General features: G+C 42.3%; 54 protein-coding genes and 1 pseudogene (1 of these 55 running past the window's edge). 23 read left to right on the forward strand and 32 right to left on the reverse strand.

Features of this window, described 5'->3' with window-relative positions; translation table 11 throughout:
- Positions 1–23 precede the first annotated feature (23 nt).
- Together E0H87_RS16340 and E0H87_RS16045 are read right to left on the reverse strand one after the other, a co-directional pair.
- A pseudogene (locus E0H87_RS16340) lies at positions 24–447 on the reverse strand (GNAT family N-acetyltransferase).
- A gap of 7 nt (positions 448–454) precedes the next feature.
- Positions 455–616, reverse strand: coding sequence for a hypothetical protein (locus E0H87_RS16045; protein ID WP_165493940.1), 162 nt, complete (start codon positions 614–616; stop codon positions 455–457).
- Positions 617–693: 77 nt separating this feature from the next.
- Between E0H87_RS16045 and E0H87_RS05925 the strand changes: the two genes are divergently transcribed.
- The 3 genes from E0H87_RS05925 to E0H87_RS05935 all read left to right on the forward strand — a co-directional run bounded on the left by E0H87_RS05925 (position 694) and on the right by E0H87_RS05935 (position 3,592).
- A complete protein-coding gene (locus tag E0H87_RS05925; RefSeq protein WP_131322752.1) occupies positions 694–1,326 on the forward strand; it encodes a LysE family translocator in 633 nt (210 codons plus the stop codon).
- Positions 1,327–1,456: 130 nt separating this feature from the next.
- On the forward strand, positions 1,457–2,392 hold the full coding sequence (lpxL, locus tag E0H87_RS05930) for an LpxL/LpxP family Kdo(2)-lipid IV(A) lauroyl/palmitoleoyl acyltransferase (RefSeq protein ID WP_131322753.1): 936 nt from the start codon (positions 1,457–1,459) through the stop codon (positions 2,390–2,392).
- A 93-nt stretch (positions 2,393–2,485) separates the two neighbouring features.
- Positions 2,486–3,592: a glycosyltransferase family 4 protein gene (locus E0H87_RS05935; protein ID WP_131322754.1), complete on the forward strand. Its 1,107-nt coding sequence runs from the start codon at positions 2,486–2,488 to the stop codon at positions 3,590–3,592.
- Positions 3,593–3,890: 298 nt separating this feature from the next.
- Here E0H87_RS05935 and E0H87_RS05945 read toward each other — a convergent pair whose 3' ends face one another.
- Entirely contained in the window at positions 3,891–5,009 is a 1,119-nt protein-coding gene (locus E0H87_RS05945) for an endonuclease/exonuclease/phosphatase family protein (RefSeq protein WP_131322755.1), read from the reverse strand.
- A 190-nt stretch (positions 5,010–5,199) separates the two neighbouring features.
- On the opposite strand from E0H87_RS05945, the gene asd reads away from it, so the two are divergent.
- The 5 genes from asd to truA all read left to right on the forward strand — a co-directional run bounded on the left by asd (position 5,200) and on the right by truA (position 11,111).
- Positions 5,200–6,318, forward strand: coding sequence for an aspartate-semialdehyde dehydrogenase (gene asd, locus E0H87_RS05950; RefSeq protein ID WP_116758663.1), 1,119 nt, complete (start codon positions 5,200–5,202; stop codon positions 6,316–6,318).
- A 141-nt stretch (positions 6,319–6,459) separates the two neighbouring features.
- The gene (locus tag E0H87_RS05955) at positions 6,460–7,905 is read left to right on the forward strand and encodes a hypothetical protein (protein ID WP_131322756.1); all 1,446 of its coding nucleotides are present in this window, start codon (positions 6,460–6,462) and stop codon (positions 7,903–7,905) included.
- A gap of 67 nt (positions 7,906–7,972) precedes the next feature.
- Entirely contained in the window at positions 7,973–9,277 is a 1,305-nt protein-coding gene (locus E0H87_RS05960) for a hypothetical protein (RefSeq protein WP_131322757.1), read from the forward strand.
- 31 nt (positions 9,278–9,308) lie between these two features.
- On the forward strand, positions 9,309–10,295 hold the full coding sequence (locus E0H87_RS05965; protein ID WP_227547314.1) for an asparaginase: 987 nt from the start codon (positions 9,309–9,311) through the stop codon (positions 10,293–10,295).
- An 18-nt stretch (positions 10,296–10,313) separates the two neighbouring features.
- Positions 10,314–11,111, forward strand: coding sequence for a tRNA pseudouridine(38-40) synthase TruA (gene truA / locus E0H87_RS05970; RefSeq protein WP_131322758.1), 798 nt, complete (start codon positions 10,314–10,316; stop codon positions 11,109–11,111).
- A gap of 54 nt (positions 11,112–11,165) precedes the next feature.
- Here the strand turns inward: truA and E0H87_RS05975 are convergent, their stop codons facing one another.
- Positions 11,166–12,173: an AraC family transcriptional regulator gene (locus tag E0H87_RS05975; protein ID WP_131322759.1), complete on the reverse strand. Its 1,008-nt coding sequence runs from the start codon at positions 12,171–12,173 to the stop codon at positions 11,166–11,168.
- Between the two features lie 229 nt (positions 12,174–12,402).
- Between E0H87_RS05975 and infA the strand changes: the two genes are divergently transcribed.
- Entirely contained in the window at positions 12,403–12,624 is a 222-nt protein-coding gene (infA, locus tag E0H87_RS05980) for a translation initiation factor IF-1 (protein ID WP_001284370.1), read from the forward strand.
- 66 nt (positions 12,625–12,690) lie between these two features.
- Here infA and E0H87_RS05985 read toward each other — a convergent pair whose 3' ends face one another.
- The 5 genes from E0H87_RS05985 to leuC form a co-directional block, all read right to left on the reverse strand.
- Entirely contained in the window at positions 12,691–13,062 is a 372-nt protein-coding gene (locus E0H87_RS05985) for a lysozyme inhibitor LprI family protein (protein WP_131322760.1), read from the reverse strand.
- 322 nt (positions 13,063–13,384) lie between these two features.
- Complete coding sequence (gene leuB / locus E0H87_RS05990) at positions 13,385–14,464, reverse strand: 3-isopropylmalate dehydrogenase (protein WP_131322761.1); 1,080 nt, start codon at positions 14,462–14,464, stop codon at positions 13,385–13,387.
- 42 nt (positions 14,465–14,506) lie between these two features.
- Positions 14,507–15,070, reverse strand: coding sequence for a hypothetical protein (locus tag E0H87_RS05995; RefSeq protein ID WP_131322762.1), 564 nt, complete (start codon positions 15,068–15,070; stop codon positions 14,507–14,509).
- Positions 15,071–15,170: 100 nt separating this feature from the next.
- A complete protein-coding gene (gene leuD / locus E0H87_RS06000) occupies positions 15,171–15,821 on the reverse strand; it encodes a 3-isopropylmalate dehydratase small subunit (RefSeq protein WP_131322763.1) in 651 nt (216 codons plus the stop codon).
- Between the two features lie 21 nt (positions 15,822–15,842).
- Positions 15,843–17,261, reverse strand: coding sequence for a 3-isopropylmalate dehydratase large subunit (gene leuC / locus E0H87_RS06005; protein WP_131322764.1), 1,419 nt, complete (start codon positions 17,259–17,261; stop codon positions 15,843–15,845).
- A 227-nt stretch (positions 17,262–17,488) separates the two neighbouring features.
- Here leuC and E0H87_RS06010 point away from each other — a divergent pair, with 227 nt between their 5' ends.
- Positions 17,489–17,731 (forward strand): DUF2061 domain-containing protein, encoded by a 243-nt coding sequence (locus E0H87_RS06010; RefSeq protein WP_131322765.1) that lies wholly within the window; start codon positions 17,489–17,491, stop codon positions 17,729–17,731.
- 123 nt (positions 17,732–17,854) lie between these two features.
- On the forward strand, positions 17,855–18,712 hold the full coding sequence (locus E0H87_RS06015; RefSeq protein WP_131322766.1) for a LysR family transcriptional regulator: 858 nt from the start codon (positions 17,855–17,857) through the stop codon (positions 18,710–18,712).
- A 71-nt stretch (positions 18,713–18,783) separates the two neighbouring features.
- Here E0H87_RS06015 and E0H87_RS06020 read toward each other — a convergent pair whose 3' ends face one another.
- From E0H87_RS06020 to E0H87_RS06030, 3 genes are all read right to left on the reverse strand, one after another.
- Positions 18,784–19,290, reverse strand: coding sequence for a DUF2628 domain-containing protein (locus tag E0H87_RS06020; protein ID WP_131322767.1), 507 nt, complete (start codon positions 19,288–19,290; stop codon positions 18,784–18,786).
- 70 nt (positions 19,291–19,360) lie between these two features.
- Positions 19,361–19,609, reverse strand: a complete 249-nt coding sequence (locus tag E0H87_RS06025) for a DUF2789 family protein (protein WP_131322768.1) — start codon at positions 19,607–19,609, stop codon at positions 19,361–19,363.
- Between the two features lie 151 nt (positions 19,610–19,760).
- Positions 19,761–20,414 carry an HAD family hydrolase gene (locus E0H87_RS06030; protein ID WP_131322769.1) on the reverse strand — a complete coding sequence of 218 codons (654 nt, stop codon included), beginning with the start codon at positions 20,412–20,414 and terminating at the stop codon, positions 19,761–19,763.
- Positions 20,415–20,596: 182 nt separating this feature from the next.
- Here E0H87_RS06030 and E0H87_RS06035 point away from each other — a divergent pair, with 182 nt between their 5' ends.
- Both E0H87_RS06035 and ptsP read left to right on the forward strand, forming a co-directional pair.
- Complete coding sequence (locus E0H87_RS06035; RefSeq protein WP_131322770.1) at positions 20,597–21,079, forward strand: RNA pyrophosphohydrolase; 483 nt, start codon at positions 20,597–20,599, stop codon at positions 21,077–21,079.
- Between the two features lie 84 nt (positions 21,080–21,163).
- Positions 21,164–23,461, forward strand: coding sequence for a phosphoenolpyruvate--protein phosphotransferase (gene ptsP, locus E0H87_RS06040; RefSeq protein ID WP_131322771.1), 2,298 nt, complete (start codon positions 21,164–21,166; stop codon positions 23,459–23,461).
- An 8-nt stretch (positions 23,462–23,469) separates the two neighbouring features.
- On the opposite strand, the gene E0H87_RS06045 is transcribed toward ptsP, so the two are convergent.
- A complete protein-coding gene (locus E0H87_RS06045) occupies positions 23,470–23,658 on the reverse strand; it encodes a hypothetical protein (RefSeq protein ID WP_131322772.1) in 189 nt (62 codons plus the stop codon).
- 257 nt (positions 23,659–23,915) lie between these two features.
- Here E0H87_RS06045 and E0H87_RS06050 point away from each other — a divergent pair, with 257 nt between their 5' ends.
- Positions 23,916–24,356: a MarR family winged helix-turn-helix transcriptional regulator gene (locus tag E0H87_RS06050; RefSeq protein ID WP_131322773.1), complete on the forward strand. Its 441-nt coding sequence runs from the start codon at positions 23,916–23,918 to the stop codon at positions 24,354–24,356.
- A gap of 365 nt (positions 24,357–24,721) precedes the next feature.
- Complete coding sequence (locus tag E0H87_RS06055) at positions 24,722–25,708, forward strand: MDR family NADP-dependent oxidoreductase (protein WP_131322774.1); 987 nt, start codon at positions 24,722–24,724, stop codon at positions 25,706–25,708.
- 327 nt (positions 25,709–26,035) lie between these two features.
- Here the strand turns inward: E0H87_RS06055 and E0H87_RS06060 are convergent, their stop codons facing one another.
- Entirely contained in the window at positions 26,036–27,688 is a 1,653-nt protein-coding gene (locus E0H87_RS06060; protein ID WP_131322775.1) for an acyl-CoA dehydrogenase family protein, read from the reverse strand.
- A gap of 79 nt (positions 27,689–27,767) precedes the next feature.
- Between E0H87_RS06060 and E0H87_RS06065 the strand changes: the two genes are divergently transcribed.
- A complete protein-coding gene (locus E0H87_RS06065) occupies positions 27,768–28,388 on the forward strand; it encodes a TetR/AcrR family transcriptional regulator (protein ID WP_131322776.1) in 621 nt (206 codons plus the stop codon).
- A gap of 287 nt (positions 28,389–28,675) precedes the next feature.
- A complete protein-coding gene (locus tag E0H87_RS06070; protein WP_131322777.1) occupies positions 28,676–29,284 on the forward strand; it encodes a LysE family translocator in 609 nt (202 codons plus the stop codon).
- On the opposite strand, the gene E0H87_RS06075 is transcribed toward E0H87_RS06070, so the two are convergent.
- Together E0H87_RS06075 and katG are read right to left on the reverse strand one after the other, a co-directional pair.
- Complete coding sequence (locus E0H87_RS06075) at positions 29,234–30,157, reverse strand: LysR family transcriptional regulator (RefSeq protein ID WP_131322778.1); 924 nt, start codon at positions 30,155–30,157, stop codon at positions 29,234–29,236. The two genes, E0H87_RS06070 and E0H87_RS06075, sit on opposite strands and share 51 nt — an antisense overlap.
- A 202-nt stretch (positions 30,158–30,359) precedes the next feature.
- Positions 30,360–32,549 carry a catalase/peroxidase HPI gene (gene katG / locus E0H87_RS06080; RefSeq protein ID WP_131322779.1) on the reverse strand — a complete coding sequence of 730 codons (2,190 nt, stop codon included), beginning with the start codon at positions 32,547–32,549 and terminating at the stop codon, positions 30,360–30,362.
- Positions 32,550–32,862: 313 nt separating this feature from the next.
- On the opposite strand from katG, the gene E0H87_RS06085 reads away from it, so the two are divergent.
- The gene (locus E0H87_RS06085) at positions 32,863–33,318 is read left to right on the forward strand and encodes a thiol-disulfide oxidoreductase DCC family protein (protein WP_131322780.1); all 456 of its coding nucleotides are present in this window, start codon (positions 32,863–32,865) and stop codon (positions 33,316–33,318) included.
- Positions 33,296–33,688, forward strand: a complete 393-nt coding sequence (locus E0H87_RS06090) for a DoxX-like family protein (RefSeq protein WP_227547315.1) — start codon at positions 33,296–33,298, stop codon at positions 33,686–33,688. The genes E0H87_RS06085 and E0H87_RS06090 overlap by 23 nt, the downstream gene beginning before the upstream one ends.
- 24 nt (positions 33,689–33,712) lie before the next feature.
- On the opposite strand, the gene E0H87_RS06095 is transcribed toward E0H87_RS06090, so the two are convergent.
- The 7 genes from E0H87_RS06095 to hcaE all read right to left on the reverse strand — a co-directional run bounded on the left by E0H87_RS06095 (position 33,713) and on the right by hcaE (position 40,559).
- Positions 33,713–34,762: an MBL fold metallo-hydrolase gene (locus E0H87_RS06095; protein ID WP_131322781.1), complete on the reverse strand. Its 1,050-nt coding sequence runs from the start codon at positions 34,760–34,762 to the stop codon at positions 33,713–33,715.
- A 236-nt stretch (positions 34,763–34,998) separates the two neighbouring features.
- A complete protein-coding gene (gene hcaD / locus E0H87_RS06100; RefSeq protein WP_131322782.1) occupies positions 34,999–36,237 on the reverse strand; it encodes a 3-phenylpropionate/cinnamic acid dioxygenase ferredoxin--NAD(+) reductase subunit in 1,239 nt (412 codons plus the stop codon).
- A gap of 5 nt (positions 36,238–36,242) precedes the next feature.
- Positions 36,243–37,208, reverse strand: coding sequence for a 3-carboxyethylcatechol 2,3-dioxygenase (locus E0H87_RS06105; RefSeq protein ID WP_131322783.1), 966 nt, complete (start codon positions 37,206–37,208; stop codon positions 36,243–36,245).
- Between the two features lie 324 nt (positions 37,209–37,532).
- The gene (gene hcaB / locus E0H87_RS06110; RefSeq protein WP_016168312.1) at positions 37,533–38,348 is read right to left on the reverse strand and encodes a 3-phenylpropionate-dihydrodiol/cinnamic acid-dihydrodiol dehydrogenase; all 816 of its coding nucleotides are present in this window, start codon (positions 38,346–38,348) and stop codon (positions 37,533–37,535) included.
- Between the two features lie 2 nt (positions 38,349–38,350).
- Positions 38,351–38,677, reverse strand: a complete 327-nt coding sequence (gene hcaC, locus E0H87_RS06115; protein ID WP_016168313.1) for a 3-phenylpropionate/cinnamic acid dioxygenase ferredoxin subunit — start codon at positions 38,675–38,677, stop codon at positions 38,351–38,353.
- On the reverse strand, positions 38,677–39,195 hold the full coding sequence (gene hcaF, locus E0H87_RS06120; protein WP_131322784.1) for a 3-phenylpropionate/cinnamic acid dioxygenase subunit beta: 519 nt from the start codon (positions 39,193–39,195) through the stop codon (positions 38,677–38,679). Before hcaF ends, hcaC begins: the two co-directional genes overlap by 1 nt.
- A complete protein-coding gene (hcaE, locus tag E0H87_RS06125; RefSeq protein ID WP_131322785.1) occupies positions 39,192–40,559 on the reverse strand; it encodes a 3-phenylpropionate/cinnamic acid dioxygenase subunit alpha in 1,368 nt (455 codons plus the stop codon). The genes hcaF and hcaE overlap by 4 nt, the downstream gene beginning before the upstream one ends.
- A 282-nt stretch (positions 40,560–40,841) precedes the next feature.
- Between hcaE and hcaR the strand changes: the two genes are divergently transcribed.
- Complete coding sequence (gene hcaR / locus E0H87_RS06130) at positions 40,842–41,741, forward strand: DNA-binding transcriptional regulator HcaR (protein ID WP_131322786.1); 900 nt, start codon at positions 40,842–40,844, stop codon at positions 41,739–41,741.
- A 283-nt stretch (positions 41,742–42,024) separates the two neighbouring features.
- Positions 42,025–42,702 (forward strand): DUF1345 domain-containing protein, encoded by a 678-nt coding sequence (locus E0H87_RS06135; RefSeq protein WP_131322787.1) that lies wholly within the window; start codon positions 42,025–42,027, stop codon positions 42,700–42,702.
- Between the two features lie 72 nt (positions 42,703–42,774).
- Here the strand turns inward: E0H87_RS06135 and E0H87_RS06140 are convergent, their stop codons facing one another.
- From E0H87_RS06140 to E0H87_RS06180, 9 genes are all read right to left on the reverse strand, one after another.
- Positions 42,775–43,635 carry an alpha/beta fold hydrolase gene (locus E0H87_RS06140; protein WP_131322788.1) on the reverse strand — a complete coding sequence of 287 codons (861 nt, stop codon included), beginning with the start codon at positions 43,633–43,635 and terminating at the stop codon, positions 42,775–42,777.
- 282 nt (positions 43,636–43,917) lie between these two features.
- The gene (locus E0H87_RS06145) at positions 43,918–45,156 is read right to left on the reverse strand and encodes an OprD family outer membrane porin (protein ID WP_131322789.1); all 1,239 of its coding nucleotides are present in this window, start codon (positions 45,154–45,156) and stop codon (positions 43,918–43,920) included.
- A gap of 743 nt (positions 45,157–45,899) precedes the next feature.
- Positions 45,900–46,919: a 4-hydroxy-2-oxovalerate aldolase gene (gene dmpG / locus E0H87_RS06150; protein ID WP_131322790.1), complete on the reverse strand. Its 1,020-nt coding sequence runs from the start codon at positions 46,917–46,919 to the stop codon at positions 45,900–45,902.
- A 10-nt stretch (positions 46,920–46,929) separates the two neighbouring features.
- Entirely contained in the window at positions 46,930–47,826 is an 897-nt protein-coding gene (locus E0H87_RS06155) for an acetaldehyde dehydrogenase (acetylating) (RefSeq protein WP_131322791.1), read from the reverse strand.
- A gap of 25 nt (positions 47,827–47,851) precedes the next feature.
- The gene (locus E0H87_RS06160; RefSeq protein WP_131322792.1) at positions 47,852–48,649 is read right to left on the reverse strand and encodes a 2-keto-4-pentenoate hydratase; all 798 of its coding nucleotides are present in this window, start codon (positions 48,647–48,649) and stop codon (positions 47,852–47,854) included.
- Positions 48,650–49,075: 426 nt separating this feature from the next.
- Positions 49,076–49,681 carry a glutathione S-transferase family protein gene (locus E0H87_RS06165; RefSeq protein WP_131322793.1) on the reverse strand — a complete coding sequence of 202 codons (606 nt, stop codon included), beginning with the start codon at positions 49,679–49,681 and terminating at the stop codon, positions 49,076–49,078.
- A gap of 79 nt (positions 49,682–49,760) precedes the next feature.
- Positions 49,761–50,444, reverse strand: coding sequence for a helix-turn-helix transcriptional regulator (locus E0H87_RS06170; protein ID WP_131322794.1), 684 nt, complete (start codon positions 50,442–50,444; stop codon positions 49,761–49,763).
- A gap of 74 nt (positions 50,445–50,518) precedes the next feature.
- Positions 50,519–51,187: an HAD-IA family hydrolase gene (locus tag E0H87_RS06175; RefSeq protein ID WP_131322795.1), complete on the reverse strand. Its 669-nt coding sequence runs from the start codon at positions 51,185–51,187 to the stop codon at positions 50,519–50,521.
- Between the two features lie 271 nt (positions 51,188–51,458).
- Positions 51,459–52,397: an RluA family pseudouridine synthase gene (locus tag E0H87_RS06180; protein ID WP_016168327.1), complete on the reverse strand. Its 939-nt coding sequence runs from the start codon at positions 52,395–52,397 to the stop codon at positions 51,459–51,461.
- A 755-nt stretch (positions 52,398–53,152) separates the two neighbouring features.
- Here E0H87_RS06180 and E0H87_RS06190 point away from each other — a divergent pair.
- Positions 53,153–56,488 (forward strand): Rne/Rng family ribonuclease, encoded by a 3,336-nt coding sequence (locus tag E0H87_RS06190; protein ID WP_131322796.1) that lies wholly within the window; start codon positions 53,153–53,155, stop codon positions 56,486–56,488.
- Between the two features lie 188 nt (positions 56,489–56,676).
- Positions 56,677–57,671 carry the 5' portion of a long-chain-acyl-CoA synthetase gene (locus E0H87_RS06195; RefSeq protein WP_131322797.1) on the forward strand. 847 nt of this gene lie beyond the right edge of the window, so the window shows 995 of its 1,842 coding nt (coding positions 1–995); it begins with the start codon at positions 56,677–56,679; its stop codon lies off the right edge, out of view.

Here is a 57,671-nt window from a genome sequence, read left to right on the forward strand (position 1 = left end):
AAGTTGCTTCACATCCATACGCTTTAATCATTAGGGATAAAGTGGATTCCCTTTGTTTCCATCGCCCCCCGTAACGACAAAGCCGAATTTCTCATAAATCGGTTGTGCATAAAAACTCGAATTGACCGTAATGGAATGTACCGACTGCCGCTTAATTTTCGCTTCAATAAAGTTCCACATCACAGTACCGTAGCCCTGACCATGTAAGGCTTTAATCAGGAAAAAATGCATTAAATGTGCGGGTTCCAAATACGCGACCACCCCCACGATTTCCTATTCAAGTTCAGCAACAAAGTAATGAATATCTTCCCGTTCAAAAATGGTTTGAATGACTTCTGGTGTGAATTGTTTTCACCCTTACTGATGAGCAATAACGTCTTCAACAAATGGAGCAATCACCGCAACAATAGCAACAGTGTCATTTGGTGTTGCTTTTCGAATAAACAAGTTTGGACTATACATTTTTATTTTCTTCTGTGATCACAACTTTCAATAGTATTCCCACGCAAAAAGCATGCACAACTTCAATCGGATCTTTCACTTCATACTTTAAAAATCTAAGCCTAGAAGCCATTAAATTTATAATTTGAATGGCAATACCCCAAATTAAATCCATTCATTGGCAGCTCAAATCAGATTTATCAACACCAATATGCTATACCTATCAACATAAGAATAACTGAGCCTTTGATCATGTTGGATTTGTCACAAATTTTCGCATTTGCTTTGGTGAGTCTGGCAATGGTCCTCACCCCCGGCCCGAATATGATCTACCTCATTTCACGTTCAATTTCTCAAGGAAAAACAGCTGGTTTCATTTCTTTAGGCGGTATCGCACTGGGCTTTGTCTTATACATGCTCTGTGCTTCTTTTGGAATCACTGCGCTCGTTGTCGCAGTTCCATATGCTTATGACACGATTCGTATTGTAGGGGCTCTCTATTTACTCTGGTTGGCATGGAAAGCTTTACGCCCCAATGCGGCGCCTATTTTTAGTCTCAAAGATTTATCGAGCGATTCCCCGTTAAAATTATTTTTAATGGGCTTTTTGACCAGTTTACTGAATCCTAAAATTGCGATTATGTATTTGTCTTTATTGCCACAGTTTATTCACCCACAACAAGGCAGTATTTTAGCGCAGTCTATTCAACTCGGTACGATCCAAATTTTTGTCAGTGTTTCAGTAAATGCCATTATTGTTTTTTCTGCAGGTAGCATTGCACTTTTTCTACAGCGAAAACCACTTTGGGCAAATGTTCAGCGTTGGCTCATGGGCACAGTTCTCGCTGGGCTTGCAGTACGCATTCTTCTGGAAAGTCGTCGTTAGAATGCCATATCAAAACCAGCAGATGGTGACGGGCAAGGTTAATCCTGATTTTTAGCGTAGATAACCTTGACCAAATCAGTTCATGCTACACTTTGCACAGTCTTAACTTTTTCAAACTAATTATATCGTTATGAGCCAAGCACAGACCTATACACCTGGTGAATTTCAATGGTCATTCCTCCATCCTAAATATTGGGGAATTTGGCTTGGCATCGTTTTCTTAATGATACTGGCAATTTTGCCATGGGCAATTCAATATCGCTTAGCCACTTTTCTGGGAAATCTAACGTTTAATCAACTGAAATCCCGCCGTAAAACTACGCTGCGCAATTTAGAAGTCTGTTTTCCAGAATGGAGTCCAGAACAAGTCCAAGCCCATGCCCGTCAGGTTTTCGTTGATCAAATGCTTGGGATATTTGAAACCCTGAATGCTTGGTACTGCCCACAATGGTTCAAAAATCGAGTCACTATTGAGGGTTTAGAGCATATTCAAACCGCGCAAGCAGCGGGTAAAGGCGTGTTACTGCTCGGCACTCATTCCACCTTATTAGATGCAGGTGGTTATTTATGTGCACAATATTTTGAACCCGATGTGGTGTATCGTCCACAGAATAACCCGTTGTTAGACATGTTGATTTATCGTTGTCGTGCCACGATTTACGCCAATCAAATTGACCATGATGATATGCGTGGTCTGATTCGTAATTTAAAAAATGGACATGCCATTTGGTATAGTCCAGACCAAGATTTTGGTTTAAAACAAGGGGTGATGGCTCCCTTTTTTGGGGTGCCTGCCGCAACTGTTACGGCGCATCGACGTTTATTAAAAATCTCTAAAGCCGTTGCTGTACCGCTGTATTTCTATCGCCATGGCGATGTGGCAAATCCCCAATATCATCTGCTGATTGAACCTATGGTAGACAACTTACCCAGTGAAGATGAAGTGGATGATGCAACGCGGGTCAATCAAATTATTGAACGACAGCTTCGCATTGCGCCTACTCAATACATGTGGTTTCACCGTCGCTTTAAAACCCGCCCAGAAGGCTATGAAAAAATTTATTGATCAACTACATCGAGGAGAAAGCACGATTGCATCCTCGATATTTTGCTTGATACATGGCCCAAACGGCACAACAGGATAAAAAGGATAAACTCAATGAAGGTGATGCAGCTTCTCCCTGAACTGAATAGTGGTGGTGTTGAACGTGGCACACTCGAAATTGCTAAAGCGCTTATTCATCAGGGGCACGAGTCATTGGTGGTTTCCAATGGTGGACGTATGGTGGCACAACTTGAAGCCGAAGGCTCTACCCACTTAACCTTGCCCATTCACAAGAAATCATTGTCGAGTCTGTGGCAAATTCGTCCATTACGCCAACTCATTCAGCAGCATCGCCCAGACATTGTGCATGTTCGCTCACGCGTTCCTGCATGGTTGACGCATTTTGCCTTAAAAGGCATTCCTGCAACTGATCGTCCGCACTTGATTAGTACCGTACATGGTTTCTATTCAATTAATCGTTATAGTGCAATTATGACGCAAGCAGAGAAAGTCATTGCGGTTTCGGACAGTGTGGTGCAATACATCACCGAACATTATAAAAATTGCCCTCCGCAAGATATCGTCCGTATTTACCGTGGTATAGATCCCAAAGCATTCCCTCATGGATACCAACCATCAGTACAGTGGATTCAACACACCTTAAAAGACTATCCACAACTCGAACATAAGTTCCTCTTGTGCTTACCAGGGCGAATTACGCGTCTGAAAGGGCATGAAACCTTAATTGAATTAGTACAGCAACTGCATGCGCAATTCCCCTACCTGCATGCTATTGTGGTTGGCGGAGCTGATCCTAAAAAAGCCGCTTATTTGGATGAACTGCAACGCAATATTCAAAGCAAAGGCTTAGAACATCAGATTACCTTCGTCGGTCACCGCTCAGATATTCGTGAATGGCTTGCCTACAGCGATGTGGTCTTGTCTTTATCCAATCAGGCAGAAACCTTTGGACGTACCGCCTTAGAAGCGTTGTCTGTAGGTACACCCGTGATAGGTTGGAAAAGAGGTGGCGTTGCTGAAATTTTATCGTCAGTTTATCCGCAAGGTCTTATTCCTGTAGATGATCACGCCGAACTTATTCGCGTCGTACAACACCATATTGAACAACCTCAACACGTGGCTCCTGTCACGCAGTTTAGCTTACAAGACATGTGTGAGCAGACTTTAGCGCTTTATCAAGATATCTTGAAGTCGTCATAATTTTTAAATAAATTTCAGGTATCTTAAAGCACATAACCCGAGTTCTGCTTCCTGCAAAACTCGGGCATATGAGGTTGTGCTTTCAATCGTAATTTTTGTTTTGGGGTTTGGTCATCCTAACCAGCCATCATTTCCGTGATGATTTTCCTTCAGCGTCGTCTTCCTTAGTGGGATGTTCCGTTCCCTGTTCCGTGTGCTGATGGAGTAAGAATAAAAGAATTCTTAAAGTTCTACCATTCGTCAGAGACCGAAACCTTTGTAAGCAATTTCGTACACAATTTCTCATGCAATTTGTTTACTACTTCTCGTTTTTGTAATCCTGTGCAATTTCATCCGTCACTATTTTTTCTTCGCGCTCTGCTTTTTCAATCCCTTCTTGTATGGCGATCTGAGCTTCTTGTTCATCTGCATCCGTTTGCTCTAATTCTTCTTGCTGTTGCTCAAATAGACGTCCCGTTTGTAATTTGACATAGATCGGAAAGTGATCTGAACCGATATGCGGTAAACGCTGCATTTCAATAAGTGCAAAGTCTGTACTGTGAAAGACATGATCGAGTGACCAACGTAAAAAAGGATAATCCGCATGAAAAGTATTCACATAATGCCGTCCAACTCGCGGGTCGAGCAAGCCGCTGATCCGTTGGAATAGACGCGTCGTTCGTGACCAAGCCACATCGTTCAAATCCCCCATGACAATACAGCTTTGATCGAGCTCTTTAATTTGATCACCCACAATCAACAATTCAGCATCTCTTAAGGTTGAATCTTTGGCTTCCGTCGGACTTGGCGGTTTTGGATGTAGACAGTACAACTGTACAGGCTGCCCTGAAGGCAACAGCACCGTCGTATGAATCGAAGGAATTTCATCACTTAAAATAAACTTCACTTCTGCATCGATAAGTTTCAATCGACTATACAAATGCATGCCATACAGGTTGTCTAAGGGAATTGGAACGCGATAAGGATAGTCCGCCTCAAGCACCTGTAATGCCTGTTGCCAACACTGATCTGTTTCTAAGGTCAAAACCAGATCGGGCTTAAATTTGCTAATTTGTTCAATGAGTAAATGATGCTGGGTATTGGGCGTCAGCACATTCGAAACCAGTAATGAAATCTGTCGCTCAGGCTGCAATTGCTCGTGAGAAACGGTTTGAACCTGTTTTTTCCACACAAAGGTATAAGGCAACACCATTTTTAACTGATACGCTAAGGCTGCGATTAACGCGACGAGAATCAATTCACGTTGTAAATCCCAAGGATCAGGCCAAAAAATCAGTAAAATAAAGGCCAAAAGACCCAACGCCAGCATTTGTAGTCGTGGAAAATCGGCACCGCGAATCCACCATTCATCCCGTGGGATCAATGACCAAAACGTCAGAATCACCACAATAGCCGCCAAGACTTCCACCCAAATCATATGGTTTTTCTCAATCTTATTCTGTTTGGTAAAACTAAACCTAGACTAACTTTATCAATTTTGTATGTATCATAAACAAGTTATTTCGTTCAATTATAGTGATGTTTTACTTATGTAGTGCTTGCAGTTGTGGTCGCTTTTGATACACTCAAACCCCTTTTAAATTTTTAACGCACCGAGGCAAAATGACATGAAAGTAGGTCTGGTCGGTTGGCGCGGGATGGTTGGTTCCGTCCTTATGCAACGTATGGTTGAAGAGAATGACTTTGCTCACTTTGAGCCATTCTATTTTTCTACCAGTAATGCAGGTGGTGAAGCCCCTGCATTTGGTGGTAAGACTGCCCCAGCACTTATGGATGCGACAGACATTAATAGTCTGAAGCAAATGGATGTCATTATTACCTGTCAAGGTGGCGACTATACCTCTGAAGTCTTTCCAAAGTTAAAAGCCGAAGGCTGGAAAGGCTATTGGATTGATGCTGCGTCTACCTTGCGTATGGAAGATGAAGCCATCATCGTACTTGACCCAGTGAACATGAACGTCATTAAAGATGGTTTAGTCAATGGGACTAAAACATTTGTAGGCGGTAACTGTACCGTTTCGTTGATGCTGATGGGCTTAGGTGGTTTATTTCAAAACAACCTTGTGGAATGGGCAACCTCGATGACTTATCAAGCAGCATCGGGTGCAGGCGCGCAAAATATGCGTGAACTGATTTCTGGTATGGGCTATTTGTACAACAATACCAAAGATTTGTTAGATGACCCACGTTCTCCAATTTTAGACATCGACTCTAAAATTGCGGAATTACAACGTGGTGAAGGCTTCCCTTCTGCAAACTTTGGTGTGCCTTTAGCAGGCTCACTCATTCCATACATCGACAAACAGCTTGAAAGCGGTCAATCGAAAGAAGAATGGAAAGGTCAAGTTGAAACCAACAAAATTTTAGGCAATCAACAGATTGTTCCAATTGATGGTCACTGTGTCCGTATTGGTGCAATGCGTTGTCACTCACAAGCACTCACGTTGAAATTGAAAAAAGACGTACCGCTGGATGAGATTGAAGACATGTTACGTAGCGCCAACCAGTGGGCGAAAGTCGTTCCAAATACGCGTGAAGCATCAATGACTGATCTGACTCCTGTGGCAGTGACAGGCACGCTCAGCGTTCCTGTGGGTCGTTTACGTAAATTGAATATGGGTAAAGAGTACCTTGGTGCATTCACTGTGGGTGATCAACTGTTGTGGGGTGCTGCTGAGCCACTACGTCGCATGCTGCGTATTCTAATTGATTTTAAAAATGCATAAGCATTTTTAAATTTTCAAACAAAAGCCGATCAATTATGATCGGCTTTTTATGTAACTAGAATGTTATCCATTTACAATTCCTCAACATCTCGGTAATGTATAATTCTCTCGTTGCGATATATGACCAGAGTCAAAACTAAGATGACTGTATATAACAAATTAAAAATTGCTATTCTCGCCATTATTGCATCGCAACATCTTCATGCAATTAGTATTGATCCATTACAGATTCAGTCTGCACCTGGAGAATTACTCTACGCTGAAATTCCATTTCATCATGCGAAAACCGATGAGCCTGTCCAAGTCAGCTTGGCTACACCAGAAGATATCAATAGCTTAGGTGTTGTTCATCAACCTCCAGGTCATCTTAATTTCTTTTCTCGACAAAGCAGTTCCGGTGAGGGTGTTATTACCATCACCTCATCTCGTCCATTGACTGAATCTGAGCTGAATATCGTGGTCCGTATTCAGGAAGGCAGTGCCGTCCATTTACGCCATATCCGCACGCCAATCCAACGTACCGCCGTAGCGAAACCTATGTTTAGTACAAAGGCTAACGAAAAAGTGCTTAGCCCGATCATGATCGTAAGTGAAAAAGATATTGCGCTTAACTTACCGACCAGTGCTCAATTGCAGCCACCAGAAGCTGCGAAACTGAATCCAACGTCCAATTCGGTGGATTCACTCAAACTCAAAACAATACAACCACCAAAGTTAGCAGCAGTGACGGACTCAACTGAGGCGCCTATTGTCGTTTCTAGCTTAAATACAGCAACGGGTGCACCAGCCCAAGAAGCCAAGGGGCTTAACGAAACTACAGCGGACTCGGCAACGCCAAAGACAACCGTTGCAAAAAATACGGAAAATCCAGTAACTAAACCATCGCCTAGCCCTCAAGTACAGCAAAATCAGAAACGTTTGGATGCAGAGAAAGGTTCTGCCGCATCGGTTCAAGCAGCATCTTCAGCACCAAAATTACCTGCTGAACCAAAACCACAACCCATCAAGTCTGCTCCTGCTGCAACAGCATCGGAAGTAAAAAAAGTTCAGCCTAATCAGCATATCGTACAAAATAATGAATCGCTTTGGGCAATTGCACAACGGGTTGCCACTGAGCAAAATCGTCCAATTGGCGAAGTCATGCAGCAAATTAAAACCCAAAACTCGCATGCATTTATTCAGGGTGATATCAACCGATTACGTCGTGGGGTCACTTTAAACTTACAAACCAATACGACCCAAAAATCTCAACAAAAAATTGTGGCTCCGCCTAGTACAACGGTAAAACAGTCTGGCAAAGCAAAATATCGCCTGAATCAAGCCGAAATGAGCTTGGTGGCAGAAAAGAACCCAGAAACCACGAATGGAACGGCAAAACAGAAAGCTGAGAATGAGCAAATATCAAATGAATTGTCATTAAAAGTTATGACATCTCGAGAAAAAACCGTTAAATTACAGAGAAACGTAACTCAGCTGGAATTGGCACTACGTCAAAAGGACCAAAGAATTCAATTATTAAATGCTCGTCTTGCACAATTGCAACAACAGTTGAAAGCACAACAAGCACAGAAAAAGCCAAACAGCTAAATTGTTATATAATTTTGATATTAGAATCAATGAATTAAACGTACATTTGATTCATAAGGGGTAAAACATGCTGATTTATGTGATTCCGTTTGTACTTTTGTTAGTCGTGGCAATTGTTTTAAAAAAACGAGAAGCAAGTAAAGAAGCCGATACGGCACCAAAAAAAGCTACAACGGCTCGCAATAAAGCCAAAACTCCTGCAAGCAAACGGAAAACCCCACAAAAAACGCAAGTGGTGGAAGATCCTGTTATTGAGAAGAAACAGGAAACTCCACTCAGTGATGAGTTACGCAGCCAAATTCAAGGGCAAATTCGTGATCGGAATTTCTTTGCAGCAGAAGCTCAAATTAATCAGGCACTGAATAAAGACAATTCCCAACATGAACTGTATTTATTGTTATTAGATATTCATCTAGAACAAAAAGATGAATTTGCGGTTAGCCAACTCTTCAATCATTTACGTTCGCTTGAACTTGAAGAAACGCTGGCGCTCGCGGAACAGAAAAAAGCTGAACATGAAAAAGAGCATCTTTCATCAGCAGATACCATTGAGTTTCAACCACAAACCACAGCATATGTTGAAAGCAATCCTGTACAAAGCGCGCAAGATTTTGATGCGCTGATTGATGATAAGGTTACACCCTCAAATTTTGATCTGTTACAGGCGGAGACAAGCAATACCTCGCCAACTGAAGAACAGCCGTTAGAATTTAAGTCTTTCAGTATAAGCCCCGCAGCCATTGAACCTGTCGTAGAACCGACGCCAGAGATCAATACCGCGACACTGCAATTTGATGATTTAGTTGAAGTTAAACCCCAAGCTGAGGAACCCGTTCAGGTACAAAAAGAAAGTCCCCTACCTGTGACTGAACTTAAAGATTTAGAATTTTCGTTTAATCTAGATCCTGTACCAACGGCTGAAGCGGTCATTGAACCCATTGCAGCACCGATCACGGAAAAATCTGAAGATCAACCAGAATTCAAGTTTTCATTCGACCTTGAGCAACCAAGTGCTGAAAAATCAACGACTGAAGTCGAGGTGCAATCTGATGCACCGACAATGTCCTTTGACTTAGAATCACCAAAGACAGATCTTGCAACAGCGCACTCGATTCCTCAAGACATGACGGAAGCAACGGACTTTAGCACGCCTGTTGCACATGCAGATGTTAATCTACAAGATCCGTTGGTACAGTCTTTTCCAGAACTCGGACAAATCAATGAAGGCACGTTGAACTTTGATTTAGTACAACAGTATATTCAACTGGGTGCTTATGAAGCAGCTCGCCAACTGTTTGCTGAGAGTTCGAATAATTTTTCAGCAGAACAGCAACAACGCGCAGAACAGTTACTGAATCAAATAGCATCTTAAGACATTTCCCTCTACTATAAAGCAGTCATACATGACTGCTTTTTTTATGATGAAAAAAATTGCTTTGATTTATATGGGTGGAACCTTTGGCTGCGTGGGTGAACCCCTGAGCCCCATGCCTGCTGATGAATTTCTACCTCAACTGAAGAAAGTCTTACCTCTGGATTTGACCGTTGAATGCATGATTGCGCCTGTCATTAAAGACAGTAGCGCCTGCACACCTGCTGATTGGTTACAGTTAATCCAATTTATACAACAACTGCAACTCCAACAATTCCAGCATTTTGTGATTATTCATGGCACAGATACCATGAGTTATGCTTGTGCCATTCTCTCTCGATTTCTGGGACAATCCGCACATGTGGTGCTTACGGGTAGCCAATATCCTCTACTCAATATTCAAGGCACCAACACACGCGAATTTACCGATGCCATCGACAACCTGAGTCTGGCATTACACGCTGTTCAAACTCAACCCGTAGGTGTATATCTTGCCTTTCATCAGCAGTTATTTCATGGCCGCAGTGTTTTAAAACAACATACGACGGAACTTGATGCTTTCACAGGGCTAAACAGCCAGCAAGAACTGCTTCAACCCGAGTCGACTTATTTGGTTAAAGCTGAAGATTTAGTTAAAGCCAATCAATTCAATTGCCTGAATCTTATGATGCAGCCCATTGCATTAGATCCACAATTGCAAAATTTAAAGACCATTGCGCAACATCCACCTAGCTTCCTCATTTTACAAGGTTTTGGCACTGGCAATATCTCGGTCAATGCAGACTGTATCGAATGCTTTAAACAGCTACGTCAACAAGGTTGTATGGTTTTACTCACCACGCAAGTCAGCTTTGGTAAAATGGATCAGCGCTACGCAATTAGCCACTGGATTCAAGAGGCAGGAATTATGGTGAGTGATTGCATCAGCCATGCTGACCTATATGCCAAAGCGCTTTTGATGTATCTCAAGCATGATTCAATCGATCAATGTTTTACCCATTGGCATGACTCGGTTTAATGAAAGGTAACTAGATCTATGCAACGTTTTGCCATTGGCATCGAATTTTCAGGCGCGCGATATCGGGGTTGGCAAACTCAACAAGCGGGTGTCATCAGCGTACAAGAAACGCTTGAAACCATCCTAAGTAAAATTGCAGCCGAACCTATTGCACTGCATGGTGCAGGTCGTACTGATGCAGGTGTGCATGCAACCAATATGGTGGCTCATTTCGATACACAAGCAATCAGACCTCTACGTGGTTGGCTCATGGGTGCCAATAGCCAACTGCCTAAAGATATTGCCATCCAGTGGATTAAGGAGATGGATCATGAATTTCATGCTCGTTTCAAGGCTCAAGCACGTCGTTATCGCTATGTGGTCTATAACCATCCACAACGCCCAGCTTTATTGCATAAACAAGTGACTCATGCTCATTACACACTAGATGTAGACAAGATGATTGCGGCTGCAAAAAAGTTTGAAGGTACGCATAATTTTGAGAGTTTCCGCGCTGCGGCTTGTCAGTCCAATCAACCTGTGCGCCATGTAAGTCATTGTCGCTTAATTCGACATGGGGCTTATTTGGTACTGGATATTCAAGCGGATGGCTTCTTACACCATATGGTCCGTAATATTATGGGCTGTTTGCTGGAAATTGGACAAGGCATGTATGACGTTGACCAAATTGACCAAATTTTTGCGGCACAGGATCGGCAAGCAGCAGGCGTGACTGCCCCACCCGATGGCTTATATTTTATTCATGCCGACTATCCAACGCAGTTCGATTTACCCAAAGTGCCTTTAGGCCCTCATTGGTTAAATATGCCTGATTAGTGTGGCGCACATAATTAAAAAAACCTCCACATGGGAGGTTTTTTAATGTTTAGATTAACGTTGCTTACGCTTGCGATATTCAACTGGGGTTTCATTGGTCCAACGCTTAAATGCACGATAAAACGTACTTGGTTCTGAAAACCCTGTCAGATATACAATCCGCTCTACACTTTCACTGGTATTTGCGAGCAGTTTTTTCGCTAAACGACAGCGATAATCTGAAAGAATTTGCTGAAAGCTGGTATTGGCTTCGCTCAGTTGAGTACGTAAACGGCGCGGGGTAATATTTAAATGTGCAGCAACCGTTTCCAACGTGGTTTCACCACTTTCTAAAGTGGAACCAATTGCACGGCGCACTTCACCCACCAAGTCATAGCGTGCTAATTCTTGTAGTTTTTCAATTGCCAGTTGCTCATGCAGTTGTAATAACTCAGGCTCCGCCTGCCATAAAGGATAAGCCAAAATCGCTGGATCAAAATACAGCCGTGTTTCTTTTTGACCCAAGCTCACAGGGCACTCAAAGACACGAAAATATTCGTCATCTGGCGCACCTTGTGAAAAGTTAAAGTCGATATACAGCGCCTGAAAACGCCCTTCAGTAATAAACTTGAAGAAACGCAAGATTCCCGACAGGGCACATTCAGAAAAATGACGATTAATTAAATTTTCTGCCCACGGTTGCTCACCATTGGTCAAATAACAACGATCATCTTCAATCACCAAACGCGCATGAAAGGCATCGCTAATTAAACGCTGATACGCCAAAGCACGCTTGAGACCTTCACCAAAATTTTCACTACTAATAAATAAGTGTTCAATCACCTGCCCACGATATAAAGGCAAATGTTCACCCAAATGCAAACCGATATCAGGATCCTTACTGACTTCTTCGGCTGCCGTCCAAAAAGCAAACTGCGCATTTAATGGGGTACGATCGTTGGCCTGAACTTGATTTAAGGCGACCCCTGCTTTTGTTAAAATTTCTTCGGTTGGTAATCCTGAACGACGAATCGCCTGATAGCCCAATCGTAGTACAACCGATGCATCCGTTAGCTGACCCACGCAATGACCTTCCTTGTATGTGATTCATTTATACCTAAAACAATAAATTTAGATTAACTGCGATTGACCAAACTGACAACATATATAGTCAAATTTTTCTGGAATTTTTTGAAACCGCCAGTTCGCTTAATTTACTGCCAGCTAACACACGCCAAGGGGTTTGATTCTTGATTTTTTCTAAAAAATTGACTATAATTTGCCCCTTTCCAATTTGATCATCAGGTAGGCTATGGCCAATAAAGAGGAACTCATTGAGTTCGAAGGCGTTGTCACCGAAACGCTTCCTAATACGATGTTCCGTGTACGTTTAGAAAACGGTCACGAAGTGATTGCCCACATTTCTGGTAAAATGCGTAAACACTATATCCGCATTTTAACTGGCGACAGTGTGAAGGTAGAAATGACCCCTTATGACCTCACGAAAGGTCGTATCACTTATCGTGCACGCTAAGTTCTGATTAGTGAAAGCAAAAAAAGCCACATCATGTGGCTTTTTTTATATTCTGATTTTTTGCACTTATTCACTTAAACGTGAGGTTTTGCAGCCCACTGTTTGACATTCACGTAAACGCTCCTGTAACCAGTGATTACGATCCTGTGTGGTCGTTAAACGACACTGCACGTTGACCGTACTTTGCATATCATCGGTACATTCGGCATCACGATGACGTATCCATGCCAATTGCGACTTTTTCAACGTTTTTTGTTGTGTTGCATTGAGTTGTTTACGTAGTTGTTGATAGTTCTTATTCAAATCGGCATCTGCACTGGCATAAATTTTATTGGTGCAGTAGATATCATCATAGGTGTTACGGGCATTGTCACAGTTATCTGCATAGCTGAAGGTTGCTATTGCCCCACAAAAGAAAGCCAATATGATTTTGCGCATGAAATTGTCCCAATCGCTTTATTATGTTGTCTATCTAAGCATATTTTACTGAACTTGAACATTGCTCACAGACAGACAAGTTTGTATCTTTTTTATCCCCGCGTAGTACTGCACTAAACAGCAATTTACTTTTGACCTTGCATCAAAAAAGTAATCACTATAATCATTCATACCGCTCTGTTCTTCAGATCTCCTTCTGAGTGAATAAACTCGTAGTACTTCAACTCTAAAAACATCAGTTCATTTACCGCCTGTACTTAACCAATCTTTTCCCCCATAAAAAAACGCAGCAATTGCTGCGTTTTTTTACACGACAGAGAAATTATGCGAGTACGGCAACCACAGCCTGCCCCATTTCCACTGTACCTACTTTATTCATCCCTTCCGACATGATATCGGCAGTACGTAGGCCCTGATCCAAGACTTGTCCTACTGCATCTTCAATGGCCTGTGCAGCAGCCTCTTCACGGAAGGTATAACGCAACATCATGGCAACCGATAAAATGGTCGCCAATGGGTTCGCCACGTTCTGACCTGCGATATCAGGCGCCGAACCGTGACATGGTTCATACATGCCTTTGCCATTTTCGTCTAAAGATGCCGATGGCAACATGCCAATTGAGCCTGTCAACATTGCCGCTTCATCAGAAAGGATATCACCGAACAAGTTGCCCGTTACAATCACATCAAACTGCTTTGGTGCACGCACCAATTGCATGGCAGCGTTATCAACATACATATGTGACAAATTAATTTCAGGATATTGCTCTTCTTTTAATGCGGTAACGGTTTGCTTCCAAAGCTCCGTCACTTCCAATACATTGGCTTTATCGACTGAACAGACTTTACCACCACGCAAACCAGCTAATTCAAAAGCCACTTTCGCAATACGCTTAATTTCTGATTCTGAATAGACATCGGTGTTAAAGCCTTGCTTCTCACCATTTTCAAGTTCACGAATACCGCGTGGCTGACCGAAATAGATACCACCTGTTAATTCACGTACGATTAAGATATCCAAACCTGCCACGATTTCAGGTTTTAAGCTCGATGCGTCTGCCAATTGCGGATACAAGATTGCTGGACGTAAATTTGCAAATAAATTTAATTCACTACGGATTTTTAATAAACCACGTTCAGGACGAATTGAGCGCTCGATCGTATCCCATTTTGGACCGCCCACAGCACCTAACAAAATTGCATCAGCTTTTTTGGCTTGTTCCGCAGTCACTGCTGGGTACGGTTCGCCATGTGCATCAATCGCTGCGCCACCCAATAGGCCATGTTCCCATGTGAGACCTAAATTAAATTTTTCATTGACTCGATCGAGTACGTGCTCTGCGGCCTTGACAATTTCAGGACCAATACCATCACCCGCCAAAATCAAAATTTGTTTAGACATGAGAACTTCCATTATTTCATCAGTACTAGGACTGTTTAGAGATTAAATTTTTTGCTCTACAAACTCACCTAACCCTGTTTGCGGGTCATAGGGTCTGCAAAAGCGACGAATTGTTTTTTGTTCTTGCTGCAAATCTACGCACAATGGGTCTGGAGCAGATGCATTCAATAAACTGACATGTTGCCGAGTTCGATCCCGATACATTTTAAAGGTATAACTTTGTTTGGCTTTAAACGCATGAATTACATGTAATGTTTCTGCACGATCTGGTGAAATTGGATAAAATCGAATCACCAATTCTTGTTGTTTCGCTGGTGCAGATAAATACAAGGCATTCGGCTGATTCAAGGTTTTTGCCTGCAAACGCACCAGACCTTTATCTATAGCTTCAGAACTTACTCGATGAGTTCGCGCATCAACAATAAAAATATCGCCTAACCGCTCAAACTCACAATTATGTGTTCCAGAACAGTAAATTAAAGCATTTGATGATGGGCTTTCGGTATATTCCACTTGTTTAATGCGAGCACTATCTACCCACTGGCATGCGCTCAGGGTGCTGAACAACAATCCCGCAATAACACATTGACCGAAAACTTTCATCATTTTGCTAGCCCAACCTTGCGTAATAAAGCATTTATCATGTTGATTATGCCTCGATGTTAGCAAGAGTTGGGCGGTGTTGTCATGATTAAATATGCAACCTTTAGCCTTGAATTTCTTGGAAAACCCAAGGTCGTGATTGTTTGGTTTTCGCTTCATAAGCACGGATATCATCTTGCGCTTGTAAAGTTAAACCAATGTCATCCAAACCATTCAACAAGCAATGCTTACGAAATGGATCCACTTCAAATTTGAATGCTTCACCCGTTGGCGTACGTACTTCTTGCGCAGCAAGATCAATCGTCAATTGATAACCTTCTGTCGCAGCACATTCTTTGAATAACTGATCGACAATTTCTTCAGCCAAAATAACGGGTAACATGCCGTTTTTAAAGCTGTTATTAAAGAAAATATCGGCATAACTTGGGGCGATCACGGTACGGAAACCATACTCTTCCAACGCCCAAGGTGCATGCTCACGGCTCGAACCACAACCAAAATTGGCACGTGAAATGAGTACAGAAGCGCCTTGATAACGCGGTTGATTCAAGATGAAATCAGGGTTTTTCGGACGTTTTGAATTGTCCTGTCCCGGATAGCCTTCATCTAAATAGCGTAATTCATCAAATAAGTTATCGCCAAAACCTGTGCGCTTAATTGACTTTAAAAACTGCTTTGGAATAATTAAATCTGTATCGACATTGGCACGGTCTAATGGTGCAACAATACCTTGTTCAACGGTATAAGCTTTCATGTTTTGCTCCCCTTAGTCCAATTAGAATGTACGAACATCAACAAAATGACCTGCAATTGCCGCCGCCGCCGCCATTGCTGGACTCACCAAGTGCGTACGACCACCATTGCCCTGACGACCTTCAAAGTTTCGGTTTGAAGTCGAAGCACAGTGTTCACCCGGCTGTAATTTATCAGCATTCATCGCCAAACACATTGAGCAACCTGGTTCACGCCATTCAAAACCTGCCTCAAGAAAGACCTGATCTAAACCTTCTTCTTCAGCCTGCTTTTTCACTAAACCAGAACCCGGAACCACCATGGCTTGCTTGATGCTTGCAGCCACTTTACGACCTTTCACCACTTCAGCCGCAGCACGAATGTCTTCAATCCGTGAATTGGTACATGAACCAATAAATACGCGATCCAATTGAATATCTGACAATGCTTGACCCGCTTCTAAGCCCATGTAGTGATAGGCACGTGTCCAGTCATTGCGCTGCACGTCATCTTTCGCTTGTGCCAAAGTTGGTACCGCTTGTGATACTGGAATCACCATCTCAGGAGAAGTTCCCCAAGACACTTGTGGCTCAATCTCTTCGCCTTGTAACACCACGACGGTATCAAATTCAGCATCGGCATCAGAATGTAAAGTATTCCAATACTCAACCGCAGCATCCCATTGTTCTGCTTTTGGTGCATAAGGACGGTCTTTCACATAGGCAATGGTTTTGTCATCAACAGCAACCATACCCACGCGTGCGCCTGCTTCAATCGCCATGTTACACACGGTCATACGACCTTCGATCGACATGTCACGGAACACCTGACCGCCAAATTCAATCGCGTGACCTGTACCACCCGCTGTGCCAATTTTACCAATGATCGCCAACACGACGTCTTTTGATGTGACGCCCTGCCCTAAAGTCCCGTCGACACGCACCAACATGTTCTTCATTTTTTTCTGAACCAAGCATTGCGTTGCCAATACATGTTCAACTTCTGAAGTGCCAATCCCATGTGCTAAACAGCCAAAAGCACCATGTGTTGCCGTATGTGAATCGCCACATACCACCGTCATGCCCGGCAAAGTTAAACCTTGTTCGGGTCCAACGACATGTGCAATCCCTTGACGGATATCATTAATTTTAAATTCAACAATATTAAAGGCTTCACAGTTATCATCCAAAGTTTGCACTTGAATCCGGGAAGTATCATCTTCAATCCCTGCAATACCTTGCTCACGTTCTTTCTTTGACGTCGGTACGTTATGATCAGGAGTCGCGACATTGGCACTTAAACGCCAAGGTTGACGTCCTGCAAGCTGTAAACCTTCAAAGGCTTGCGGTGAAGTCACTTCATGTAATAAATGACGGTCGATATAAAGTAAGCACGAACCATCATCACGTTGTTTTACTAAGTGGTCATCCCACAATTTGTCATATAAGGTTTTGCCTGCCATGTCGACGCGCTCCATAGAACTGGGTAATTGCTTTACTTTAGGTGATTATAACGCTGAAATAATATAAATCTAATTTATCATTTTTATAAATTTAAAAACTTTTTGGAATAATTTAAATCTCGACTTATCATCTAATTATTCGATTAATTTTAAAAATATATTCGTTTTTACAGATCAAATAAATATCATTATCATTTAAACATATTCCGCAGCTCAAGACCCGACTTATGGCACATCTTTATCACTTTGTTCAAAACAATCAACGCACTTTGAAGAAAACCTTTAGTTACTACATGATGCATATCAGTGTCGCGATGTTGGTCGGATACTTTGTGACAGGTAGCCTGATCATGGCAATCACTTTAAGTTTACTCGAACCAACGGTTCAAGCATTTGCCTTTTTCTTCCATGAAAAAGTCTGGGATAAAAATGACGATCAAAACACATTAGCTCAAGAAAATTCAGCCTAATTAACATCAACTTGAGCGCGCTTCCCTCTTTGCACTCGGACTACGGGTGCTTTTTTTATTTGATAAATTCTAAAAGTTTCTAAATAATACTTAACATATAAAAAAACTTTATGGATTATTCCTATGAATCTGGCTGCCTTTGAAGCATTTGTAAAAGTCATGGAAACAGGTTCAATTTCTTTGGCAGCGGACCAACTGTTTATTACCCAACCTGCGGTCACCAAACGTATTCATAGCTTAGAAGATTATTTTGGGGTGAAATTATTTGAATCGGCAGGACGTGGCGTTCAAGCGACCCATGCTGCACATTCTTTATTGCCGAAAGTAAAAAACTGGTTAAATGAACTTGGCGATATTCACCATACCCTGAGCCATGAACAAGGGCAGGTACAAGGTAAACTCAAGATTGGCACCAGTCACCATATTGGTCTGCATCATCTGCCACATCATTTACGTCATTATGTACAACAATTTCCACAAGTCACCTTAGATGTACATTTTGTCGACTCCGAACAAGCACACGAGCAAGTCCTTGCAGGTGATTTAGAACTGGCTTTTCTTACTTTACCTCCGCAAGGTGATCATCGACTCAATTATGTCACCATTTGGAATGATCCTCTGGTGTTTGTTGCAGCCCCCTTTCACCCTTTGGCACAAAAGAAAAACCTGAAACTGGAAGATTTAATTGCCTATCCAAGTTTATTACCCTCTGCCCAAACCTATACCAGCCAAATTACCTTGGCAGAATTCGAAAAGCAGGGTCTAAAACCGAAAATTACCATGAGCAATAATCCACTTGAATCTATTCGGATGTTGGTTTCAATTGGTCTGGGCTGGTCAGTACTACCACAAACCTTGCTCAATCAAGATTTACAGCAACTCGATATTAATTTTGAGATGAACCGTCAATTGGGTATGGTTTGGCACCCTGGGCGTACCCAGTCAAAAGCAGTGTTAGAACTGATTGAAATGATGAAATAAGCTTGGAAATAATAAAAACCACCTCAAGGGTGGTTTTTTTAGCTTCGTTCCAGCTTAGAAACTTATGATTTTCAGCTCAACCAGCCCAAGTACAATCCGAACACAATCAGTAGAGGGAATGGGATTAAACCAGCGACGAAACTGGTTCCCCCTCGACGTTCAAGTTCAACCGTGAAGTCAGCATTGACATGCTGTCGTATCTTGGCAATTTGCTTATCAACATGCTGCTTATACAAAGTATTGCCAAATACCCCGAATGCGATACTCAAGCCCACCGTTGAACCCAAACCATTAATATCTAAAAGTGTTTCAATTACTCCGATCATGACAATTAAACCAATCGCCAGAAAGCCATAGCTATACATTTTTCGATAAAACAACCAAATCACGCCGAAGAAAAAGGCCGCAATATTAAAGCCTGCATACTGTCTCTTTGGGGTAATTCTGTCAAATTGTTGTTGATAATAAGCTTGATATTTTGCACCGACAAACACGGCACGATCTTGCTCCAGTTGATTCATGGAAGCCGAATTTTCTAAGAACGCTAAGGGCGGAACCGATTGTTGATCTAAAGTCATATTTTTCTTCTTAATTTAGTTATTTATTAGGTGGCACAAACACTTTAAATCGCCACAGCTATGCGGTAATTTATTTTTTAATCACCGACTCTTCATGTAACGATTCATTCAACTGATCCACGACAATCGCCCACTCTCCATCAGACTGAATTTTTTCTTCTAAAAATTGCCGTTGCGCTTCGCTCCAATAATCTGCCTGTACAATATGGGTCTGTGCATTGAGTTGATGGGTTACTATAAATAACGCAATTGCGTCTTCACTCGCATCTAAACCGAGTTGTTCAAATAAATATGTCATTCGTGGTCGAACTTGATTCATGCTCATGTCCTTCAGTTTTCTTATTTTCTAAATCAGCATAGCAACTCAAACAGCTTAAAACTGTTAAATATCTTTAACATTGATACAAAAAAAGCAGAGGCAGATTTCAGTCAACCCCTGCTGTTTAGCATCAATGTCTGATGATAATGATTTAAGCAATTGACCAATCTTGAATAGCCCAACCTTGTTCTTTGGCCAAAACTTCTAGACGATCATCTGGATTCACCGCAATAGCATGGTCTGCATATTCCAACAGAAAACGATCATTGATTGAATCTGAGTAAGCCCAAGACTCTTTAACTTCACGGCCCGCCAACCATAAATCTAAACGCGCCAATTTACCTTTTTGGTAGCAAGGAATATTAATCACTTTACCTGTGTACTTTCCATCAACCACTTCGGCATTGGTGGCAATAATTTCAGTAATACCAAATTCACGAAAAATCGGTGCAGTAATAAAATCTGATGTCGCAGTAATACCCACTAAGGCATGGCCTGCTTCACGATGCTTTTCAATAGCAGCGAAACCCTCAGGACGCATTTGCGGACGAATCACTTTCTGCATGAACAAGTCATGTAATTCGGTCAAATACTGGTTGTCATGCTGGGTCAAAAATTCAAATACAAATTCATTGTAGGCAATCGGGTCTAATTGCCCAGCCTTATAGTCTTCATAAAATTTGTCGTTCATTTGACGATGGCGGATGGGGTCAACCAGTCCTTCATTGACTAAAAACTCTCCCCAAGAATGATCTGAATCGGTATTCAGTAAGGTGTGATCGAGATCAAATAGCGCCAATTTCATGAAAATACTCGTAAAAACTGAAATTTAAGAAAAAAATTGTAAATCTATCACCGCTAGTCGATAGAAATTCGTTAAGATCATAGCAATTTTAACATTTTAGCTTTGTTTTGGTTCGAGTTGGGTAAAGAAATAACAATCCCCGAACACGAAGCCTCAATATTACACAAAATTTAGGTAGCCAAATGATCGACTCTGAAGGTTTCCGACCCAATGTCGGGATCATTTTGGCAAACGACTTTGGACAGGTTTTATGGGCAAAACGCATTGGACACAATGCTTGGCAATTTCCACAAGGAGGTATCCAATATGGAGAAACCCCCGAACAGGCACTTTATCGTGAGCTGAGAGAAGAAGTTGGCTTACTGCCCGAACACGTCGAAATCATAGCGCAAACTAAAGGGTGGTTGCGCTATCGTTTGCCACATCGGTATATACGTACGGATTCAGACCCCGTGTGTATAGGTCAAAAACAAAAGTGGTTTTTACTCAAGTTAACCGCTTCGGTACAGCATATTCAATTGAATTTGTCCGATCCACCTGAGTTCGACCAATGGCAATGGGTGAGCTATTGGTATCCATTGGGTCAGGTGGTGAATTTCAAGCGAGATGTCTACCGTAAAGCCATGGTGGAATTGTGCAATCAATTACCCATGAAAAAACCTTAAAAAAATTGTATAAATATGCAGATTTTTTAAGACACTATTGATATAAATAAAACTAATTTACACTTTTTTTTGGGAGCAGACTCTATGTCGAACATGCAACTGGATACCCTTAGACGTATTGTGCAAGAAATCAATGCGTCCACCAGTATGCACGAATCACTCGACATTATGGTCAATCAAGTCGCCGAAGCGATGCACGTCGATGTCTGCTCGATCTACCTTTTAGATGAACGTAACCAACGTTACCTGCTCATGGCCTCTAAAGGTCTAAATCCTGAATCTGTCGGACATGTGTCTTTACATACAGGTGAAGGGTTAGTCGGTCTGGTAGGACAACGTGAAGAAATTGTCAACCTAGACGATGCACCCAAACATGAACGCTTTATGTACCTACCCGAAACAGGGGAAGAAATTTATAACTCTTTCCTTGGCGTACCTGTCATGTACCGCCGTAAAGTGATGGGTGTGTTGGTTGTTCAAAATAAAGATAAACAAGATTTTAGTGAAGCGGCTGAATCCTTTCTGGTCACACTCTGTGCGCAGCTTTCAGGCGTAATCGCGCACGCTCATGCCGTCGGCAATATCGATGTATTCCGTAAACCCAACAATCTACCTGCTTACAAAACCTTCCAAGGGGTGTCAGGTTCGGGGGGAATTGCCTTAGGTCGTGCAGTCATTTTATATCCTCCAGCCGATTTATCGGCAGTACCAGACCGCGAAGCAGATGACATTAGTGAAGAATTGGCTTTGCTGGATAGCGCACTCAAGGCTGTTCGAGAAGAAATTCAATCGCTAGATGATAAAATGCAAGATGCTTTGATGGCAGAAGAACGAGCATTATTTAGCGTATTCTTGCGTATGTTGGATGAAAATGCCCTGCCTGCTGAAATTAAATCGGAAATTCGTGATGGTAACTGGGCACAAGGTGCCGTGCGTATTGTGATTGAAAACCATATTGCGCTATTTGCACAAATGGAAGATGACTATTTACGTGAACGGGTAGCCGACCTGAAAGATTTAGGTCGCCGTATTTTGGCATTTTTACAAGAAGCCGATTCTAGCCACCGTGAACTGACGGATGAAAGCATCTTAATTGGTGAAGAAATTTCGACCGCTGCATTGGTTGAATTGCCTGTCGACAAAATTGCTGCCATCGTGACCAGCGAAGGGGCCATGAATTCACACATGGTTATTGTGGCACGTGCACTGGGAATTCCAACCGTGGTTGGGGTGACTGAACTGCCAATTAATACCCTTGATGATGCTGAGATGATCGTCGATGCACATCAAGGTCGAGTATTTATTAATCCGCCACGTCGTTTACGTACTCGCTATAAAGAAATTCAAAAAGAAGAAGAGCAAATTGCCAAAGATCTCAAACAATATGAGACCAAAGATGCGATTACGCCTGATGGCGTTGCTGTGCCTCTTTATGTGAATACAGGTCTGATGATTGATGTCGTGCGTGGTGTACAACGTGGCGCCAAAGGCGTGGGTTTATATCGCTCTGAAATTCCCTTTATGCTACGTGATCGCTTCCCTGGGGAAGAGGAACAACGTGCCATCTACCGCCAGCAGCTCAGCCACTTTGCCAACAAGCCCGTGGTCATGCGTACTCTCGATATTGGTGCGGATAAAGATTTACCCTATTTCTCGATTGAAGAAGAAAACTCTGCTTTGGGCTGGCGAGGTATCCGTTTTACCTTAGATCATCCTGAAATTTTTTCTTCACAAATTCGCGCCATGCTCAAAGCCAGCATTGGGCTAAATAATCTGCATATTTTATTGCCGATGGTGACCAGTGTCAGTGAAGTCGAAGAAGCTCTGTACTTACTCGATCGTGACTGGCAAGCCGTGCAAGAAGAAGAACAGGTAAAAATCAATAAGCCGAAAATTGGCATAATGGTTGAAGTGCCAAGTGTACTGCTACAAATTGAAGAATTTGCCGAGTTGGTCGATTTCTTCTCGGTGGGTTCAAATGACTTAACCCAATATTTATTGGCAGTTGATCGTAATAATCCACGCGTTGCCAATGTCTACTCACACTTTCATCCTTCAATTTTAAGAGCGCTCACGCGTTTGGTTCAAGAATGTCATAAGTACAATAAGCCCATCAGTATTTGTGGTGAAATGGCGGGCGATCCACTCTCTGCCGTCCTGCTCATGGCAATGGGCTTTAATACGCTATCAATGAGTTCAAGTAACATCTTGCGTGTACGCAAAGCGATTTGTCATGTCCCAATGTCTGATGCCAAAGAACAACTGGATCGTGTTTTAAAAATGAGCAATCCACTCATGATCAAAAGCTGGATGGAATATTATTTCAAAACCCATGGTTTAGCCGATATGGTGAAATCAAGTACCCGTATTGTGGGGGTTTAACACATCCTTCATGCTGCACAGAACAGCAATAAAAAAGGGCGATAATCTTCGGAATATCGCCCTTGCTTATGTTTGCTATAACCTCGTTTTGCATTTTTCTTTCGATCCACAAAAACCTGGCTTTGGTTGACTTCATGCATGTGTTTTGCCACAAAGTTGTGAATCACGACTTTTGGCTCAGCTTTCTTCTTGGCCATTCTGTTCCACCTTTTAAATACAGTTTTCAATTTTCTACTTGTACAGCAGGAAAATAATAATACGCCTTTTTGTTTATTTTACAAGCAAATCACAGCCGATATTGAATGTCATGTTCTCCCCTGACCCCAATCCCTGCGCAGTACAATATCCATTTGCTCTCCCAGATTTTAGGTAGACACTGAATGTACAGATTGGGGTATAAGCAATCTGGGCTTAAAGTTATAATAGAAGTCATTTCACAGATCGGTACAGCCTAATGTCAAACCAAGAGGAGTTATTAAAGCTCGATAATCAACTTTGTTTTGCTTTATATTCGACTCATCTTGCGCTGAATCAATACTATCGAAAATTATTGCAACCGCATGGAATTACCTATCCACAATATTTGGTCATGTTGATTTTATGGGAACAAGATCAGCTCACTGTCTCTGAGATTGGGCAACGAATTTTTTTAGAATCTTCCACCCTCACCCCCTTATTAAAACGACTAGAAAGTTTAGGGTTTATTGAGCGCAAACGCTCAGTTGAAGATGAACGACGGGTATTGATTTCTTTGACCAGTCGCGGACAGGCTTTAAAACAAGCGGTTATGCCAATTCCTGAACAAATTCTGACCGCTATTCAATGTGCCCCAGATCAAGTCAGTCAGTTGCGTGAAGAACTCAATCGCTTACGTGCTCAATTAAAAGAGCAATGAAGCAAAAATGGATCAAAATCAGATTGAAATGTAATAGCTGTACATTTTACAATCATTTTATCGCATTCGTTTCACTGTAAAACCAGACCACCCTTGTGGCAGGCTGATACTTCTCATTTATTCATACATCAGTGAACCATGCCGTTCAGTATCTGGAATGATACAGCCTCAATAGCCGAGCTCTTCAGGAGAAGACGAACAGCAAAACACATTATCTAGCGCATAAGAAGAACGATATAAAGAACAGTAAAATCATCTACACAAGTGTAAACAAATAACGATTAAACGGTATTTCTTCACGCAACACTTTAGCTTGATCAGTGCAATATCAATGATAAAAAAGCAACTGAAAAAGGATGACAATCATGAGAAATCAAGCGTGTAGGTTGTCTAAATATCCACAAGGAAAATTGAGTATGGATATATTTGATCTGGTTCCCCTACCTCTGCCCATTTTAACTGTGGGTGAATTTCTGGTTAAGCAAACGCATATATGCTTAGACCCTGTTATGCCGTATTGGTTACAACAAAGACATGACAATAGCTTAAGTCCGACACAAAATAGTGAAATTGTTCAATCTTATGGTGTTGGTGAGGTCATTGAGTCTCTTAATCCTCAATTTCCCGTAGGGGTAAAGGTGATGGGGATTACAGGTTGGAATGAATATGTTTTAGGGCATTCTGAAATGTATATTATTGATTCGAGCCTATCTGCGGAAGCCGTACTTTCTTTATTCTATTTTACAGGTCTTACAGCATATATTGGGTTAATCAAACTCGCCCAACCAAAAGCTGGGGAAACGCTCCTGATTGCCAATGCAGCGAGCACACTGGGTTCCTTACTGGGGCAACTCGCAAAAGCTAAAGGTTTGAGGGTTATTGGCTGTTCAGACTCCAATAAAAAATGCCAACGCTTAGTGAATGAATTGGGTTTTGATGCAGCCATTCATATGGGCAACGCACATGCTGCCACCCAATTCAACATTGCGGCACCAGACGGTATCGACATCTTTTTTGATAATAAAGATGAGCCGCTGCAACAGCTAATTTATCCGCACATGAATCCATTTGGACGTGTCATCATCTTAGATAAGCAATTCACACTGCATCCCACGTCTGACTATTCATCAAATTTAAAGGACATTCAGCATCGCTACTTAAGCATACACGGCACAATGCTCAGTCCTTATTTAGAGTTTATGCATGAATCAAATCGAGTGATGGCAGAATATTTAACGCAAGGGAAAATTACTTATCAGGTGCATCTGGTTGAGGGCTTTGACCATTTGCCCGAAGCTTTAATTCATTATTTTAATGAAGAGGCAATGGGAACATTGATTGTAAAGTTTTAGCTCTATATGAATTTGCTACGCTTCGGATTTAAACGGCTTGGTTGCTGAAAAAGATACTACATCACAAATAAAAAAAGCCCAACATCCTGTCGGGCCTTTTCCATATTCGTTGCTCGGTATAACTTCCTGTTGCACCAAAACGATCCTTGCTTTAGAACATTTCAATCCTTGAATGTTCTGGAACATCCTGTTCCTGAATGAAATGCATGATAGGTGATTTGAAAAAAGTTGCCTATACGCAAAGTCCATCATTCATTGTACGCTTTAGCTTACACGTCTGATTAAAAAACATTCAATATTTTCGTATTTCCCCCAAAAACCAGTATTTTACAGCGCTAAAACCCGAGCCAATATTTTCTCAACATCCAACTGTTTTACTTCAAGCATCCCCACAACACGACCATGAAATGCCTGATAGCGCGATTGAATAAATGCATCTGCAATAAATGCAGGAGCATACTGCTGCAATAAACTGGCTTGCGCCAAAATCACCAACCGACTGACTAAACTTCTGGCCATAAACTGAAGTTGCTCAGGTGCTTGCTGAAATAACTGTAGCAATTGTTGCCGTTCTGCTTGTAATAAGGGCTGTTGCTTGGCGGCATCTGCAAAAGACTGCAATAACACCTGCATGGATTCTGGATCGCGTTGAATCGCACGGAGTACATCTAAGCACATCACATTGCCTGAACCTTCCCAAATGGTATTCACAGGTGCTTCTTTGAAAATGCGCGCCATAATGCCTGCATCGACATAGCCGTTGCCACCAAAGACTTCCATCATTTCCCCTGTGAGTTCCACAGCACGCTTACAAATCCAGAACTTTGCAGCTGGGGTCATCACCCGTTTCCATGCCACAGATAAAGCATCTTCCTGCGCATAGCAATGTGCCAAATGGAAACTGAGTTGTACTGCGGCTTCGGTTTCTAAAGCCAAATCCACCAAAACGGCTTGCATCAACGGTTGTTCTGCTAAAGTTTTACCAAAAGCTTTACGCTGTCGGGTATAAGCAAGACATTGCACTAAAGCCTGTCTTAACATGGCACTACTGCCTACCGAACAGGTGAGTCGAGTGTAGTTCGCCATTTCAATAATGGTAGGAATACCGCGTCCAACTTCACCAATCATGATGCCCCATGCATCTTTAAATTCAACCTCAGAGCTAGAGTTACTGCGATTACCCACTTTTTCTTTCAGGCGTTGTACCTGTACCGCATTTTTACTGCCATCTTCTAGCCAACGCGGTACAAAGAAACATGCCAAACCATCTTGTTCAGTTTGTGCTACCACCAAATGTGCATCACACATCGGCGCAGAAAAAAACCACTTATGACCAGTCAGCAAATAGGCTTGCCCTCGCCCCGCAGCTGCAACAGGTTTCGCTAAGGTTTGATTCGCGCGTACATCCGATCCTCCTTGTTTTTCGGTCATGCCCATACCGAGCCAAATTGATTTTTTCTGTGCAATTGGTAGATCACGTTCATCGTATTCAGTCGATAGCAACTTAGTGCCAATTTTTTCCCATAATGCGGGTTCAGATTGCAGCAATGGAATACTACCGAGCGTCATCGCGGTTGGGCAGAGGCTGCCACATTCAACTTGCCCACTCAAATAAAAACGTGCCGCCCAATCCACCCAAGCCGATGGTGTGTGTTGTGCAATAAAAGGATAGGCATGTACCGCATGCTTGCGATTCAATTGCATCCACTGATGCCATGCAGGATGGAACTCGATAAAGTCTTTACGGCGGCCACGCGCATCGAAGGCATGTAAGATGGGGACATGCCGATTGGCTTGATCTGCATATTGGTAATATTCTGCCGAACCTGCGGCTTGCCCTAGCGCTGTTAACGCGAGCTGATCTTGGCTGCCATATCGAGTCAAAATTTCTTGTAGCACTTGATCGGTGCTAAATAGGTTATAGTCCTGTTTTTCATCAAATTGATTGCTAATTTGATGGGTTGTCCATGCATTGATCATTTCTACTTTGCTCTTGTTCTAGTTCGCTTTTCATTTCAGTATAGAGAAAAATTCATCTTGATATGTTCAGCTTTGTGCCATGAAAAATCCTGAAGTCCAAGTACGTCGTAGACCGCGCCAATTCAGAGCCAAGCTCACCCAAGAAGCCTTACAAGAAAGTTTTGTTCGGCTTTTGCATGAGCGATCAGCCGATAAAATTACCATTCGGGAAATCACAGATGTAGCAGGTGTCGGTTTAGGGACTTTTTATGAGTACTTTTCTAAGAAGGAAGATTTGATTGCATTGACTATTCATCAACATGTGAAAAGCAATGCTGAACTACTTAAAAGTTATGCACAAAGTCTGATGGAGTTATCCACAAAATTAAGTTTTGTGGACTATTTACAGCAAATTATTCATTTTCAAATTGCACAAATTCAGGCTCAGCAGTTTGTCTGGGCGCAGACTTTTTTACTAGAACGACAGGTATCAAACATTGAAAGTTACCGTAAGAGTTATGCCATGATGCTGGAAATGTGGCATAGCATCCTTGTTCCCTTTTTTGAAGATACGGAACAACTCCAGCACATCAGTTTAAATGTGCAACGGGTCTGTTATGGCTTTGTGTCGCAGAGCTTGTTGGTTGAGCCTGAGTTTGGGGAGTGGGATCAACTTGAAAAGGACATTAACCAAAGTTTGGGAAAGTTTAAGCTTGAATAAAAACAATTTTTTATAAGCGAAGTAACCATCTTGAATTGGCAAAATAGAACTGAACTACTTTCAAAAAATCCGGCTTGTTTCAAAATTGGCTTTTCGTGTATTCTTTAGCAACAAATAAACAGCTAAGTATTTAATATTTAAGTAAAAAATAAATTTAACTTTACATCATATCTATGATATTAAATAGCGGAAATTTCTAAAACTGTTTTTGATAAAAACAGGCTAATTCTATATGTCTTATGATAGTAACCTTGAGCTACATAGATATTTATAAATTGATCGTAAAAATGTCATTAGCAATAATTTTAAGCATGTTCGTGTTCTCTCTAAGTATGTCTATTTCGCCTGGTCCTGTGAATATAACCATACTGTCAACAAGTTTAAATCATGGTTTTATTAAAACTTTTCCTTTTATATCAGGAGCAACTATTGGGTTCGTATTGCTTTTAATATCCGTAGGATTCGGATTTTCTAAAATTATAAATACTTATCCTATCATCTTTAAGTTATTAGAGTTTTTAGGCGCTTTTTTTATTATTTATATAGGCTATAAAATACTATCATCTAAACCAGAAATTGAAGTCAATCATAATAGCTCTATACCCAATTTCATCGATGGATTCTTATTGCAGTGGTTAAATCCTAAAGCATGGATTGCATGTGCTTCAGGTACTGCTTTATTTTCAGCACAGAATACCAACACTCCGCTTATAGTATTTATCTGTATTTACTTTCTAATTTGTTATTTATCTTTAGCTATATGGGGAGCTTTAGGTGAAAAACTATCTATTGCATTGAGTAATAGTAAGCGTATTTTATTGTTCAATAGATTGATGGGCTTTTCTTTAATCTTCATTTCTATATATATGATATTTAATATTTTCACTGTTAAATGAGCTATAAATTTTATTAATTAACGAATAGGCAATACTATTAATGGGTAAATTGGCTGGCCAAATTGCATATACGTTTAAAGGTTGTAGTTCCCATTGAGGTAAAACTTTTACAATATCCCCCTTAATAATGTCATTTTGAATTAAATAATCAGGAGGAGCAGCCAAACCAGCATCAAGTTTTGCTAGCTGATAAGAAGCTTCTACATTATTTACACAAATATTTGGATTATATGAAATTTTTATTTCTTCATCATTCTTGTTGTTTTTCAATATTCTTGAATGTGGACGCATACTTAGACCAATCCATTTCATTGCTTCTAAGTCATATGGTATTTTCGGTTCACCGTAGGTCTTAAGAAAGTTTTTTGTCGCAACAATACTTCTTGGTAGATCAAATAAATACTTCGCTTTTAGAGAGCTATCCAAAGGCTCTCCTATTCTAAAAGCTACATCTATATTTTCAAAAACAATGTCATTTTTTTCATCATCACAAGTAATATTTAATATTAAATCAGGAAAATCCTTTATGAAATCAGTAACATGATTCATAAATTCCCCATGGATAAAAATAGCAGGAATTGAGATATTTAATTTCTTATTTCCGATGATTGAACTTTTTCTTAAATCGTTAATACCTTGCTCATACGTTTCCAATATGGATTTAGCGGTTTCTAAAAGCTTTTCTCCATCATGAGTGAGAGTTATTTTTCTAGTATTTCTATAAAACAGAGCACACCCTAAATTTTTTTCTAATTTTGTAAGGTGTTGACTAGCGGTTGCACTAGATAAGCCAATCGCTTTAGCCCCTTTGCTAATAGAGCCTATTTCAGCAATTTTGGCAAAAACTATTAAGTATCTAATATCTTCAATCATTTCATACCATATATTAAATAAAATCTAAAATTAACATAATACACCGTCTAGGAAAGGTAATTCATAACCTAGATATTCAAATATCTTAAGGTGTAAAAAGCATTATTTGTACAACTCATTTAAGTTTAAATGAAAAGGCATCATTCCATAAAAAACCGCTCTTACGAGCGGTTTTAATTTTGCGAAAACTATTTCACGAAATTTACTTCACATCAAAACGGTCAGCATTCATCACTTTATTCCAAGCGGCAATAAAGTCATGGACAAATTTCTCTTTGTTGTCATCCTGCGCATACACCTCAGCATAAGAACGTAAAATTGAGTTTGAACCAAACACCAAATCCACACGGGTTGCCGTCCATTTCACTGTACCCGTCGCACGGTCAGCAATTTCGTAACGGTTTTTACCCGCAGGTTTCCATGTATTGTTCATGTCGGTTAAATTCACAAAGAAATCATTGCTGAGCACGCCAACACGGTCAGTCAATACGCCTTCTTTCGCACCGCCGTAGTTGGTATCGAGCACACGCATACCACCAATTAATACCGTCATTTCAGGCGCGGTTAGACCCATTAATTGGGTACGATCTAACAGCATTTCTTCAGGTTGCACCGCGTAATCTTGTTTTAACCAGTTACGGTAACCATCATGGATGGGTTCCAAGTCGGCAAAAGAATATTCGTCGGTTTGTTCCTGTAAAGCATCACCACGCCCAGGCGTAAATGGCACTTTCGCATTCACACCTGCGGCTTGCGCTGCTTTTTCTACCGCAGCCGTACCTCCCAATACAATCAGGTCAGCTATACTCACTTTCTTCGCTAACCCTGCCTGAATTTCTTCGAGCTTTGCGAGCACTCGTTGCAAACGCTCAGGCTCGTTGCCTATCCAGTCTTTTTGTGGCGACAAACGGATACGAGCACCATTGGCACCACCACGGAAGTCTGAACCACGATAAGTTCTTGCGCTATCCCAAGCAGTGGTAATGAGATCACTACTAGATAAACCACTATTCAGCAATTTTACTTTCAGCTCATCAATTTCTGCTTCAGACAACGTGTAATCCACTGTCGGTATTGGGTCTTGCCAAATTAAATCTTCTTCGGGCACATCTGCACCCAAATAGCGAGATTTTGGTCCCATATCACGGTGCGTTAACTTGTACCAAGCACGGGCAAAAACTTCAGCCAAATAAGCAGGATCTTGATAAAAACGCTCTGAAATTTTGCGGTACTCAGGATCCATTTTCAGTGCCATATCCGCATCGGTCATCATTGGATTACGGCGTACATTCGGATTGTGTGCATCAACAGGTTTATCTTCTTCCTTAATATTGACGGGTTCCCATTGTTTGGCACCTGCGGGACTGGTGGTTTTTTGCCAATCATAAGTTAACAATAAGTAGAGAAATTCATTATCCCATTTGGTTGGATGCGTGGTCCAAGCGCCTTCTAGGCCACTGACCATGGTATTAGGACCGTTACCTGTACCTTCTGGGTTATGCCAACCTAAACCTTGGAATTCGACATCAGCCCCCTCCACATCTTTGCCAAGTAATTCAGCTTTACCATTACCATGTGCTTTACCCACAGTATGACCACCGACTGTGAGCGCAACGGTTTCTTCATCGTCCATTCCCATACGGTCAAAGGTCACGCGCATGTCTTGTGCAGTACGCAAGGGATCTTGCACACCATCAACCCCTTCAGGGTTTACATAGATCAAACCCATTTGCACTGCAGCCAAAGGATTTTCCAGTGATTGGCGGTCTTGGTCGCTGCCATAGCGGTTTGCTGTTGGTGCCAACCATTGATGCTCTTCGCCCCAGTAAATGTCTTTTTCAGGATGCCAAATATCAACTCGACCACCACCGAAACCAAAGGTCTTTAAACCTGCAACGTCATACGCTACTGTTCCTGCAAGGACAATTAAATCGCCCCAAGACAGTTTGTTGCCATATTTTTTCTTAATTGGCCAAAGTAAACGACGGCCTTTATCGGTATTAACGTTATCTGGCCAGCTATTCAGTGGAGCAAAACGCTGATTCCCTGTGTTGGCACCACCACGACCATCTTGCTTACGGTATGAACCCGCCAAATGCCATGCCGTACGCACAAACATCCCGATGTAGCTGCCATAATCTGATGGCCACCAAGCTTGGCTACTGTTTATCAGGTCGCGGATATCTTGTTTAACGGCTTCTAAATCGAGAGATTTGAAGGCTTCTGCATAATTAAAGTCAGGATCGAGCGGATTGGTTTTGGTATCGTGTTGTGAAAGGATGTCTAAATTAAGTGAATTTGGCCACCAATCGGTATTTGAGCTGGCAGCAGAGGTATTGGCACCATGTGAAAATGGGCACTTACCTGACGAGGCTTGCGAATTATTGTCCATGTTATCTCTCCAAACTCAAGTCTTTCAATGTTTATTATTGAACCGTGTAAAAGTAGTGTTCGACTATCAACATAGCCTTTTTTCTAGACAAGCTAAAGCGGTATTTACTAATCAAAACAATCGAATTCTTCTATATAAGCATTGAAGAAAAAAAGATTTTTAAGTGGTTATCGACACACATTTGATGTCTACAGGCATCACAACACTCGTACCGTTTGGCATTTCAAACAATATGATTTTGGATAAAATGTAAGCTACATATGACCAGTAAATTCTGTTATTTTGAATAGATAAGAACTTTAGAACATAAAAAATGCAGAATGATCTCGATCACATCATTCAACAGTATGACATCATCTTATTTGATGCAATTTGTGTCATCTGTAATGGTTGGGCACGTTTTCTCATTCAACATGATCCACAGGCTCAATTCAAACTTGCTTCAGCTCAGTCCCCTGTGGGAGAAAAAATTCTTAAACATTATGGGATGTCGACCACACACTACACCACCATGATTGTGATGATAAATGGGGAGTTATTTACCGAATCTACCGCCTTATTAAAAGTTCTGGCTCGGCTCGGTCTACCTTTCTCTCTAATGAAAACGGGTTATCTTATTCCCCGACCAGTTCGAGATTTTCTTTATCGTCGGGTTGCACTTAATCGCTATACCCTTTTTGGTAAAACTGATGATTGCCTCATTCCATACCAAGAGAATCAGCATCATTTTCTAGAACAGGTCATCCGTGGATACTCAACGACTCAATAAAAAGACGCTTCAAACCATTCAGATGAGCCTAGCAATACTGTGGATTTATCAAGGTCTGATTCCCAAAATTCTATTTCAAGCCGATGATGAACGCCGCATTTGGATGCTACAGGGATTTAATGATCGAGCTGCAATTAGCCTTATGCAATGTTCTGGGGCAATCGAAATCATCTTCGGAGCATTATTTTTAACGGGTTATAAAACCTTAGCGCTCCATTATCTCAATATTGTCGGTATGCTCGGATTAAGCCTTTTAATTTTGATTGTCGACCCACACTATTTCACCCAAGCCTTTAATCCCTTTGTGATGAATATTGCGATGCTGGCTTTGTCCTTAACCGCCATTCGCCTCATAAAAGATCAAGAATAAACACTTTAAAACACGGGTGATGCTTTAAACAATTAAACGCTTACCTTCCCGAATGCAATAAAACGGATTCATTAATTTTGACGAACCACGCATCGCTACATGTAAATCATGTTCAGGCTGCTCACGTGCTTCATCGGTCAATTGATAACTACGGTAATGAATGGCCAATGAGCATTTGGCATGTAAATCTTTATGGGCCTGAAAAGCATCTTCAGGGTTCATATGCATATAACGCATCAACTCACGTGGCTCATAAGCACCAATCGGCAACAAGGCAATGCGTGGAGGCCCCAAACGAGTATGAATTTCCTTAAAATGCGGTGAATAGCCTGTATCGCCCGCAAAGAAACTATATTCACGTCCCTGTTTAACTGCAAAACCACCCCAAAGCGCCATGTTCTGATCACGTATTCCTCGACCAGAGCCATGTTGCGCAGGGGTATAAATCAATTCCAGTTCATGAAACTGTGCAGATTGCCACCAGTCCAGTTCAATCACATGCATACTTTTCGGTAAATACCAACCATTGCCCAAACCTGTGTAAATTGGCATGGCGAACTTGTCATGCAACCAATTCAGGCTTGCCAAATCCATATGATCATAATGATTATGACTGAGCAACACGGCATGAATGGTCGGTAATTCTTCCAAGGCAATGCCTGCTGGACAAAACCGTTTCGGTCCACGTCCCTGTTTCGGACTGACAAATTCCGCCCAAACAGGATCAGTTAAAAAATTATAAGGACCGATTTGTAACAGCACGGTGGCATGCCCCACAAACCAGACTTGCCAATCATTCAGTGCTGCATTGGGACGACTTTGTGGCAATACTCGTGGGGTTGCAGAAGCAGCCTCTAATGGGGTTTCTTTGTCCCAAGTCGATGACTTTCGTTTTAACAACCACTTGAACAAATCAAAATGACTACGCCCCTCTGGCGCATGCAGAGGATTGGAAAAACGCGTGCCGTTAAAGTGGGCAGATTCAAGATACTGAAAAGCGGGTTTACGCCAAGTATGTGACCAACACTCTTGGGTTTTAATCTGAAAATGTGGTTGTTCTAAGTTCTGCTTCATGTACTGTCATTATCTATAAGAAATATCACATTCACTGCAATAACATGAATGTCGAGATTGGCGTGTTTCTTATTGTAGATACTCTGTTTGGTAATTCAAGCCAAACTGTAAAATATACGCCTTAGTCTTCGATGGCGTCAGGTGAGAGAGTAACGCACGTGGTCATAGTAAAATTTGATGAAAAAAAGCGGCAGACTGGAATTCAACCCTGTCTGCCGAGGTTGTAAACCCTAATCTTAAGCAATCTTACGTAAATCTAAACCAAGATCTAAATGCTTTTCTGCTTCAAATGCGGCACTTTTAGCAATTAACTTTTTCAAGTGACGCATCTCCTTGGCTGCATTTACTGTAATACCGCCCACAATGATGCCATTGGTTACACCAAACAGCACACAAGAACAAGCTGAGCCTAAAGTGGCATCCATTTCACCGCGGACATGCCATTCTACTGCCTGCATATCACCAACAAACTGATAGTTAATATCCAGCTGATCCGTCCAAAACCATGCAGGATTTGGTTTTGGATGCTCCACACCCATCACGTGACGCGCAAAAATTCCAGCCTGTAAATTGGCATTTTCCCATGTTTCCACACGGCGATACTGCCCATCATCACGTAATTGAGTCGCGACATCACCCGCGGCATAAATATCGGGATGTGAAGTTTTGCAGTTTTGATTGACCTGAATCGCACCCTCTACCGCTAAACCTGCATCTATTGCAAGCTGTGCATTTGGGACAATCCCTACACCATAAATCACCGCATCTGCACGCAGTTCTTCACCACCCTCTAAGGTGATCACAACTTCGTCACCTTGCTGATTTTGCTCAAGATGACAGTTTGTAATTGACGTTGCAAGACGGACATCGACACCCGCGAGACGTTGCTGTGCCAATAAAAACTCACTCAAAATCTGCGGAGATGAACGCCCCATCACCATAGGTCCCATTTCAATCACGGTCACTTGGCAATCTTTAAAGCGTGCAGAGGAAGCTAACTCAAGACCAATTACACCACCACCAATCAGTACAATACGTTGTCCAGCTTGTAGCACAGGCACCAACGCTTGAGAGTCTTCCAGATTACGTAGTGTATAAACATGTTGACCTAAAGCATCGAAATTCGGCAGGCGACGTGCTGCACCGCCAGTCGCAAGGAGCAGTTTGTCATAAGCAATCACATCTCCCTTTTGCAATTCAACGGTTTTTGCCTCAGGATTAATTTTGATTACGCCATTACCACGGATATGCGTGACACCTAAAGTCGTCAATTTCTCTTCAGATAAAATCTCAACCTTGGTTTCTTCTGGCTTTAAAATCACATCTTTAGACAACGGCGGACGCTCATAAGGCAAATGCACTTCATCCCCAATCAGGATAATGTTGCCCTCATACTTGTTACCGCGAAGTTCTAAAATCGCACTCGCACCCGCCTGTCCCGCACCGACGATGACAATGGTTTCAATATTGCTCATTTGATTCACCCTTTTAACTCTGCCGATACAATACCAAAGCCCGCAATCCACTCGCTGATGTCTTCATAACAATGCGTGGTCATCTCGTATTCACCGAGTTCATGTAATGCTGCAAATGCCGCCATCCAAGAACGGACTTCCTGACCACCCCGCCCACCATCACGGCGAATGTCTGCTTCAGTCATGGCTTCAATTGTGGCGAAGTCTGCTTTGGCAAATGTTTCAAGCAATGCACGATCCCATTCTGGATTGAGTGGCACGGCAACAGATTGATCCCCCGCAGCCAATTTCTGCCCAACCGCAATAATTTTGGCTTGACGATTATTACGCGACTCTACGGATGGGTTACGTCCACAAATCAAAAACTCTTCAACTTCTGGCGGTACAGCGCCCATTTGCGGGGTCGGAGGATCATGCGAAAGCCCACCTGTTCCTAAAATTAACACCCGTTCATTTTCAAGATTTAAGGACTGGATAAACTGTCCAACGGCACGTCCCAAAGCAATCGTTCGCTTGGTGGTGGGCATCGGTGCCGCTGCGCCATTAATAAAAATCGGAATGGTGGGATAACGGTCTAGCTGTCCACCACACAGAAAATGTAGTGGTTGCGTCACGCCATGGTCGGCTTGCATTCGGTAGGAATAGGCAACATCGACACCTTCATCGAGTACACGACGCACCAAAGCAATCGCAGTGTCTTCAGGGACATTAATTTTGTCGTTGTCTTTGCCATAGTCCCAATCACCTGCCGCAGTTGCACGAATACCCACACAAAAACTTGGCATCAAATCATAGAAAAAACCATTAAAATGGTCTGGACCAAAGGTAATAATGAGGGTTGGGTCATACGCTTTGACTTCTGCTGAAAGTTGGGCAAAAGTATCACGTACAATCTGTTCTTTACGCTGTTCTTGCGGTGAAGCAAATTCCATTAAGGGACTGTGCGATGCACAAATGAGTTTAACGGCCATGTGTGACTCCAAAATAAAAATATCTACTAAAAAGACAGCTGCCCAGTAAAGTCTTTAGCAAATGGCTTAAATCATTGTGAGTGGTTTCAAATGAAATATAGAATTCACGATGCTATTCACTATCACGGTTGGCGACATGGATGTCGCCGTTGGGTGGAGGTTTCAGGGATGAACCTCTCACCCAACAATGGATTTTTGTTACTTTTGATCCGTCAAAAGTAAGGAAATGCCTGCGAAAAACCATCTAAACTTTCGCATTTATTTGTGGCTGTGCTTCATTTAATTTAAATCTGGGCTAATCAAAAATAAGGCACCATACCCAAATCACTCATCAAAGAACCCTGCACGAGGTTGGCGTAAACCACGGATGCCTAAACCACATTCGGCATTGATCAAAACACCTGTCAGTGGACGGTTGTTCTGACGCGATGCCAATAAAACGTATGAACCCGTCATCTCTTCAGGTTCAGGTAAGAAATTCAGTGGCATACCACGAGCAATTTTTTCAGGGTCTCGTGCATCGAGTAGCCCCAAGTTTTCTTGACCTAAAGATGCCGCCCCTTTGATATTGACATTCATACCTGACGGCGCCACCGCATTCACTCGTACTTTAGGCGCAAGTTCATAGGCCAATTCTTTCATCACACCTACACCTGCATGCTTAGAGGCTGTATATACGGGGCCTCCGCCTGCTGAGTACAAGGCTGAATTAGACAAAGTAAATATGATAGACCCTTCAGAAGCTATCAATGCATCCAGTGCAGCTTTTGCACCCAAGATGAGGGACTTGGTGTTAATGCCCATAATTTCATCAAAGGCTTTGTCTAACTGCTCACCCGAAGTATTGACGATATCGGCATAATGATCCCAAATACCTGCATTACCGACAAAACAGTCCAGTTTACCAAAACGCTCAAGCGTGGCATTCACGGCCCGGACATTGTCTTCATAACAAGCCACATCACCCGCAATGGCAAGAATGCGATCACCAAAATGTGCCTGTAATGCCTCGACTTTGGCTTGTGAACGCTGTAGCACAGCCACTTGAGCACCTTCTGCTAAAAAGCGCTCAACCAAAGCCCAACCCAGACCAGAACCGCCTCCCGTAATCAGGGCAACTTCACCTTGTAGCCAGCCCATGCTTATACCCCTGTCATTTCAACAAACAATTGTCCATCTTCCACAATCACAGGAAAAGTCTGAATAGGATCGGTCGCAGGTAGGCATAAAGCCTGACCTGTTTTTAGACAGAAACGAGCAGAATGTAATGGGCATTCCACCGTGCCATCCTCTTCCAAATAGCCTTCTGACATGGAGGCATTGCCATGTGAACAACGGTCATTCATGGCAAAGAACTCACCACCATTGTTGAATACAGCCAGTGCTTCGATACCGTTCACACCGCAGTCCACTTTCAATGCTTCGCCTTCATCTAATTCATCGATTTGGCACACAAAAATCTTATTCATTAGAAGAACACACTCAGGTTATGGGAGTTATACGTCACTTGGTCTAAAGTGATTTTGCGGTTGAAAATCTGGAAACCTTGCTCGGTATCCACTTTGCGAATCTTGTCATGACGCTTACCGCAGTAGATGGTGACATCTTTTTCTTTCTGGGTACGGTAGAGTAAATACGTCACGTAAACGTCATACTCACCTTCGACTTCAGTCGCTTCAACCATGATGTTAGAGACCATATGCGTGGTGCGTGATGGAGGTTCTTCAGCCCATGCCATCCCTGTTTCTAAACGCGCGACACGACGTTCTAACAAGTCTTTAGTATCGTTAAATACCCACGTCGTTGGTGGCTCAACCGATCGACGACGGTCACGAGTTTGCGCATTCGGTGTGGTGCGTAGGGTATAGGCAATATCATCTGCCAAGACATCCAACCACTCACGAAATTTCCAGTCGTCGAGCAATTTTGCTTCACGGTAAAGGAACTGAGTGATCTGATGTTGCAGTTCTAAGCTGATCTGACTCATTTCATCAACTCCTGCTCATAAGCATCCGCGGCTTTTTCGACTTCTTCCCATGTTTCATGAATCAACAAATCTGCCCAACGACGGTACATTGCACGTGCTGCTGTTTCAGAGAAAATGTAGTTGGTGATGCCCGGAATGCCGTCTTCACGGACTTTTTCATTGCCTAAGCCCATTTCCATGATCAACGGGTTGTTCCGTGCTTTATAACCACGAAGTACTTTTTGGATTTCAATCCAGTTTTCCGAGTCATCTTGCTCAAGGAAACCCGCAGGTCCAAAAGCACGCGTTGCAGAACGCTCAAAGGCTTCTTTCACTTCTTGAGAAGCTTCGGCATCGGCAATACAGAATGCCCAGACTTCAGTTTTATTTGGACCGCGCGGATGCCATACCCGCAGCGTTGCCGTCCCGTTTAACCACGACATGGTCGGGAACATAGTGTTATGCCCCGCAAGACGTAGTGCACGGACTTCACCCAAACGCTCTTTAACGTCCTCAAAGGTTTCACGGAAATAGTTTGCTACTTCACCATCCACCCAGACGTTTGCATCGGGCTTTTCTGTAAAGAAGAAGCCTGAACCATGACCACGTGAACCGTACTGAATGGCATCTTTAGCAGTTTCCCAAACTGGACGTGCAGTTTGTGCAGCACCGAGTTTTTTAGATGAGTCATCATCAGGTTTTGCACCCAAAACTTGAATGGCAGAGGCATGTGAAAACAATGCATGGTACTGGTCCGATGCAAACTGTTCCGCAGCAAATTTCCAGTTACACTCGATTTCCCACTTATGTACTCCACCAATAATTTCCGTGCCACCCGGACGACGATCCACCACTCCATCTAAATACCAAGCAATGTCGCCCATGTATTCAATCAGATCAGGTGTAGATTCATCCCAACAACCGAAAATTAAGCCTTTGTAGCTTTCGACACGGTTAACTTCAATCAAGCCCCATTTTTCTTTACAGGCACCTTGTGGAAAAGCACGATCTTCTAAAGGAATATCCTTGAGTGAACCATCAACCCCATAAGACCAGCCATGATATGGACAGGTAAAGGCACGGGTGTTGCCACAATCGGCAAAGCTAACCCGCATAGAACGGTGACGGCACTGGTTTAAAAGTGCCTTGATTGAGCCATCTTTTTGACGAACTACAATAATCGGGTCTTCACCCATGTAGGTATTAAAAAAATCACCTGCCTTTGGAATTTGGCTTTCATGACATAGGAATAACCATGTACGCCCAAACACACGTTCCAGTTCTAATTCGTATAAATCTGGATCGGTATAGATAGATGGCGAGATACGTCCATTTTGTGCATCGACCAAAGCGTCGATTTCACGCACATCAATTTTTCCACTCATGAAAAGCTCTCCTGCGACCAATACACGGCACAACGTAAATAGACTCAACTTTTCAGGCATCATGATTTTTTAGACGCTTTTAGGGAAATATTTTTTTTGTTTCAATTAATACGTTTTAGCAATTATTAGAAAAGCTATTTCTTATATTAAAATCTCGGGACTCGACTCAAGACCATTTATTTTCTAAATACTTGAATCATCTTCACGGCATAGTTGTTTATCGATTATACTTTGCCGTAGTCGTGGTAAGACATTTTTTGGATTACTCAGTGGGTTATTTATATGGAACTTAGACACCTTCGCTATTTCATTACTGTTGCTGAAGAACTGAACTTTAGCAAAGCCGCATTAAAACTTTACACCGCTCAACCCTCTTTAAGTCAGCAAATCAAAGACCTTGAAGAAGATGTGGGTGTGCAGTTACTGTATCGAACCAAGCGAAAAGTGGAACTCACGGAAGAAGGGGCGGTTTTTCTGGAACAGGCACGCCTGACACTGGCTCAAGCAGACAAAGCAGTCGCTATGGCACGTCAAGTGGCACAAGCCAAACAGCAGATGCTGCGCATTGGTTTTGTGCCTGTGGCGGAAATGAAAATCTTTCCTTATGTGCTGCCTAATTTGCGGGTACAAAACCCAGACTTAAAAATTGAATTGCTCAGTATGAACAATACCGAGCAAATGCGCTTGCTGAAAAAAGGTGAATTGGACATTACCTTTACCCGACATAATTTTCATAATGATGAAATTGAAAGTCAGTTTGTCTTACGTGAACCACTGATTTTCTTGCTACCGAAAGACCATCCTTTGGCAAAATATGAGCGTATTCCTGTTAAAGCTTTAAATGGCATTGATTTCATTATTCCCGCAGTCGAGCAATCACAGACCTTGCACCAGACCATTTTGGAATTTGCCAAAGCCAATAGTATTGAATTCAATATTGTGCAAAAAGCCGACAATATTCTGTTTAATATCAACTCGATTGGTATGGGCCTCGGTTGCACCATTTTACCAGGCTATGTTGCCCCCTTGACCATGAACAACACGGTGATTCGTCCACTTGAAGTCGAACTCCCCTATTTAGATTTGTATGTGAGTTATCGTAAAAACAACAGCTCACTGGCCGTGAATAAATTTCTAGAACTGCTGACACGAGTATTTTATTTGGATATTAACCGCGAATAAATCCACATCAATCATCCCATTCGGCACATCACTATTTTCTAAATAAATAGCGAGGTGTCTTTTTATGCTGAAATGCTCCGTACTGCCAAGCGTATTTCTCATTTATCCGCGATTGATGAGCTCGTACTTTCCATTTTGTCTGCTTTTTAAGCGAGCATAGGCGCATAAAGAGTAGACATTGTGTCAAGTTTTACCTACAACTTAAGTCTAAACTTGGACTTATTTTCAAACAAATCTGGGTACTTTAGCCACACGAAAAAATATAATAGAGAAGGAGAAAATCATGCCGATCCCCACTTTGCAGCGTTTAAAAACGGCCATGCAATTTCGTCCCTTCTTTTTTATTAGTTTTTTGGTCACGGCTGTTTTTTATGCTCTGCTGAATACGTTTACTGATTGGTCTTGGTCGACCAATTTATTGATTAGTTGGAATATTGCCTTGTCGAATTATTTACTCAAAACCATGACCACCTTGTGGTCGGTTGACCATCGGCACATTCTGCAACATGCACAACAACAAGATGCCAGTAAATGGATCATTCTATTGCTAGTGATCATGACCTTGGGAATGTGTTTGATTGCCATTGTATTGGAACTGACCCATCTCCCCAACGATCCAATCATTAAATATGGGCACTTGGCTCTGTCTTTGCTGACCATTATTAGTGCATGGTTTTTTATGCATACTGTGTTTGCCATTCATTATGCGCATGACTATTATCTCGCCCTCGCAGACCAACAGGATGCGGGCTTAGATTTCCCAAAAACTGCACAGCCAACCTACCCTGACTTCTTATACTTTAGTTATGTGATTGGCACCTCGGCGCAAACGGCAGATGTTTCAATTACTTCGCGCTCCATGCGCATTCTCAATATTGTGCATATTATTCTGGCTTATGGGTTTAACACGTCCATTTTAGCGATTAGCATTAATGTCGCGGCGGGTTTTATCACGCTGTAAATTTGCTTGACCACGATGAAATTTCAGGCATAAAAAGGGATGGCTTAACCATCCCCTATCTTGTTCAAGAGATTATTTGACACCACGTGCTGTCAAATAATCTTTAATCACTGTATTAAATTCTTCGGCTTTTTCCACTTGTGACCAATGTCCACACTGACTAAAAATATGTGCATCGGCAAATGGAACTGTATTCAGAATATCCCATGTGCGAGATACAGGAATCACCACATCCTGAACCCCATGAATCAGCAGTACAGGCACTTGAATGTCTTTCATCTTGTCAAAATCGAGCGGGAACTCGAAGCGATCACGGTCACGTGCACCGACCACATCCATTAAACGGTCTGAAGCATAATCATTTTTTGCCGCTTCATAACGAACTTTCACCAATTCATCGGTAATTAAGCTTTTATCGACCACAAACATCGACAAGGTGTTTTTAATGCCTTCTTCGGTTAACACTGGGTTGGCATGGGCTTTTAGTGCAGCAGTTTGCTTCGCACCGCCTGTACCCATCGACACAATGCCCAACACACGTTCAGGGTAATCGAGCACCATTTGGAAAGCTAACCAACCACCCAATGAGTTACCCACCAACCAAGTTTTTTCAATGCCTAAAGCATCCAATGTACGGACTGCATGATCTACCCATGCACGAATACCATAGGCCGTACCATCTGCCACAACGGTCTGACCATAGCCAATCGAGTCAATCGCGATACAACGGGCTTGTTCAGCAATTTGTGGTAAGTTCAACCACCAGTTTGCCGCTGCCGATACACCTGTACCTGAACCGTGTAAAAATAAAATTGGCGTTCCTTGACCCACTTCATGGTAATGGGTTAACTCACCTTCAGCCGTTTCAATCCATTTATCTTCCAAGCCAAAGAATGGGTCGGTGGTGTAATTGGGGATTTGGACCGTGCTCATACATACTCCTCGTACAGCCTAAGACCTGTCTGATGTTCTGTGTTCAGGACAGGTCAATTCATTCATTTCGACAGGTTTTTACTGCTCCATCTTACCTGTTCAAAAGCCTTGTACTGATACTTGTTTTCGATCACATACTATAAAAAAACGATTATTTAACATTGTGTTTTTAAACAATATTTTTACTTAAAAATGAATCACTAGCTCACAATAAACCATTGACACTCCACTGAAACAATAAAGAGCGATGTGTGACCAAATCGCTCGATGGCAGTTTTAAACTTAGAATTTATAGCTATAAGTGGTCGCGATACGGTACTCTTTCAGGTCGCTTTTCCAGTCATAATCGGTATCGATATACATCGCCTGAACGCCCAAACCTTTGAATTTGCCTTCAGGTACAGTGTAATTCACAATCAAGTTCAGCTCTTGTTCGTCCTGATTCGTTTTTCCGCCCGCTTTGGCATCAAAGCCTGCAAAGTAAATCGCATTGGCATTCAAGCCTTTTAGCCCCAATTCGGCAAAGTCATAGCCATAGGAGATATTCCAAGATTTCTCTTTGGCATTGGTAAAGGTTGCAACAGACCAATTCACCAAATAAGGTTGTGGCACCCAACCTGCCAATGTTGGGAAATTATTTTCCCCAAACATTTGTTGATAGCCCAGACCAAGCGTATGTGCACCATGATTGAATTTCGCCCCCATCGACAAGGCTTGGTTATCAATCTCACCATACAATTTATCGCCTGACGCTGAGTTATCAAAATAACGAACATGGCTGATTAGCTTAGTCTTCGAACCCAGCGTGGTGTTGTAATTGATACCTGCATAATGCTGCTGATAAATGTCTTTGACATCGGCATACCAATAGCTTGCTCCAATCGCAGGATTAAACTGATGATCAATCCCCGCGATATACATCCCGTCCGCGGCTTTGGCCGTATTTGGGTTATTGTTCGGAAATAAACTTAAGTCCTGAAACTGATTGTCATAACGTGCATTAATCCCATCAATATACGCCAAACTCAGTTTGGTATCCTTCAGCTCTTTAGACTCCAACCATGCCCCGCTATACGTGGTCAATAACTGACGCGATGGATCAAAGACTAAAACTGGAGAAACAGGCAATAACTCACCCACTTTCAATTCTGTTTGTGACACTTTGGCTTTTAAAGTCGCACCGACTTTGCCGAAATTGCTGGCTTGTTCCTGTCCATTATGTGGAAGTACCCAATCGGCATTTTTGTCACGGCCATTTAGACGAAATGCATGTTGCACCAAAAGATCGGCGCCCAATTGCAAACCACCTAATTCGGCATATCCTGATTTGGCATCTAAGGTGATGGCCTGCGACCAACTACCCCAGTTGTTTTGTGGCACAGTTTCATACTGGCGGTCTAAGTAGAAATTTCTGAATTTTAACTGGACTTGGCTATCGTCGATAAATTCTGCATTCGTTGCAGTTGTACCTAATGCTGCAATTGCAACACAGATGGCTGTCCATAAAGTTTGACGATGCATGATATTCATTCCAATGATCACGTTAAGCTATGACGCCATCATGCGGAACTCATCGAAGAGAAAAAATCCGACCACAGTCTTAAGAAAATGCGACTTCACCCACTATAAATGCGAAGGGAGTCCTCTCACTTTTTTCATTTAGATAAAATTACAATAACTCATGTTAAACACCATTTTGCAGCTCGTGCTGAAAGATTGAGCTTCTATAAGCTTGTTCGTTTGAAACCTCTTTCTTTTCTGAATAATTTTAATAATTAAGCGTTTTTTTGTTTAAGTAGTTCAAGCTCACTTTTCCATAGCGGCGTAGATTTATAAGAAAAAGCGCTCATATCACAGAAATTTTCTATATGTGCATAATGAGGTTAAATCGCTTTAAAACTAGAAGAATACGTAATCAAAAACAAGAAAAGTCTAATTTATTAAATGCGATATAAAATAAAAAATCACGTTGTAATAATAACTAGATTTAAAAAACTGCCTTCTTCTTAAGCTATTCACTACGGAGTCTTACTGCTTTAAATCCATTTTTCGGAGCTCATTTCGTTCTTTTGTTATGCCAAAAGAACCAAAAACATTTGTCATCAGCAAAACCTGTTCACCAGATACATTTAAATACTGCTATTGCAAAAACAGTCTATTTCAAATATCACGCAGGTTGCTGATGACATTCCCCCCGAATAATTTCTAAATGCCAAAAACAAAAAAGCGTCCCAAAGGACGCCTTTCAAATACATATTAATAAATTAAACCAAAGCTACCTTCGCTTTCGACATGGTCAAAGCCAAATCTTCAATCATATCTTCCTGACCACCAACCGTCCCACGACGACCTAATTCCAACAAGATTTCACGTGCAGACACACCATATTTCGCTTCCGCACGTTTTGCGAAGAGTAAGAATGATGAATAGACACCTGCATAACCTAAAGTTGCAGCATCACGGTCAGCACGAATTGGATTCAGCATCATTGGAATGACCAAATCTTCTGCCACGTCCTGGACTTTAAACAGATCCACACCTGTTTCTAAGCCCATACGGTTGGCAACTGCAATGAACAATTCCAGTGGTGTATTGCCTGCACCTGCACCTAAACCCGCAGATGCCAAGTCGACACGAATTGCACCAGCATCAACCGCGGCTACTGTATTTGCCACGCCCATACCCAAGTTATGGTGACCATGGAAACCCAGTTCAATACTGCTGTCCAACTCTTGACGGAGTAAACCCACGCGGTCCGTCACATCTTGCGGTAGCATATAACCCGCAGAATCAGTCACATAAATACAGTTTGCACCATAGGACACCATCTTTTTCGCTTCTTCAAGCAATTGAGCAGGCGATGCCATATGTGCCAACATCAAGAAACCAACGGTATCCATACCCAGCTGACGTGCCGCAGTAATATGCTGTTCTGAGCAATCCGCTTCGGTACAGTGGGTGGCCACACGGATGGTCGAAACGCCAATTTCATGTGCCATTTTTAAATGATCAACTGTACCAATTCCCGGCAACAATAATGCCGAAACTTTGGCGTTTTTCATGCGTGGGACAACCGCTGACAAATACTCTTCATCGGTTGCCGCAGCGAAACCATAATTCACTGATGAACCGCCCAAGCCGTCACCATGCGTCACTTCAATCAGCGGTACACCTGCATCATCCAATGCAGTCGAAATTGCAATCATTTGCTCAACAGTGGTTTGATGGCGCTGTGGGTGCATACCATCACGTAAAGTCATATCATGCACAATAATCTTAGACATGGGTTGCTCCTTATACTTCAGCCGTAGCCAATAAACGTTCCGCAAACATTTCCGCAGTACGCGCAGCTGCCGCAGTCATAATGTCCAAATTCCCTGCATATTTTGGCAAGAAATCACCCAAGCCTTCTACTTCAAGATATATCGACACGCGGTTGCCATCAAATACTGGGCCATTCACCAGTTTATAGCCTGGTACATATTTCTGAACTTCGGCAATCATGGCTTGAACAGAAGCCGTAATTGCTGCTTGATCAGGTTCACCTTCGACCAAGCAATGCACCGTATCACGCATCATCAATGGTGGTTCGGCTGGGTTAATAATGATGATGGCTTTGCCTTGTTTTGCACCGCCGACTTTTTCAATTGCGCCAGCCGTAGTACGGGTAAATTCATCAATGTTTTTACGCGTGCCTGGACCAACCGACTTGGTTGAAACGGTTGCAATAATTTCACCATAACTCACCGCTTGTACGCGAGAAATGGCAGCCACCATCGGAATGGTCGCTTGTCCACCACAGGTCACCATGTTCACATTCGGTAACTCACCTGCATCCAAGAGCTCTTGAAGGTTGACAGGCGGCACAGAGAATGGACCAATCGCAGCAGGCGTCAGATCAATCATCTGCACACCCAACTCATTCAACTTGCGGCTGTTTTCTGCATGCACATAAGCCGAGGTCGCATCAAAGGCAATTTGAATTTCATCCGCAAGCACATGTGGCAGTAGGCCATCTACACCCTCAGCTGTAGTTTTTAAGCCCATACTCGCTGCGCGGGTCAAACCTTCTGAAGTTGGGTCAATCCCCACCATCCAGACAGGTTCCAAAAACTCGCTGCGCTGTAACTTATATAGCAAATCAGTCCCAATATTTCCCGGACCGATTAATGCACATTTAATCTTTTTCATGCATCTACTCTCTCAAAATTTCAATTTATTCCACAGCAAACGCAGCGACCACTGAACCAAAGCCTTCAATTTCAACTTTGAATTCGTCACCCGGGTTTGCAATCACCATTGGGCCCAAAGCACCCGTTAAAATAATGTCACCAGCCAACAGTGGACGACCACGACGTACCATTTCATCGGCAAGCCAAACTGCGGCATTTAAAGGATTGGCTAAACAGGCTTTACCGATGCCTTGTGAAACCACTTCATCACCGCGGGTCATGGTCATTTTGCAATTAGCCAAATCAAGCTGATCTAATTTCACTGGGCGTGAACCCAACACAAAAGCAGCAGAAGACGCATTGTCCGCCACGGTATCAATCAGTGAAATTTTCCAGTTTTCAATACGGCTATCCACCACTTCTATGGCAGGCAAGGCATAAGCTGTAGCGCTGATAATGTCCGCATAGCTATGTTTTTCTTGGGTTAAATCTTTGTTAATAATCAGCGCAATTTCAGCTTCAACTTTAGGTTGAATCAATAACCCTGCTGGAATAGCCTCACCATCGCCATAAGCCATGTCGGCAAACAACATGCCAAAATCAGGTTGATCCACGCCCAATTGAGCTTGGACCACTTTAGAGGTGAGGCCAATTTTACGCCCCACTAAGCGGCGCCCTTCTTTCAAGGCACGTTGGGTATTCACTTCCTGAACCGCATACGCAATATCGACGTCTGCTTGTTCCGCGCCCAGTTGTGGGCGAATGGGTGCAATCGCAGTTTGTGTAAGCTCAGCGTTACGTAAAGCCTGCGCAACGGATTCAACAACAGCAGAGTTCGACATCTAGGTTTCCTTAAACTGCAAAATAGAGACAGATACCGTTTTAGCGAGCAAGGAAAATCAAGAAATCGTCAAAATAGACCTTGCAAATGACCGAAGGAGAAACCGAGGGCTTATCCCTAAGCACCACTAAAAACGAGTATGTTTTAGACCGCTTAAGCATCGGAAAATTGCGGGTTTTACGCCAATACTTATTTTATTTTCTATAATAGTTAGAACCTATAAATCTTTTTTTGTTTTATCCATCAACATAAACAGCGTAGAAAAATCAAAGAGAAAAATGACCAAATCATTCAGAATTTAGCTATGTATATGTCAATCGAACTTTTCATCTACGACTAAAAAATAAGAAGCAAGGCGTCTATTTATATAATATCTACCACAAAAAATAAGCCTCTTTTATAAGAGGCTTATCGGAGTAAAATGGTTTTACGCTGCAAATAAAGTAGGATTATTCTTTAAACTTTCACGTTGCTGTATGGCCGATACATAGCGATCAATTGCAGGATGTGGTTTTAATAAATTCATTTTTAATTGCCACATGATCATTGCCCCTAAACTGATATCGGCTGCTGTAAACTGTGAACCGCATAAATACGGGCTTGCTTGTTCCAAACCTTGAATCAACGCTTGATAGGTATCTTGATAATCGCCATAGCCCATAAACATTTTTTGCTCTGGTGCAACCTGAACTTTTAAATGTTCATTGTCAGAAGCGGCTGCAAAAGGTCCTGCGCCAAAAAACAACCAACGATAATATAAGCCTCGTTTCGGATCATCGAGTGCAGGCGCTAAACCTTTTTCAGAGAATTTATCTGCCAAATATGCACAAATGGCATCTAGCTCATAAACCACCACATCACCATCAACCAAAACTGGCACCTTACCAAAAGGGTTGAGTTTTAAAAATTCGGCTGATTTCATTTCCTCGCCATAAGCGACTTCTATGCGCTCAACTTCAATCCCCAAATCAAGAATAAGCCAATCCACCACTACGCCGCGAGATTGCTTATTTGTATATAAAGTTAAAGCCATTGTTCTATCCTCTGTGTTTATTGTTTTTTTAGAATAGAACGATGCTGTGTCAGTTTTTGTCAGTAGTGTTGGGGCATTTTTATGAATTTGAAAATTCCTTTTGACACCATTGCTGAAATAAATGACGTTTAAATTGAGGGTAGACTTGTTCAGTTAATATGAGCGTTTGTATTCGATCTAAACGGAAATTTCTAAAATCTTCCCGTAATTCACACCACGCAGCCAACAACATTTTGTCGTTAAAATATCCCAATGCAAACGGCCATAATTGCCTGTGTGAAATCTGTTTTTGTTCATCAATATAATCAATCTGGATTTTAGTTTGTAAACGAATGGCAATACGAACTTGTTCAACAATACTTTGATCAACTTCAATCCACGAATGAATCGATTTTAGATAAGTATCATTTAAAAACTCTTGTTTTCTTAGTGGCAAGACTGCTCTTAATTTGCTTAATACCGAATGTGAAGCCTGTTGTAATGCTTGATCAGGAATAGATTTAGCCCATTGTAATGCCAAATACATCGCCTCAATTTCTGATTCATCCAAACTCATGGGCGGAAGGAGAAAGTTTTCTTTTAATTGAAATCCTACGCCGACACTTCCCTCAATATTGACCCCTTGATCACGTAAACTTTCAATATCTCGATAAACACTTCGCACACTGATTTGTAAATGTTCAGCCAAACGTTGCGCCGTAACAGGATAACGCTGTTCACGGAGATGCTGTAATAAATGAAGTAATCGAATAGAACGACTCATAGCGGATTTTCTTGTTATTCAAAAGTAATTTTAGGCGCATATCCTTACACGCCTTGAAAAATAATCAACTGTGCTTAAGCCACATCAGAAGCATTTACTTGCAGATTTAAAAACTGATCCAAGCTTGCGACATCGTCTGCAATGGTCAACGGGTTAAACTGCTGCAAAATATTTTTTGTATGTACACCATAGGCGACGCCGACTCTTGGCATGGCAATGTTTTGCGCCATTTCCAAATCATAAGAAGTATCCCCGACCATAATCGCCTGTTCAGCTTTTACGCCTGTGCAAGCCAAGATTTCGGTCAACATCAGCGGATCAGGTTTAGACTTGGTTTCACTTGCTGCACGCGTAATCTCGAACAAATCATGACTATTGGTTTGAGTCAACACTCGATCCAAACCTCTACGGCTTTTACCTGTCGCCACCGCAAGTCGTGCACCCTGATTTTTGAGTCCGTACAACATTTCAGCAATACCCGCAAACCAAGCATCATCCTTTGAATGCGCAACATAATGATCGCCATAACATTTCAAAAGATCAGTATGTAATTCAGGTACTGCCGGAAATAAAACTTGAGCCACTTCAGGCAAACCCAAACCAATAATACTTTTTGCTGCTTCAGGTGTTAAGGGTTGTTCAAATTGCTGCGCTGCAAACAAAAGGCTGTCCACAATCTGCCCCACTGAATCAAATAATGTACCATCCCAATCAAAGATAATCAGTTCTACAGGTTTATTCATGCTGGGGTTCCAATATTTACTTTTATAAAGACAATTTACACAACGCATTTGCTACATGATGGCGACAAGGATGTCGCAGTTGAGCTGACTTGCACTTCGCTTTAAAGCAGTGCTTAAAGCGCGTTCAGGACGTTCCATCAGCTCAACAAAAGATTTTTGTTACTTTTCATCTTTGAAAAGTAAAGATGACCAATACAGCATCATTTTAAATTAATCACAACCAACAAAAGTCATGTCTTTATCACCTCTCCTAAAATGAAAGGGAAAAGACTTAATCCTTCTTCTGCGCTCTTAACTGCGCCACAATACTCTGCATATCTTCAGGTAAAGGCGCTTCAATTGGCGGATAACCTGGAATATCCAAACGCATGGCGTGTAGACATAATCGACGTGGTTTAGGACCATTGTACTCAGTTTCATGACCATATTTATCATCACCAACTAAGGGATGACCAATACTTAAACCATGTACGCGAATTTGATGAGTACGACCTGAAAGCGGTGAAGCATACACCAAAGTCGCATGCATAAAACGCTCAGCGACATTCCACTGAGTTTTCGAGTCTTTCCCTTCTTTCGATACGCGTACACGACGCTCACCATTTGAGAGTTCATAACGGTGTAAAGGCGCATCAATCAACTGTTTATCAAGACTCACGACACCTTTGACCACAGCAGCATAGGTCTTCTTAATTTTGTGTTCACGCAGCATATCTTGCAAAGTCTTTAACACACTGCGTTTCTTAGAAATCATCACCAAGCCTGAGGTATCACGGTCAATACGGTGAATCAGTTCTAAATATTTTTTACCCGTTGCAGCGCGTAAGCCTTCAATCAAACCATAGGCCACACCACTACCGCCATGTACTGCAATGCCCGATGGCTTATTCACCACCATCAGTCCTTCGTCTTCATATACCACACGGCTCAGTAGACTTTGTGCGACTTTGTCTGAAACAGGGGCAGCCGTTTCATCTTTTTGTTCATAACGAATTGGTGCAACGCGAATCTGATCCCCAATTGCCAATTTAGTTTCAGCTTTAATGCGCTTTTTATTCACGCGCACCTGCCCTTCACGAATTAAACGATAAATGCGACTTTTCGGCACACCTTTGAGTCGGCTAAATAAAAAATTATCGATGCGTTGACCCGCTTGATGCTCATCCACTTCAAACCAAGTGACACTTTGCCATTCTTGCGTAGAATTCATACAGATACTGTGACCTAAAAAAATACTAAAATTGATTAAAAACTGACCATTTAGGCTATACTTTTCACTAGAAACGTTAGCTTAGCCCATAGGCAGATGATGCAAGGTTTGCTATAGTCAGCGCACGGAAACCATCGTAAGTGAATCATCATCAAAGCATTTCAATTGAATTTAAGTTGAAATGTGACTGACATTTTGATTATAAACTCGAAAAGGTCCCAAAAGAATTATGCCGACGCCGAAGGCTTATTATATCGGCAAAACTGCAAACTGTTGCGTTTAATTGTACCTCAGGTACATAAATCAGTTTGCCTGAAAAAATATGTCGCCAACCTCAAGTTGGTTTTTAAACGTAAACTGATACACATCAGATTAGTCGCACCCTGAAACCACATTCAGGCTACAGCGTCTGATGCATTGGATCTGCACAATTTGTAAAGATACGACGATAATTCCGTATCAAGACACTCTTATGTAGGGATGCTCTTCGAGCAATGTGACAGTGAAAGTTACTCACATCCAATGCACCGCTCGTTCGCCAGTGAAGTGTACAGGTGTCTTTAATCGTTGAAAGATTGAAGCCGTATTGCCATCATCAATACGTGAATCAAAACTGGAGCCCACCTTAAAAAAGGCCAGTGAAAACCCTCAGACCACAATTGGTTTATTTGAGATCTGAGTTTGATCCATGATGTTTGATGTTCGCTACGTGAATAGCGATTTTTTGCTGTGTATCACTATAAGGTGTTACACCCATGAAACGTATGTTGATTAATGCAACACATGCTGAGGAAGTCCGCGTTGCACTTGTTACTGGTCAGCGTCTTTACGATTTTGATTTAGAAAATCGTACCCGTGAACAAAAAAAATCGAATATCTATAAAGGTCACGTGACTCGCGTCGAGCCTTCTTTAGAAGCTGTATTTGTAGAATACGGTGCAGGCCGCCAAGGCTTCCTGTCTATGCGCGAAATCGCAAATTCATACTACAAAGCTGACCCTCGCCAGACTTCGAATATCCGTGAACTGATTACTGAAGGTACTGAGCTTTTAGTCCAAGTGGAAAAAGAAGAACGCGGCAACAAAGGCGCGGCACTTTCCACCTTTATTTCTTTGGCAGGTCGCTATTTAGTCCTTATGCCAAACAATCCAAAAGGTGGTGGCATCAGCCGTCAAATTTCGGGTTCAGTTCGTGAAGAATTAAAAGAAATGTTAGCATCACTGAATGTCCCGCGTGGCATGAGCGTGATTGTACGTACCGCAGGTATTGGTCGTTCTCAAGAAGAGTTACAACTCGATCTTCAACATCTCCTCGATCTTTGGGCACAAATCCAAAGCACAGCAAATTCTGGTCCATCACCAATGTTGGTGCATCAAGAAGCAGGTGTGGTAACGCGTGCCATCCGTGATTATTTACGTGATGATGTTGCTGAAATTTTGATTGACTCTGAGCAAGCCTATAACGAAGCCTATAACTTCGTAAAAGCAGTCATGCCTCGTCAAATTGATAAATTAAAAACCTATACCTTAAACGAGCCATTATTTGCTCATTTTGGTATTGAGAGCCAAATTCAAACCGCGTATGAGCGTGAAGTAAAATTACCTTCTGGTGGTTCAATCGTGATTGACCAAACAGAAGCTTTGGTTTCGATTGATATTAACTCGGCAAAATCGACTCGTGGACATGATGTAGAAGAAACTGCACTGAATACCAACCTAGAAGCCGCAGAAGAAATTGCACGTCAATTGCGCTTACGTGATATTGGTGGCTTAGTGGTCATCGACTTCATCGATATGACCAAAGACCGCAACCAACGCATGGTTGAAGCGAAATTACGTGAAGCAACACAAAGCGACCGTGCCCGCATTCAGTTTGGTCAATTGTCACGCTTTGGTTTAATGGAAATGAGCCGTCAACGCTTACGTCCATCTTTAGAAGAAGCCACTGGTTACGTTTGCCCGCGCTGTCATGGTACAGGTATGGTGCGTGACTTGCGCTCACTTTCACTTTCAATTATGCGTAAAGTGGAAGAAATTGCCCTACGTGAACGTCATGGTGAAGTTCAGGTTGAAGTGCCAGTAGAAATTGCTGCATTCTTATTGAATGAAAAGCGTCACAGCTTGGTTTACTTAGAGCAAACCTCAGGTGTTCGTGTGACAGTATTACCACACCCTCACTTAGAAACACCACATTACGAAATTTCTTACAACCCTGAAGGCTTCGCGCCAACCAGCTATGAACGTACCGAAGCAACACGTTCTAGCGAAAAAGAATTGGGTTATGAAGCTTCAGATTGGCATTTAGAAGATGCTGATCAACAACCAAGCGTTGCACCAATTGCTGAAAAACATGGCAAGAAAAAGCCACAGCAAGCTGCTCAACAAAGCACGCAAGCCCCTAACCCTGCTGCTGTAGCAACTGCTTCAAGCAGCCCATGTGCATGGTTAGAAAACTTGTTTGTTCAAAAGCAAGCAGCAACTGTAGATCAAGCACGTACAGCAAATAATGCAGCTGCGGCAATTGAACAAATGGTGAATGGCGGTGCCGTCAGCCGTGGTCAATTTGGTCAAGTAACTACTGCTCCTGCTGCTGTGACAACAGCACCTGTAGCCAGCAACAATGTGTACTTATCAGCGACTCCTGCTCCACAAAAATCAGAGCAACGTGACTTTGCAGAAAAAAATTCTGAGAAAGAAGAAAAATCGCAACGTCACAACAAAAAGCGTAACAATAACAAGCAACGCGAACAACGTGAGCAACCACAAGAACAAAATCAAGTGGTTGAAGAAGTTGTTCAAATGTCGCGCCAAGATCAACGCCAAGAACAGCGTGAGCAAAAGCGTCAACGTCAGCAACAACGCCAACCACAGCAAGATCAACAAAGCGAAACACATGTTGAACAAGCTGTTCCACGTCGTGATCGTAACAACCAACAGCGTCCGAATCGCCCAAATCGCCACCGCGACCAAAGCGTATTTAACGAACAACAACAACCTGTAGCAGCGGCTCCAGCGCCAGTAGTTGTAGATGAGCAACAAGTCAAAGTGGAATTAATTGATGCTCCACGTCAAGACATGCTTCCTACAGCATTGGTAGTGAATGTTGATCAAGCGCAAAGTGAAATCATCGCCATCAACAACACCACAACCGCAAAGGCTGTTGAAGCCGTTGTTCCTGCTGTGACTGAAGCTCCAGAAGTGGTTGAAGCTGCTCCTACAACTGTAGTGACTGAAGCAAAAGTTGAAGTTCAGGTGGAAGCACCAACAACTCAAGTGGAAGAGCAAAAGCCTCGTTCTGATGGCAAACGTGCAAGCAATGACCCGCGTATGCGTCGTCGCCAACAACGTGATGCTCAAGCTAAACAAGCACAAGCGCCAAAGCTGAATCCATCACAAGTACCGACTTTAGCGCAATACACCGTTGGTAGCTTAATTCGCCATGTGTATGGTGAAGACTGCGCTGTGCTGATTGAGCAATTTGGCTTAATCCCGACTTTCAACCGCGCACTTCAAAAGTTCACTACTGAGTATGCAGCGAGCCTGAACTCAAGTAGCGTAGCCGTTGAAGCGGAGAAAAAACCTGTCACGCGTGATGTAGAAGTTGCGAAAGCTACGCCTGAAGCTGAACCTGCACCAGTGTTAGACTTAACACCACCAAAGCCAGAGTCAGAAAAGCGCGTAGCCAATGACCCACGTGAGCGTCGTCGTTTAGCAAAACAGGCTGCAGAACAAGCCCTAGCGCAAACGAAACAAGCTCAAGTAGAAGAGGCTCCTGTTGCGACTGAGCCTGCTGTCGCTCCAGTGGTTGAAGAGGTTGCAGCTGTAGTTGAGCCTGTAGAGACCACTACTACTGAAGTTACAGTAACCGAAGCTGTTGCTGAACCAGTAGTAGCAGAAGAAGCAACGGTTAAAACAAAGGCCCCTGCGAAAGCAAAAGCAAAAGCAGAACCTGTACAGACTGAGTTGGCTGTAGATGTTGTCGAAGATACGGCGACAGAAGAAACTGCAGCTGAAAAGGAAGAGAAAGAAAAAGCTCGTCCGCGTCGTCCACGTGGTCGCCCACCGAAAAAAGCAACACCTACAGCAGAGTAAGTATTTACCCAATTGCTGTAAAATAATTAAAACCTAGTCATTTCGATGGCTAGGTTTTTTTTGTTATTTTGAACAGATTAGGTTGATTGCACTAGAAAGAAACGATTAAAAGGACAACTGTACAGATTACTACGTTCAACCTGTAGATAAAGACATCGTATTGGACACGAAAAATAAATAGGATTCTTATGAGCCAAACCACACAAAGCGATCTTATTGGAATAACAGACGTCGCTGCAAAAATCCCGCAATTTATTGGAAAACTGCCACATCTGGTCACAGGCTTAAAACAGGCTTATTTGCGCACCCCAAACTCACCAGCAGGCCTAGGCATTGCTTTTGAAAAGGCCGTAAAACGCAACCCACATGGCTATGCCTTATTATTTGAAGAGCAGAAATATACCTACCAACAACTCAATGATTGGGCAAACCAAATTGGACATTATTACTTGTCAATTGGTGCGCAAAAAGGTGATGTCATTGCGGTGATGATTGAAAACCGCCCAGAACTGGTTGCCAGCATTTTAGCTTTGGCAAAAATCGGGGTCACAGCAGCTTTAGTAAACACCTCACAAGTCGGCAAAGTTTTGGCGCATAGTATTAATTTAGTCAATCCTATTGCACTTATTGTTGGAGAAGAATGCCGCGCCGCTGTAGATGAAATTCGCCAAGACCTTAACTTGGCAGAGCAGCGCTTTTATTGGTTTGCCGATCAAGAAACACGTCAGCATGTAGGTACAGCACCCACACATTATCTAAATTTAGCCGATGAAATCATCACCTTTCCGACCTTTAACACGCCCACCACGCACAGCGTGAAAGGCAAAGATGGCTTATTTTACATCTATACTTCGGGTACCACAGGCTTACCGAAAGCAGTCATCTTCACCCATAGTCGCTGGACCCTTGCCTATGGCACTTATGGGCACGTGCTGGATTTAAACAGTGACGATGTCATGTACGTTACCTTGCCGCTCTACCATGCGACAGGCATTGTGGTGTGCTGGTGTGGGGTGATTGCAAGTAGTGCGACTTTAGCATTACGACGCAAATATTCGACCTCTGCATTCTGGAAAGATGTGCAAAAATTCAATGCATCTGCGATTGGCTATGTCGGAGAGCTTTGCCGTTACTTAATGGATGCTCCTGCATCGGAGTTAGACCATGCCCATCGCGTCAAAAA

Source organism: Acinetobacter sp. ANC 4178 (genome assembly GCF_004331175.1).
Taxonomy (GTDB): domain Bacteria; phylum Pseudomonadota; class Gammaproteobacteria; order Pseudomonadales; family Moraxellaceae; genus Acinetobacter.

Excerpts from the sequence above, each read along its gene's own strand:
- E0H87_RS06105 (WP_131322783.1), bottom strand. The coding sequence starts at position 37,208 with ATGGCCGTTAAACTCATTTGTGCATCGCACAGTCCCTTAATGGAATTT.
- E0H87_RS06155 (WP_131322791.1), bottom strand. The coding sequence starts at position 47,826 with ATGAAAAAGATTAAATGTGCATTAATCGGTCCGGGAAATATTGGGACT.
- E0H87_RS05960 (WP_131322757.1), top strand. The coding sequence starts at position 7,973 with ATGCTGATTTATGTGATTCCGTTTGTACTTTTGTTAGTCGTGGCAATT.
- E0H87_RS16045 (WP_165493940.1), bottom strand. The coding sequence starts at position 616 with ATGGATTTAATTTGGGGTATTGCCATTCAAATTATAAATTTAATGGCT.
- E0H87_RS06030 (WP_131322769.1), bottom strand. The coding sequence starts at position 20,414 with ATGAAATTGGCGCTATTTGATCTCGATCACACCTTACTGAATACCGAT.
- hcaD (WP_131322782.1), bottom strand. The coding sequence starts at position 36,237 with ATGAGCAATATTGAAACCATTGTCATCGTCGGTGCGGGACAGGCGGGT.
- E0H87_RS06180 (WP_016168327.1), bottom strand. The coding sequence starts at position 52,397 with ATGAATTCTACGCAAGAATGGCAAAGTGTCACTTGGTTTGAAGTGGAT.
- E0H87_RS06145 (WP_131322789.1), bottom strand. The coding sequence starts at position 45,156 with ATGCATCGTCAAACTTTATGGACAGCCATCTGTGTTGCAATTGCAGCA.
- E0H87_RS06060 (WP_131322775.1), bottom strand. The coding sequence starts at position 27,688 with ATGATCAATGCATGGACAACCCATCAAATTAGCAATCAATTTGATGAA.
- E0H87_RS06165 (WP_131322793.1), bottom strand. The coding sequence starts at position 49,681 with ATGGCTTTAACTTTATATACAAATAAGCAATCTCGCGGCGTAGTGGTG.
- E0H87_RS06140 (WP_131322788.1), bottom strand. The coding sequence starts at position 43,635 with ATGAGCACGGTCCAAATCCCCAATTACACCACCGACCCATTCTTTGGC.
- infA (WP_001284370.1), top strand. The coding sequence starts at position 12,403 with ATGGCCAATAAAGAGGAACTCATTGAGTTCGAAGGCGTTGTCACCGAA.
- leuD (WP_131322763.1), bottom strand. The coding sequence starts at position 15,821 with ATGAAAGCTTATACCGTTGAACAAGGTATTGTTGCACCATTAGACCGT.
- asd (WP_116758663.1), top strand. The coding sequence starts at position 5,200 with ATGAAAGTAGGTCTGGTCGGTTGGCGCGGGATGGTTGGTTCCGTCCTT.
- E0H87_RS05945 (WP_131322755.1), bottom strand. The coding sequence starts at position 5,009 with ATGATTTGGGTGGAAGTCTTGGCGGCTATTGTGGTGATTCTGACGTTT.
- ptsP (WP_131322771.1), top strand. The coding sequence starts at position 21,164 with ATGTCGAACATGCAACTGGATACCCTTAGACGTATTGTGCAAGAAATC.
- E0H87_RS06085 (WP_131322780.1), top strand. The coding sequence starts at position 32,863 with ATGCAGAATGATCTCGATCACATCATTCAACAGTATGACATCATCTTA.
- E0H87_RS05925 (WP_131322752.1), top strand. The coding sequence starts at position 694 with ATGTTGGATTTGTCACAAATTTTCGCATTTGCTTTGGTGAGTCTGGCA.
- E0H87_RS06170 (WP_131322794.1), bottom strand. The coding sequence starts at position 50,444 with ATGAGTCGTTCTATTCGATTACTTCATTTATTACAGCATCTCCGTGAA.
- hcaF (WP_131322784.1), bottom strand. The coding sequence starts at position 39,195 with ATGAGTCAGATCAGCTTAGAACTGCAACATCAGATCACTCAGTTCCTT.
- leuC (WP_131322764.1), bottom strand. The coding sequence starts at position 17,261 with ATGGCAGGCAAAACCTTATATGACAAATTGTGGGATGACCACTTAGTA.
- truA (WP_131322758.1), top strand. The coding sequence starts at position 10,314 with ATGCAACGTTTTGCCATTGGCATCGAATTTTCAGGCGCGCGATATCGG.
- E0H87_RS06070 (WP_131322777.1), top strand. The coding sequence starts at position 28,676 with ATGTCATTAGCAATAATTTTAAGCATGTTCGTGTTCTCTCTAAGTATG.
- dmpG (WP_131322790.1), bottom strand. The coding sequence starts at position 46,919 with ATGTCTAAGATTATTGTGCATGATATGACTTTACGTGATGGTATGCAC.
- E0H87_RS06190 (WP_131322796.1), top strand. The coding sequence starts at position 53,153 with ATGAAACGTATGTTGATTAATGCAACACATGCTGAGGAAGTCCGCGTT.
- E0H87_RS05935 (WP_131322754.1), top strand. The coding sequence starts at position 2,486 with ATGAAGGTGATGCAGCTTCTCCCTGAACTGAATAGTGGTGGTGTTGAA.
- E0H87_RS06020 (WP_131322767.1), bottom strand. The coding sequence starts at position 19,290 with ATGACTTTAGATCAACAATCGGTTCCGCCCTTAGCGTTCTTAGAAAAT.
- E0H87_RS06010 (WP_131322765.1), top strand. The coding sequence starts at position 17,489 with ATGGCACATCTTTATCACTTTGTTCAAAACAATCAACGCACTTTGAAG.
- E0H87_RS06035 (WP_131322770.1), top strand. The coding sequence starts at position 20,597 with ATGATCGACTCTGAAGGTTTCCGACCCAATGTCGGGATCATTTTGGCA.
- hcaC (WP_016168313.1), bottom strand. The coding sequence starts at position 38,677 with ATGAATAAGATTTTTGTGTGCCAAATCGATGAATTAGATGAAGGCGAA.
- E0H87_RS06095 (WP_131322781.1), bottom strand. The coding sequence starts at position 34,762 with ATGAAGCAGAACTTAGAACAACCACATTTTCAGATTAAAACCCAAGAG.
- E0H87_RS06175 (WP_131322795.1), bottom strand. The coding sequence starts at position 51,187 with ATGAATAAACCTGTAGAACTGATTATCTTTGATTGGGATGGTACATTA.
- E0H87_RS06160 (WP_131322792.1), bottom strand. The coding sequence starts at position 48,649 with ATGTCGAACTCTGCTGTTGTTGAATCCGTTGCGCAGGCTTTACGTAAC.
- leuB (WP_131322761.1), bottom strand. The coding sequence starts at position 14,464 with ATGTCTAAACAAATTTTGATTTTGGCGGGTGATGGTATTGGTCCTGAA.
- E0H87_RS05965 (WP_227547314.1), top strand. The coding sequence starts at position 9,309 with ATGACTGCTTTTTTTATGATGAAAAAAATTGCTTTGATTTATATGGGT.
- E0H87_RS06015 (WP_131322766.1), top strand. The coding sequence starts at position 17,855 with ATGAATCTGGCTGCCTTTGAAGCATTTGTAAAAGTCATGGAAACAGGT.
- hcaR (WP_131322786.1), top strand. The coding sequence starts at position 40,842 with ATGGAACTTAGACACCTTCGCTATTTCATTACTGTTGCTGAAGAACTG.
- E0H87_RS06045 (WP_131322772.1), bottom strand. The coding sequence starts at position 23,658 with ATGGCCAAGAAGAAAGCTGAGCCAAAAGTCGTGATTCACAACTTTGTG.
- E0H87_RS06065 (WP_131322776.1), top strand. The coding sequence starts at position 27,768 with ATGAAAAATCCTGAAGTCCAAGTACGTCGTAGACCGCGCCAATTCAGA.
- E0H87_RS05985 (WP_131322760.1), bottom strand. The coding sequence starts at position 13,062 with ATGCGCAAAATCATATTGGCTTTCTTTTGTGGGGCAATAGCAACCTTC.
- E0H87_RS06050 (WP_131322773.1), top strand. The coding sequence starts at position 23,916 with ATGTCAAACCAAGAGGAGTTATTAAAGCTCGATAATCAACTTTGTTTT.
- hcaB (WP_016168312.1), bottom strand. The coding sequence starts at position 38,348 with ATGGGCTGGCTACAAGGTGAAGTTGCCCTGATTACGGGAGGCGGTTCT.
- E0H87_RS05995 (WP_131322762.1), bottom strand. The coding sequence starts at position 15,070 with ATGATGAAAGTTTTCGGTCAATGTGTTATTGCGGGATTGTTGTTCAGC.
- lpxL (WP_131322753.1), top strand. The coding sequence starts at position 1,457 with ATGAGCCAAGCACAGACCTATACACCTGGTGAATTTCAATGGTCATTC.
- hcaE (WP_131322785.1), bottom strand. The coding sequence starts at position 40,559 with ATGAGTGGAAAAATTGATGTGCGTGAAATCGACGCTTTGGTCGATGCA.
- E0H87_RS06055 (WP_131322774.1), top strand. The coding sequence starts at position 24,722 with ATGAGAAATCAAGCGTGTAGGTTGTCTAAATATCCACAAGGAAAATTG.
- katG (WP_131322779.1), bottom strand. The coding sequence starts at position 32,549 with ATGGACAATAATTCGCAAGCCTCGTCAGGTAAGTGCCCATTTTCACAT.
- E0H87_RS05955 (WP_131322756.1), top strand. The coding sequence starts at position 6,460 with ATGACTGTATATAACAAATTAAAAATTGCTATTCTCGCCATTATTGCA.
- E0H87_RS06135 (WP_131322787.1), top strand. The coding sequence starts at position 42,025 with ATGCCGATCCCCACTTTGCAGCGTTTAAAAACGGCCATGCAATTTCGT.
- E0H87_RS06075 (WP_131322778.1), bottom strand. The coding sequence starts at position 30,157 with ATGATTGAAGATATTAGATACTTAATAGTTTTTGCCAAAATTGCTGAA.
- E0H87_RS06025 (WP_131322768.1), bottom strand. The coding sequence starts at position 19,609 with ATGAATCAAGTTCGACCACGAATGACATATTTATTTGAACAACTCGGT.